General features: G+C 66.8%; 50 protein-coding genes (2 of these 50 only partly in view). 32 read left to right on the plus strand and 18 right to left on the minus strand.

Annotated elements, in window-relative coordinates; all coding sequences use genetic code 11:
* Positions 1 to 2,170, plus strand: partial view of an ABC transporter permease gene (locus BM075_RS06915; RefSeq protein ID WP_218152820.1) — the 3' portion only. It extends 203 nt beyond the left edge of the window; 2,170 of the gene's 2,373 nt are visible here — the last part of the coding sequence; its start codon lies off the left edge, out of view; its stop codon occupies positions 2,168 to 2,170.
* Between the two features lie 7 nt (positions 2,171 to 2,177).
* Complete coding sequence (locus tag BM075_RS06920; protein ID WP_093359902.1) at positions 2,178 to 3,410, plus strand: efflux RND transporter periplasmic adaptor subunit; 1,233 nt, start codon at positions 2,178 to 2,180, stop codon at positions 3,408 to 3,410.
* A 15-nt stretch (positions 3,411 to 3,425) separates the two neighbouring features.
* Here BM075_RS06920 and BM075_RS06925 read toward each other — a convergent pair whose 3' ends face one another.
* From BM075_RS06925 to BM075_RS06935, 3 genes are all read right to left on the minus strand, one after another.
* The gene (locus BM075_RS06925; RefSeq protein ID WP_093359903.1) at positions 3,426 to 3,854 is read right to left on the minus strand and encodes a universal stress protein; all 429 of its coding nucleotides are present in this window, start codon (positions 3,852 to 3,854) and stop codon (positions 3,426 to 3,428) included.
* An 11-nt stretch (positions 3,855 to 3,865) separates the two neighbouring features.
* The gene (locus BM075_RS06930) at positions 3,866 to 6,493 is read right to left on the minus strand and encodes a TRAP transporter permease (protein ID WP_093359904.1); all 2,628 of its coding nucleotides are present in this window, start codon (positions 6,491 to 6,493) and stop codon (positions 3,866 to 3,868) included.
* Between the two features lie 87 nt (positions 6,494 to 6,580).
* A complete protein-coding gene (locus BM075_RS06935; RefSeq protein ID WP_093359905.1) occupies positions 6,581 to 7,543 on the minus strand; it encodes a TAXI family TRAP transporter solute-binding subunit in 963 nt (320 codons plus the stop codon).
* Between the two features lie 742 nt (positions 7,544 to 8,285).
* Here BM075_RS06935 and BM075_RS06940 point away from each other — a divergent pair.
* From BM075_RS06940 to BM075_RS06970, 7 genes are all read left to right on the plus strand, one after another.
* Positions 8,286 to 11,135, plus strand: a complete 2,850-nt coding sequence (locus BM075_RS06940) for a monovalent cation/H+ antiporter subunit A (RefSeq protein ID WP_093359992.1) — start codon at positions 8,286 to 8,288, stop codon at positions 11,133 to 11,135.
* Position 11,136: 1 nt separating this feature from the next.
* A complete protein-coding gene (locus BM075_RS06945; protein WP_093359906.1) occupies positions 11,137 to 11,553 on the plus strand; it encodes a Na+/H+ antiporter subunit C in 417 nt (138 codons plus the stop codon).
* Entirely contained in the window at positions 11,550 to 13,076 is a 1,527-nt protein-coding gene (locus BM075_RS06950) for a monovalent cation/H+ antiporter subunit D (RefSeq protein WP_093359907.1), read from the plus strand. Before BM075_RS06945 ends, BM075_RS06950 begins: the two co-directional genes overlap by 4 nt.
* A 16-nt stretch (positions 13,077 to 13,092) precedes the next feature.
* Positions 13,093 to 13,584: a Na+/H+ antiporter subunit E gene (locus BM075_RS06955; RefSeq protein WP_093359993.1), complete on the plus strand. Its 492-nt coding sequence runs from the start codon at positions 13,093 to 13,095 to the stop codon at positions 13,582 to 13,584.
* Positions 13,581 to 13,850, plus strand: a complete 270-nt coding sequence (locus BM075_RS06960; RefSeq protein WP_093359908.1) for a K+/H+ antiporter subunit F — start codon at positions 13,581 to 13,583, stop codon at positions 13,848 to 13,850. Before BM075_RS06955 ends, BM075_RS06960 begins: the two co-directional genes overlap by 4 nt.
* A gap of 7 nt (positions 13,851 to 13,857) precedes the next feature.
* Complete coding sequence (locus tag BM075_RS06965; RefSeq protein WP_093359909.1) at positions 13,858 to 14,241, plus strand: Na+/H+ antiporter subunit G; 384 nt, start codon at positions 13,858 to 13,860, stop codon at positions 14,239 to 14,241.
* 207 nt (positions 14,242 to 14,448) lie between these two features.
* Positions 14,449 to 14,688 (plus strand): Lrp/AsnC ligand binding domain-containing protein, encoded by a 240-nt coding sequence (locus BM075_RS06970; protein ID WP_093359910.1) that lies wholly within the window; start codon positions 14,449 to 14,451, stop codon positions 14,686 to 14,688.
* 63 nt (positions 14,689 to 14,751) lie between these two features.
* On the opposite strand, the gene BM075_RS06975 is transcribed toward BM075_RS06970, so the two are convergent.
* From BM075_RS06975 to BM075_RS06995, 5 genes are read right to left on the minus strand one after another with little or no spacing between them, the layout of a single operon-like run.
* On the minus strand, positions 14,752 to 15,702 hold the full coding sequence (locus BM075_RS06975) for an ABC transporter substrate-binding protein (RefSeq protein WP_177208269.1): 951 nt from the start codon (positions 15,700 to 15,702) through the stop codon (positions 14,752 to 14,754).
* A 42-nt stretch (positions 15,703 to 15,744) separates the two neighbouring features.
* On the minus strand, positions 15,745 to 16,752 hold the full coding sequence (locus BM075_RS06980) for an ABC transporter permease (protein WP_093359911.1): 1,008 nt from the start codon (positions 16,750 to 16,752) through the stop codon (positions 15,745 to 15,747).
* Positions 16,739 to 18,289 carry a sugar ABC transporter ATP-binding protein gene (locus tag BM075_RS06985; protein ID WP_093359912.1) on the minus strand — a complete coding sequence of 517 codons (1,551 nt, stop codon included), beginning with the start codon at positions 18,287 to 18,289 and terminating at the stop codon, positions 16,739 to 16,741. Before BM075_RS06985 ends, BM075_RS06980 begins: the two co-directional genes overlap by 14 nt.
* A gap of 7 nt (positions 18,290 to 18,296) precedes the next feature.
* Positions 18,297 to 19,445 (minus strand): Gfo/Idh/MocA family protein, encoded by a 1,149-nt coding sequence (locus tag BM075_RS06990; protein ID WP_093359913.1) that lies wholly within the window; start codon positions 19,443 to 19,445, stop codon positions 18,297 to 18,299.
* A gap of 1 nt (position 19,446) precedes the next feature.
* Positions 19,447 to 20,505 (minus strand): sugar phosphate isomerase/epimerase family protein, encoded by a 1,059-nt coding sequence (locus tag BM075_RS06995; RefSeq protein ID WP_093359995.1) that lies wholly within the window; start codon positions 20,503 to 20,505, stop codon positions 19,447 to 19,449.
* A gap of 187 nt (positions 20,506 to 20,692) precedes the next feature.
* Between BM075_RS06995 and BM075_RS07000 the strand changes: the two genes are divergently transcribed.
* Positions 20,693 to 21,733: a LacI family DNA-binding transcriptional regulator gene (locus BM075_RS07000; RefSeq protein WP_093359914.1), complete on the plus strand. Its 1,041-nt coding sequence runs from the start codon at positions 20,693 to 20,695 to the stop codon at positions 21,731 to 21,733.
* A gap of 23 nt (positions 21,734 to 21,756) precedes the next feature.
* Positions 21,757 to 23,079, plus strand: a complete 1,323-nt coding sequence (locus BM075_RS07005; protein ID WP_093359915.1) for a cytochrome-c peroxidase — start codon at positions 21,757 to 21,759, stop codon at positions 23,077 to 23,079.
* Positions 23,080 to 23,241: 162 nt separating this feature from the next.
* On the opposite strand, the gene BM075_RS07010 is transcribed toward BM075_RS07005, so the two are convergent.
* Both BM075_RS07010 and BM075_RS07015 read right to left on the minus strand, forming a co-directional pair.
* Entirely contained in the window at positions 23,242 to 24,810 is a 1,569-nt protein-coding gene (locus tag BM075_RS07010) for a CRTAC1 family protein (RefSeq protein WP_425445186.1), read from the minus strand.
* The gene (locus BM075_RS07015) at positions 24,807 to 26,045 is read right to left on the minus strand and encodes an ROK family transcriptional regulator (RefSeq protein WP_245758761.1); all 1,239 of its coding nucleotides are present in this window, start codon (positions 26,043 to 26,045) and stop codon (positions 24,807 to 24,809) included. The genes BM075_RS07010 and BM075_RS07015 overlap by 4 nt, the downstream gene beginning before the upstream one ends.
* Before the next feature lie 247 nt (positions 26,046 to 26,292).
* Between BM075_RS07015 and xylF the strand changes: the two genes are divergently transcribed.
* The 19 genes from xylF to BM075_RS07110 all read left to right on the plus strand — a co-directional run bounded on the left by xylF (position 26,293) and on the right by BM075_RS07110 (position 49,191).
* The gene (xylF, locus tag BM075_RS07020; RefSeq protein ID WP_093359917.1) at positions 26,293 to 27,318 is read left to right on the plus strand and encodes a D-xylose ABC transporter substrate-binding protein; all 1,026 of its coding nucleotides are present in this window, start codon (positions 26,293 to 26,295) and stop codon (positions 27,316 to 27,318) included.
* 79 nt (positions 27,319 to 27,397) lie between these two features.
* Entirely contained in the window at positions 27,398 to 28,696 is a 1,299-nt protein-coding gene (locus tag BM075_RS07025) for a sugar ABC transporter permease (RefSeq protein WP_093359918.1), read from the plus strand.
* A 3-nt stretch (positions 28,697 to 28,699) separates the two neighbouring features.
* A complete protein-coding gene (locus BM075_RS07030) occupies positions 28,700 to 29,473 on the plus strand; it encodes an ATP-binding cassette domain-containing protein (protein WP_093359919.1) in 774 nt (257 codons plus the stop codon).
* Positions 29,473 to 30,915, plus strand: coding sequence for a xylulokinase (gene xylB, locus BM075_RS07035; RefSeq protein ID WP_093359920.1), 1,443 nt, complete (start codon positions 29,473 to 29,475; stop codon positions 30,913 to 30,915). The genes BM075_RS07030 and xylB overlap by 1 nt, the downstream gene beginning before the upstream one ends.
* On the plus strand, positions 30,912 to 32,216 hold the full coding sequence (gene xylA, locus BM075_RS07040) for a xylose isomerase (RefSeq protein WP_093359921.1): 1,305 nt from the start codon (positions 30,912 to 30,914) through the stop codon (positions 32,214 to 32,216). The genes xylB and xylA overlap by 4 nt, the downstream gene beginning before the upstream one ends.
* A gap of 157 nt (positions 32,217 to 32,373) precedes the next feature.
* A complete protein-coding gene (locus BM075_RS07045; protein ID WP_093359922.1) occupies positions 32,374 to 33,000 on the plus strand; it encodes a hypothetical protein in 627 nt (208 codons plus the stop codon).
* Between the two features lie 188 nt (positions 33,001 to 33,188).
* Entirely contained in the window at positions 33,189 to 34,907 is a 1,719-nt protein-coding gene (metG, locus tag BM075_RS07050) for a methionine--tRNA ligase (protein WP_093359923.1), read from the plus strand.
* 227 nt (positions 34,908 to 35,134) lie between these two features.
* Complete coding sequence (locus tag BM075_RS07055; RefSeq protein ID WP_093359924.1) at positions 35,135 to 35,791, plus strand: ABC transporter ATP-binding protein; 657 nt, start codon at positions 35,135 to 35,137, stop codon at positions 35,789 to 35,791.
* Positions 35,788 to 38,196: an ABC transporter permease gene (locus BM075_RS07060; protein ID WP_093359925.1), complete on the plus strand. Its 2,409-nt coding sequence runs from the start codon at positions 35,788 to 35,790 to the stop codon at positions 38,194 to 38,196. The genes BM075_RS07055 and BM075_RS07060 overlap by 4 nt, the downstream gene beginning before the upstream one ends.
* Positions 38,186 to 39,268, plus strand: coding sequence for a lipocalin-like domain-containing protein (locus BM075_RS07065; protein ID WP_093359926.1), 1,083 nt, complete (start codon positions 38,186 to 38,188; stop codon positions 39,266 to 39,268). The genes BM075_RS07060 and BM075_RS07065 overlap by 11 nt, the downstream gene beginning before the upstream one ends.
* Positions 39,269 to 39,614: 346 nt before the next feature.
* Complete coding sequence (locus tag BM075_RS07070) at positions 39,615 to 42,746, plus strand: valine--tRNA ligase (protein WP_093359927.1); 3,132 nt, start codon at positions 39,615 to 39,617, stop codon at positions 42,744 to 42,746.
* A gap of 65 nt (positions 42,747 to 42,811) precedes the next feature.
* Positions 42,812 to 43,144 (plus strand): DnaJ family domain-containing protein, encoded by a 333-nt coding sequence (locus BM075_RS07075; RefSeq protein ID WP_093359928.1) that lies wholly within the window; start codon positions 42,812 to 42,814, stop codon positions 43,142 to 43,144.
* A gap of 151 nt (positions 43,145 to 43,295) precedes the next feature.
* Positions 43,296 to 45,260, plus strand: a complete 1,965-nt coding sequence (gene thrS, locus BM075_RS07080) for a threonine--tRNA ligase (RefSeq protein ID WP_093359929.1) — start codon at positions 43,296 to 43,298, stop codon at positions 45,258 to 45,260.
* A 455-nt stretch (positions 45,261 to 45,715) separates the two neighbouring features.
* A complete protein-coding gene (locus BM075_RS07085; RefSeq protein WP_093359930.1) occupies positions 45,716 to 46,030 on the plus strand; it encodes a BufA1 family periplasmic bufferin-type metallophore in 315 nt (104 codons plus the stop codon).
* Positions 46,031 to 46,090: 60 nt separating this feature from the next.
* Positions 46,091 to 46,954 (plus strand): MNIO family bufferin maturase, encoded by an 864-nt coding sequence (gene bufB / locus BM075_RS07090; RefSeq protein WP_093359931.1) that lies wholly within the window; start codon positions 46,091 to 46,093, stop codon positions 46,952 to 46,954.
* Positions 46,954 to 47,703 (plus strand): HvfC/BufC N-terminal domain-containing protein, encoded by a 750-nt coding sequence (locus tag BM075_RS07095; RefSeq protein WP_093359932.1) that lies wholly within the window; start codon positions 46,954 to 46,956, stop codon positions 47,701 to 47,703. Before bufB ends, BM075_RS07095 begins: the two co-directional genes overlap by 1 nt.
* 4 nt (positions 47,704 to 47,707) lie before the next feature.
* Positions 47,708 to 48,307, plus strand: a complete 600-nt coding sequence (locus BM075_RS07100; protein ID WP_093359933.1) for a DoxX family protein — start codon at positions 47,708 to 47,710, stop codon at positions 48,305 to 48,307.
* Positions 48,308 to 48,476: 169 nt separating this feature from the next.
* Positions 48,477 to 48,683 carry a cold-shock protein gene (locus BM075_RS07105; protein ID WP_093359934.1) on the plus strand — a complete coding sequence of 69 codons (207 nt, stop codon included), beginning with the start codon at positions 48,477 to 48,479 and terminating at the stop codon, positions 48,681 to 48,683.
* 208 nt (positions 48,684 to 48,891) lie between these two features.
* On the plus strand, positions 48,892 to 49,191 hold the full coding sequence (locus BM075_RS07110) for a hypothetical protein (protein ID WP_093359935.1): 300 nt from the start codon (positions 48,892 to 48,894) through the stop codon (positions 49,189 to 49,191).
* A gap of 312 nt (positions 49,192 to 49,503) precedes the next feature.
* On the opposite strand, the gene BM075_RS07115 is transcribed toward BM075_RS07110, so the two are convergent.
* The 5 genes from BM075_RS07115 to BM075_RS07135 all read right to left on the minus strand — a co-directional run bounded on the left by BM075_RS07115 (position 49,504) and on the right by BM075_RS07135 (position 53,295).
* On the minus strand, positions 49,504 to 49,830 hold the full coding sequence (locus tag BM075_RS07115) for an arsenate reductase family protein (protein ID WP_093359936.1): 327 nt from the start codon (positions 49,828 to 49,830) through the stop codon (positions 49,504 to 49,506).
* A gap of 61 nt (positions 49,831 to 49,891) precedes the next feature.
* The gene (locus BM075_RS07120) at positions 49,892 to 50,290 is read right to left on the minus strand and encodes a DUF2177 family protein (protein WP_093359937.1); all 399 of its coding nucleotides are present in this window, start codon (positions 50,288 to 50,290) and stop codon (positions 49,892 to 49,894) included.
* 49 nt (positions 50,291 to 50,339) lie between these two features.
* Positions 50,340 to 50,672, minus strand: coding sequence for a TraR/DksA family transcriptional regulator (locus tag BM075_RS07125; protein WP_093359938.1), 333 nt, complete (start codon positions 50,670 to 50,672; stop codon positions 50,340 to 50,342).
* A 221-nt stretch (positions 50,673 to 50,893) separates the two neighbouring features.
* On the minus strand, positions 50,894 to 52,246 hold the full coding sequence (locus BM075_RS07130) for a surface lipoprotein assembly modifier (RefSeq protein ID WP_093359939.1): 1,353 nt from the start codon (positions 52,244 to 52,246) through the stop codon (positions 50,894 to 50,896).
* A 23-nt stretch (positions 52,247 to 52,269) separates the two neighbouring features.
* Positions 52,270 to 53,295, minus strand: a complete 1,026-nt coding sequence (locus tag BM075_RS07135) for a hypothetical protein (RefSeq protein WP_093359940.1) — start codon at positions 53,293 to 53,295, stop codon at positions 52,270 to 52,272.
* A 196-nt stretch (positions 53,296 to 53,491) separates the two neighbouring features.
* On the opposite strand from BM075_RS07135, the gene thyX reads away from it, so the two are divergent.
* Positions 53,492 to 54,403 carry an FAD-dependent thymidylate synthase gene (thyX, locus tag BM075_RS07140; protein WP_093359941.1) on the plus strand — a complete coding sequence of 304 codons (912 nt, stop codon included), beginning with the start codon at positions 53,492 to 53,494 and terminating at the stop codon, positions 54,401 to 54,403.
* An 82-nt stretch (positions 54,404 to 54,485) separates the two neighbouring features.
* Positions 54,486 to 54,914, plus strand: a complete 429-nt coding sequence (locus BM075_RS07145; protein ID WP_093359997.1) for a VOC family protein — start codon at positions 54,486 to 54,488, stop codon at positions 54,912 to 54,914.
* 1,393 nt (positions 54,915 to 56,307) lie between these two features.
* Here BM075_RS07145 and BM075_RS07150 read toward each other — a convergent pair.
* The 3 genes from BM075_RS07150 to BM075_RS07160 all read right to left on the minus strand — a co-directional run.
* Complete coding sequence (locus BM075_RS07150) at positions 56,308 to 56,805, minus strand: MarR family winged helix-turn-helix transcriptional regulator (RefSeq protein WP_093359942.1); 498 nt, start codon at positions 56,803 to 56,805, stop codon at positions 56,308 to 56,310.
* 92 nt (positions 56,806 to 56,897) lie between these two features.
* Positions 56,898 to 57,173: a succinate dehydrogenase assembly factor 2 gene (locus BM075_RS07155; RefSeq protein WP_093359943.1), complete on the minus strand. Its 276-nt coding sequence runs from the start codon at positions 57,171 to 57,173 to the stop codon at positions 56,898 to 56,900.
* A protein-coding gene (locus BM075_RS07160) for a helix-turn-helix domain-containing protein (RefSeq protein ID WP_093359944.1) crosses the window boundary here: on the minus strand, positions 57,170 to 57,455 show its 3' portion. It continues 116 nt past the right edge of the window; only the last 286 of its 402 coding nucleotides appear in the window; its start codon lies beyond the right edge, outside the window; its stop codon occupies positions 57,170 to 57,172. Before BM075_RS07160 ends, BM075_RS07155 begins: the two co-directional genes overlap by 4 nt.

Genomic DNA, 57,455 nt, shown 5'->3' on the forward strand with positions numbered 1-57,455 from the left:
GGCGCCGGATCGGTTCCTGGAGCGGCTGGCGGAGATCCCCGGCGTCGCGGTGGTGGAGGGTCGCGTCACCGGCTCGGCCCTGATCGACATGCCGGCGGAGGTGGTGCCGGTGCGGGCGAAGGCGGTCTCCCTGCCCGATGACGGGCCGGCGCGGCTCAATGACATCTACCTTGCGGAAGGACGGATGCCCGCGTCCGGCCGCGCCGACGAGGTTCTGTTGCTCAAGGGGTTCGCCGACGCGCGCGGCCTGCGCCCGGGCGACCGGCTGTCGGCGACGATGCACGGGGCGCGGCGCGTCTTTCAGGTGGTCGGCCTCGCGCAGAGCCCGGAGTTCCTCTATACCACAGCGCCGGGCGAAATCGTGCCCGACGACGCGCGGTTCGCGGTGCTGTGGATGAGCCGGGACGCGCTCGCCGCCGCCTATGACATGCAGGGCGCCTTCAACGAGGCGCTGATCGGGCTGGACCGGGATGCCACCGCACAGGGCGTGCTGGCGGCGGTGGACCGCGTGCTGGACCCGCAGGGCGGGCTGGGCGCCTTCGGGCTGGAGGACCTGCCGTCGAACTTCTTCATCACCGAGGAGATCGAGGGCGGACGCAAGAATGCCGTGGGCGTGCCGCCGATCTTCCTGGGGGTTTCGGCCTTTCTCCTCTACATCGTCGTGAGCCGCATCGTGCAGGCCGAACGCGAGGAGATCGGCTTGCTGAAGGCATTTGGCTATTCCGATTGGGAAGTTTCCTCGCACTACCTCAAGATGATGCTGACCATCGCGGTGGTGGGCGCCATCGCGGGCTCGCTCGGCGGGATCGCCGCGGGGCGGGCCATGGCGGGCGTTTACCAGGCGTATTACAAGTTCCCCTTCCTCGTCTTCCAGCTCGATCCGCGCAGCTTCGTCATCGGCTTCGTGATCTCCGTGCTGGCGGCCTGCGGCGGCGGGTTCGGGGTGCTGCGAGGTGTCTTCCGGCTGACGCCCGCGGTGGCGATGCGCCCGCCCGCGCCGGCGGACTACACGCGGGCCGGGCGGCTGGGCGGGATCTGGCTGCGCATCCTCGACCAGCCCGGACGGATGGTCCTGCGCCGCCTGCGGCGACAGCCCGCGCGGATGGCCGGCGGGGCGCTCGGAATGGCGGCGGGGATGGCGCTGTCGGTGGGGATGATCGGCGTGCAGGCGGGGTTCAACCAGTCCATCGACCTCAGCTTCGGCGTGCTCGACCGGTCCGACGCGCAGGTGACGTTCACCCATGCGATGTCGGACAAGGTGGTTTACGAACTGGGGCGGCTGCCCGGCGTGGAAGAGGTGGAACCGGTGCGCAATGTGGGGGTGCGGCTGCGGCACGGGCTCTACACTCATCGCGGCGCGATCAACGGCATGATCGCCGCGCCGCGGCTGGCCCGGGCAATGGACGACGCGCAGCGCGCACTGACCCTGCCGGACGAGGGGATCGTGCTGTCGTCGGCGCTGGCGCGTGTGCTGCATGCCGGGCCGGGCGACGTGGTGACGGCGGAGGTGCACGAAGGCCGCCGGCCGGTGCTGGAGATCCCTGTGGTGGCGGTGGCGGACAGCCTGCTGGGCTCGCCTGCCTACATGAACATGGACGCGCTGAACGCCGCGCTGAAGGAGCCCGGGCGCGTGTCGGGGGCCTACGTCCGGCTTGACGAGGCGGGTCAGGACACAGCGCTCGCTGCCATCAAGGACATGCCCGGCGTCGCGGGGGTGGCGCTGAAATCGGATGTGCGGGACTCCATTCAGTCAATGATGGACAGCGGTATGGGCGCGGTGCGTTTCATCATGCTGGCGATCGCCGGAATCGTGACCTTCGGCATCGTCTACAACGCGGCGCGCATCGCATTCGCCGAGCGGGTGCACGATCTGGCGAGCCTGCGGGTGATCGGCTTTTCCCGGGGCGAAGCGGCCTTCGTGCTGCTGGGGGAGCTTGGGCTGGTGACGCTGGCCGCTTTGCCGCTGGGCGCGGTGATGGGGTATGGGATGGCGGCGGCGGTGTCGGCGGCCTTTTCGACCGAAGTCTATTCGATCCCGCTGATGTTCGACGCCCGGTCCGTCGGGTCGGCGGCGCTCGCGGTTCTGGTGAGCGCGGCCTTTTCCGGCTGGCTGGTGAAGCGGGACCTCGACCGGGTGGACCTGGTGACGGCGCTGAAGACGAGGGAGTGAGGGGGGCATGGCACGGAAGAAAACCGCGCGGCGGATACTGACGGTCGGGCTGCTGGCGCTGGTCGCGGCGGCGCTGGTCTTCGCGTTCTGGCCGCGGGCGGTGCTGGTGGACATGGGCGAGGTCGCGCGCGGACCGATGGTGGTGACGATCGACGAGGAGGCGCGCACGCGGGTGCACGACCCCTACGTCGTCTCCACGCCCGTGACCGGGCGGCTGTTGCGCGTGGCTGTGGAGCCGGGAGACGCGGTCGAACGGGGGACCACGGTGATTGCGCACATGCTGCCGGCGAACCCGTCGGCGCTGGACATCCGCACACGGGAGCAGGCCCGCGCGGCCGTGACCGCCGCGGAAGCGGCGCTTCGCGTGGCCCGCGCGGACCTGAACAAGGCCATCGCGGACAATGACCTTGCGCAGTCGGACCTGGAGCGCGCCCAGCGGCTCGCGCGCTCCGGCACGCTGGCGCAGGCGGCGCTCGAACGGGCCGAAGGTACGTCGCGGGCTGCGCAGGCAACGCTCGACACCGCGCAGGCGGCCGTCTCCATGCGCGAGGCGGAGGTGGAGAACGCCCGCGCCCAGCTCATCGGGTTCGATGATCAGGGGCTGGCGGCGGCGCTTCAGATCAACACCGAGAAGGCCACGCCGCTCTTTGCCCCCGCCACCGGGCGCATCCTGCAGGTGATGCAGAAGAGCGAGACGACCCTGCCGGTGGGCACGCCGATCATGGAGATCGGCAACATCGAGGACGATCTGGAGGTGGTGGTGGAGCTGCTGTCCACCGATGCCGTGCAGGTCAGCGTGGGCGACCGCGTCATCGTCGACAAATGGGGTGGACCGAAGGCACTCAACGGAAAGGTGATCCGGATCGACCCCTGGGGCTTCACCAAGTACTCCGCGCTCGGCGTGGAGGAGCAGCGGGTGAAGGCGCGGATCGAACTGACGGACCCGCCGGAGGCCCGCGCGGCGCTCGGGCACGGCTTCAGGGTCGAGGTGCGGATCGTGGTCTGGGACAAGGACGACGCGGTGATCGTGCCCGCCAGCGCGCTGTTCCGCAATGACGGGGGGCAGGCCGTGTTCGTCGTGCAGGACGGGGTGGCGCGGCTCAGGCCCGTGGAGATCGAGCGGTCCAACGGGCTGCAGGCGTCCGTCGCGACCGGGCTGGAGCCGGGGGACCGGATCATCCTGTTCCCCGCGCCCGGGCTAGAGGACGGCACGAAGGTGGCGCAGCGGGCGGCCAACTGAACCGCCCCGCCGCCCCTACCCGCGGACGACGAAGACCGACTGCTTGGCGTGCCGCACCACGCGCGCCGCGTTCGGGCCGAGAAGGTAATCCTCAAGATCCGGCTTGTGGGAGCCGAGCACGATCACGTCGGCGCCGATCCGGTCGGCCGTTTTCAGGATGTTGTCGTAGACGTGCCCCTTGATGACCGTCAGGTCGTACTCGATCTCCTCCGGCACTTCCCGCTTGGCCCATTCCTCGAACTTCCGGCGTTCGCTCTCCACCATTTTCCGTGTCTGGTCGGCGCTGAAGTAGGAGCCGACGATGGACATTCCGAAATCGGGAATGACGTTCACGATATGCAAGCCCGCGCCGTGGTCCTTGGCCAGCCGGAAGGCTGCCTCGGCGACCCGGTGGGCGCTGGCGCCGTCGTTCAGGTCGATGGCCGCGAGTATCGACGAATACATCAGGGAACTCCTCAGAAAGCCGGCTGGGTGGCGCGGCGGCGCTGGATCAGGACGATGCCAGCAAGCAGGAAGAAGGCGGGAATGAAGAAGATCTCCTTCGGGATGCGGTCGCGCTCCAGCTCGAACTGCTCGATGATCACGGGCGTGTCGCCGTAGAAATCGTAGTTGTTGGCGAGCTTGTCGAAGAATTGCGTGCCAAACATCGGCTCCTCCAGCAGCATCTGGTCGCCTTCGGGGAGCAGCATGAGCCCCTTGTCGAGCAAGGCGGCCTCGGCGTCGCCGCCGGCTGCGCGCACAAGGATGGTCGTGGAGCGCTCCTTGCCGGAGTCGAAGTCCGGCCCGGTGACGACCATGCGGATCGGCGCGCCGTCCTCCAGTTCGGAGGCCGCTTCGAGCCCAGCCGGCCCGGTGTAGTGCACGTAGGGATCGTCGATCTGGTCGAGGAAGAAGCCGGGGCGGAAGAGCATGAAAGCGATCAGCAGCAGGACCGCGCTCTCCCATATTCGCGACTTGGCGAAGAAATACCCCTGTGTTGCGGCCGCGAAGAGCAGCATCGCGACCAGCGACACGCAGAACACCAGGATCGCGTGAAAGAAGCCCACGTTGATGAGCAGCAGATCGGTGTTGAAGATGAACAGGAACGGCAGCAGCGCGGTGCGGATGTCGTACATGAAGCCCTGGACGCCGGTCATGATCGGATCGCCCCGGCTGATGGCCGCCGCCGCATAGGCCGCGAGCCCCACAGGTGGCGTGTCGTCCGCCAGGATGCCGAAGTAGAAGACGAACATGTGCACGGCGATCAACGGCACGACGAGGCCCGCCTGCGCCCCGACGGAGACGATGACGGGGGCCATGAGCGAGGACACGACGATGTAGTTGGCCGTCGTCGGCAGGCCCATGCCCAGGATCAGCGACAGGACCGCGACGAGGAACAACAGCACCATCAGATTGCCGCCGGAGACCGTTTCGATGACCTGGCCGATCACCTGGTGGGCGCCCGTCAGCGAGATCGTTCCGACGATCAGGCCAGCGGCGCCGGTGGCCACACCGATGCCGATCATGTTGCGCGCGCCGGCGATGAGGCCCTGGATGAAGTCGCCGAAGCCTTCGACGAGTTCGTTGCCGACCGTCTGCCCGCGGAAGATCGCCTTCAGTGGGCGGTGGGTGAGCGAGATGAAGATCATCGCGATGGTGGCCCAGAAGGCCGAGAGGGCGGGCGAGAGACGGTCCAGAGTGTCGGTGGAGACCATGAGGTTCCAGACCAGCACGAAGATCGGGAGGGCGAAGTAGAGCCCGCCGATCAGCGTGGGCGTCAGGCGCGGGGCGACGGGCTGGCTCTCCGGATCGTCGACCTCGATGTCCGGGTAGCGCGCGGCGACCCACACGAGGGCGATGTAGGCAACGCCGAGAAGCAGCACGCTGATATAGACGGACCCGTCGCCGAGGATCGGATCGAGGGCGGAGCGCAGCATTGCCACGAGGAAGGTGATGGCCGCCAGCCCGAGGAAGCCGGTGAGCATCAGCAGGACGATGCGGAGGACGCCGATCTTGCGGCCTTCCTTCTCAAGGCCCTGCAGGCCCATCTTCAGGCTTTCGAGGTGCACGATGTAGAGCAGCGCGATGTAGGAGATGACCGCCGGCAGGAAGGCGTGCTTGACGACGTCGATGTAGGGAATGTTGACGTATTCCACCATCAGGAAGGCCGCGGCCCCCATCACGGGCGGGGTGAGCTGGCCGTTGGTGGAGGAAGCGACCTCGACCGCGCCGGCCTTTTCGGCCGGGAAGCCGATGCGTTTCATCAGGGGAATGGTGAAGGTGCCGGTGGTGACCGTGTTGGCGATGGAGGAGCCGGAGATCATGCCGGTCATCATCGAGGAGAGCACGGCGGCTTTCGCCGGCCCGCCCCTGAGCGCCCCGAGCAGGGCGATGGCGACCTTGATAAACCAGTTGCCGCCCCCTGCCCTGTCGAGCAGCGCGCCGAACAGGACGAACAGGTAGATCATCGTGGTGGAGACGCCGAGCGCCACCCCGAACACGCCCTCGGTCTGCATCCAGTAGTGGCCGAGCGCCTTGGAGAGCGAGGCGCCGCCGAAGTTCGTGAGGTTACGCACCCATGCGGAATAGCCGCCGAAGAAGGTGAACAGGATGAAGATCGATGCGATCACCACCAGCGGCAGGCCGAGCGAGCGGTAGACCGAGATCAGCAGGACGATCAGCCCAATGGCGGAGATGGTGATGTCCGCCGGGGTCCAGAGGCCGGGCCGGCCGGCGATCTCGATCCGGAAGACGATGAGGTAGAGCGTGGAGACCAGCGCGAGCGCCACCAGCACCCAGTCGTACCACGGGATACGGTCCGTCGGCGCACCCTTGTAGAGCGGGAAGGCGAGCGTGGCGAGGGTCAGGGCGAAGGCCAGGTGAATGAAACGGGCCTGCGTGACAAGGTGTGCGAAGAAGCTGATGCCCGTGGACTGGGCCAGCATCCCCGGCAGCCGGGAGGCGATGTAGAGCTGGAACAGGGACCAGACGATGCAGATGCCGATGAAAAGCCGCGCCTGCCACCCACCGGGATTTCGGGCACCCGTGTCGGCTTCGGCAACGATGTCGTGAGCGGCGCTCGACTGCGCGGTCTGGTCGGTCATGCTGTCCCCCGTCGGAAATTATTTTTCAAATGGCGGCTGGCGGCCTGTCGGCCACCAGCCATTGTCCTGAACGGCGAACCGTCGGCCTTATTCCATCAGGCCGAGTTCTTTGTAGGCCTTCACGGCACCGTCATGCAGCGGCGCGGAGAGACCGTCCTTGATCATCTCCTCGGCCTTGAGGTTCTCGAAGGCCGGGTGCAGGCCGCGGAAGTCGTCGAGGTTGGACATGACGGCCTTGGCGACCACGTAGGCCACGTCCTCGGACACCTCGGAGGAGGTCACGAAGGTGGCGCCGACGCCGAAGGTGGTCACGTCTTCGTCGTTGCCGGCATACATGCCGCCGGGGATGACCGCGACGCGGTAGTAGGGGTTGTCGGCCACGAGCTTGTCGATCGGCTCGCCGACCACATCCACAAGTTTCACGTCACAGGTGGTGGTCGCTTCCTTGATGGCCGCGGCCGGGTGGCCGATGGTGTAGATCATCGCGTCGATGTTGTTGTCGCAGATCTCCTTGGCCATTTCGGAGCCCTTGAACTCGGTGGCGAGCGAAAGGTCATCCATGGTGATCCCGAAGGCGTCCATGACCACTTCCATCGTCGCCCGCTGGCCCGAGCCGGGGTTGCCCACGTTCACCCGCTTGCCCTTGATGTCCTCGAATTTCTCGATGCCGCTGTCGCCGCGGACCAGCAGGGTGAAGGGCTCCGGGTGGACCGAGAACATGGCGCGCAGTTCGGGGAAGGCGTCGCCTTCGAACTGGGAGGTGCCGTTATAGGCGTGGTACTGCCAGTCCGACTGCGCGACGCCGAATTCCAGCTCGCCGCCCTTGATGGCGTTGATGTTGTAGACGGAGCCACCGGTGGACTCCACGGCGCAGCGGATGCCGTGCTCCTTGCGGTCCTTGTTGACCAGCCGGCAGATGGCGCCGCCGGTCGGGTAGTAGACGCCGGTCACGCCGCCGGTGCCGATGGAGATGAATTCCTGGGCATAGGCGCTCGCCCCGCCGATGGCAGTCGATGCGGCGACGATTGCGCCGAATACGAACTTGTTCATGTGATGTCTCCCTGACGTTTGTTTCGTTTCTAAGCGTAAAGTGAGCCGATCAAATTGCGGAGGTCAAGGAAGCAGCGTGGTACGCTGCGTCGCCGGGACCTGGGCCGAACCGGCCAGAAGAGGGCCCGGCGCACTGGTGGGCCGCGACGGGAACTGACGCCCGCCGGGCCGTAACGCCCCGCCATCACGGCGAAATTTGGCATCTTCCGCCCTGCCCTTATCTGCCGTGGATCGCCCCGACGCGGCCCGTTTCGGCCATCTGAGCGCCGGTAGAGCCGCCTGACCGGCAAGATCACGCGCAGCGAGCGCAGGGCACCCGACCGTTTCGATGACCGCAGCGGCGGGCACCAATCGGGCCGAAGCGACCCCACGCGCGCGTCGCCCGGGGTGTCACGGCGGGCAATCACGGGACGCAGCCGCGACCATCCGCCTCGCACATATGATGACCGCAATGGCGCAGAAAACGGCAAACGATCAACGTTTGCCCGATGCGTGAACTGAACGCCCAGAATCGCGGCGCGGGCGTGTCCCGGGCCGAACGGCCGGCCGGCGCCTCGCACCCAGCTCCGTTCCCGAAGACTGACGTGGGGTCATTGCGACCCGGTCCGTCAAGGCGACGGCATCGTTTGCTTTTTTGGGCGAAGCCCATGGCAATCTTTGGAAAGGGTGTGCAAACTGCGCCGCGACGCCGGACTAACCGGAGCAAAGGGGACGGGGGACACAGGTGATCGAGAACGTCGACGTGACGCTCGCGCTGATTGCAGCTTTGCCATTCATAGGCGCCATTTTCCCCGGCCTGATGATCCGCGTGGGCCGGAATGCCTGCGCGCTCTCGGCCGGATGGGCGACGCTGTCGGCGCTGATCCTGCTGGGCATTCACTCCACCTCGATCTGGCGCGGCGAAGTCGTCGTCTACCACGTGGAATGGATGCCGATGCTCGGCCTGAACGCCGATTTCCTGCTCGACGGGCTGGGGCTTCTGTTCGCCACCATGATCCTCGGAATCGGCCTGTTCATCATCCTCTACGCGCGGTTCTACCTGTCGCGCGAAGACCCGATGGGCGTGTTCTATACCTATCTGATGCTCTTCCAGGGGGCGATGCTGGGCATCGTGCTCAGCGACAACATTCTACTCATGGTGGTCTTCTGGGAGCTGACGTCGCTCTCCTCGTTCCTGCTGATCGGGTACTGGCGGCACACTGCGGCGGGGCGGCAGGGCGCGCGCATGGCGCTGGCGACAACCGGCCTCGGCGGACTTGCGCTGATGGGGGGGATGCTGCTGCTGGGGGAGGCCGCGGGCAGCTACGACATTTCCGAGATCCTGCGGCAGCGCGAGGCGATCCAGGCCTCGCCGCTCTACGTGCCGGCGCTGCTGCTGATCCTGCTGGGGGCCTTCACCAAGTCCGCCCAGTTCCCGTTCCACTTCTGGCTGCCGCGCGCCATGGCCGCGCCGACGCCGGTCTCCGCCTACCTGCACTCGGCCACCATGGTGAAGGCGGGGCTGTTCCTGATGGCGCGGCTCTGGCCAGTTCTGTCGGGGACGGACTGGTGGTTCTACATCGTCGCCACCACGGGGCTCGCGACCATGGTGATCGGGGCCGCCATCGCCATTTTCCAGGACGATCTGAAGGGACTGCTGGCCTATTCCACCGTCAGCCACCTGGGGCTCATCACCATGCTGCTCGGCTTCGGCACGGCGGAGGCGACGACGGCGGCGATGTTCCACATCATCAACCACACGATCTTCAAGGCCGCGCTCTTCATGACCGCGGGCATCGTCGATCACGAGGCGCATACCCGCTCTATCCGCCGCCTTGGGGGGTTGCGGCACCTGATGCCGATCACGGCGACGCTCGCGATCATAACCGCGCTGTCCATGGCGGGGATTCCGCTGCTCAATGGCTTCCTCTCCAAGGAGTTGATGCTGGAGGAAGCGGCGCACACCGCATGGGAAGGCAACACCTGGCTCATCCCGGTGTTCGCGACGCTCGGCGCGGCGCTCTCGGCGGCGTATTCGTTCCGCTACATCGGCCATGTCTTCCTCGGGCCGGTCCGGGACGACTACCCCTCGCACCCGCATGACCCGCCGTTCGGGATGTGGGCAGCACCGGCGTTCCTGTCGGTGCTGGTGATCGTCATCGGGATCGCGCCGCAGTTGGCGGTGGGAGAGTTCCTGCACATCGTCGCCGACGCCGCGACCGGGCAGGAGCTGCATCCCCACAAGCTCAAGATTTGGCACGGCGTGACCCCGGCCCTGATCATGAGCATCATCGCGACCGCCGCCGGCCTTGCGGTCGTCCTCGCCTTCACGCCGCTGAACAAGCTCTGGGCCGCCACGCCGAAGCCGGACGCGAAGGTGATCTTCGATGCCGTGGTGGACAACGCGCATCGCTACAGCGGGAAGCTGTCGAACGCGCTGCATGACGGGCGGATGACCAAGTTCGTGGCGATCTTCGCCGCCGTCACCATCGTCGCGGGCGTCTATGCCTTTGCCAACGGCACCTACACGCCGGGCACGCGGGCGATGCTGACGCCGGCAGCGGTGGACTACATCGGGGCGGTGCTGCTGATCTCCTCCACCCTCGCCATCATGACCTATCACCGCTCGCGGCTGCTGGTTCTGGTGCTGATCGGGATCAACGGGCTGGTGGTGTCGATCATCTTCGTCCGGCTCTCCGCACCGGACCTTGCGATGACGCAGGTGACGGTCGAGGTGGTCACGCTGATCCTGATGCTGCTGGCGCTGCACTTCCTGCCCAAGCACACCCCGCGCGAGTCCAGCCTCAGCCGCCGCACCCGCGACATGATCATCGCGGGGGCCGGTGGCATCGCCACGGCCTCGCTGTCCTGGGTGCTGATGACCCGCGATGTGGAGACCATCTCCGGCTACTACCTGAAGAACGCCAAGCCCGAGGGTGGCGGCACGAACGTCGTCAACGTGATCCTTGTGGACTTCCGCGGCTACGACACCTTTGGCGAGATCATCGTGCTGGGCATCGCCGCGCTGGTGATCTTTGCTTTGGAGGAAGCGCTGATGGACGGGCGCGCCTCCCGCAAACTTGCCAACTGGATTCACGAGATGCGGTACTCGCGGGACCGCCACCCCTTGATGATGGTCGTCGCGACCCGGCTGATGATGCCGATCTCGCTGATGGTGGGGGTCTACATCTTCCTGCGCGGCCACAACGACCCCGGCGGCGGCTTCATCGCCGGGCTTGTCGTCGCCATCGCGCTCCTGATGCAGTACATGGCCTCCGGCTTCGCCTGGGCGTCGGAGCGCATCCGGTTCCCCTATCATGCGATGATCGGCTGGGGCGTGCTGATCGCCGGGATCACGGGCATCGGCGCGTGGTTCAACGGGATGCCGTTCCTGACCAGCGCCTATGGTTACGTCCACATTCCGCCGATCGAGGAATTCGAGCTCGCGACTGCAATGGGGTTCGATCTCGGCGTGTTCCTGACCGTCGTGGGCGCAGTGATGCTGGCGCTCTACTCGCTCAGCCGCTCTGCCCGCCGTACCGGCGAATCCGTCAACGTTTCGCCGATGGACTACGATCCCTCCGCCATCGCGCCGGACGAGGAGGACTACTGAGATGGAGGCTCTTCTGGCCCTCGCGATCGGCTTTCAAACCACGGCCGGGCTCTACCTGGTGCTGCGGCGCCGGACCTATTCGGTCGTCATCGGCACGGCGCTGCTGACCTATGCCGTCAACCTCTTCCTCTTCGCCAGCGGCAGGCTGGCGGTGGGGATGCCGCCGATCTACTCGGCGGAGGCGCACGGCTATACCGACCCGCTGCCGCAGGCCTTGGTGCTGACGGCCATCGTGATCTCTTTCGGGATGACGGCGGTCGTGGTGCTCATCGCCCTTGGCGCCTACCTGGAATCCGACACCGACCACATCGACCTCCGCCGCCACCCCGGCGAGCTTGACCTGGACCCCGACGAGATCCCCTGGGAGCAAGACCCGACCGAACCGGGCCTGGAGCGGCCGAAGGGGGACTTCGGATGAACAACTGGATCGTCGCGCCCGTCCTGATGCCGGCGATGGTCGCCGCCGTCATGGCCATGGCCATGCGCCACGACCTTGTGCTGCAGCGCGTCTTTTCCGTCGCCGTGACGGTCGCGCTGATCGCCATCTCGGGGGGGCTGTTCCATTCGTCGCTCGACGGGGTGACGCAGGTCTACCGGCTTGGCGACTGGCCGGCACCGTTCGGCATCGTGCTGGTGCTCGACCGGCTGTCGGCGACGATGCTGCTGCTGACTTCCCTGCTCGCGCTCGGCGTCGTCCTCTATGCCATCGGCAGCGGCTGGGACGGCCGCGGGTGGCACTTCCACGCGCTCTTCGCCTTCCAGCTCATGGGGGTGAACGGCGCCTTCCTGACGGGGGACGCGTTCAACCTGTTCGTCTTCTTCGAGGTGCTTCTGATCGCCTCCTACGGGTTGATGATCCACGCGGGCGGCGGGATGCGGTTGCGCTCGGGGTTGCAGTACGTGGTGATGAACCTCGTCGGCTCCACGCTGTTCCTGTTCGCCATGGGCACGCTTTACGCGGTGACGGGCACGCTCAACATGGCCCACATGGCGCTTCGCGTGCGCGCCATCGAGCCGGGGAACGAGGCGCTGTTGCTTGTGGGGGCGACGCTGCTGGTGATGGTGTTCCTGATCAAGGCCGCGGCCTTTCCGGTGCAGTTCTGGCTGCCGGGTACCTACCGGAACGCGCCGATGCCGGTCGCGGCGCTGTTCGCAATCCTGACGAAGGTGGGGGCCTATGCGATCCTGCGGATGTACACGCTGGTCTTCGGGCCTGATGCGGCGGCCGTGGGTACCTTCTTTTCCGGGCACCTGCTGCCGCTGGCGCTGGCGACGATGGTTGTCGGCGCGCTCGGGGTGCTGGGTGCCAAGCAGCCGCCACGGCAGGCGTCCTTTGCGGTGCTGGCCTCCATGGGCACGCTGCTGACCGCCATCGCCCTGCAGACGCCGCAGGGGACGACGGCGGCGCTCTTCTATCTCGTCCACTCCACCTTCGCCGCGGCGGCCCTGTTCCTGGTGGTGGACCTTATCCTCGACTCGCAGGGGCCGACGACGCGGGCGCCGGGCGGGCTGGTGGCGGCGTTCTTCTTCGTCGCGGCCATCGCCAGCGCGGGGATGCCGCCGCTGAGCGGGTTCCTGGGCAAACTGCTGCTGCTCGACGCCAGCCGGGATGCCGCCTGGATGCCGGCGATCTGGGCCACGGTGCTCATCACCTCGCTCATGCTGATCGTCGGGTTCACCCTGCGCGGCAGCCGCTACATGTGGAAGCCGCTGGACCCGACATTCGCCAACCCGCAGAACCTGGACCCCGACGGCGAGCCGATCCCGGCCCATCCGTTGCGGCCCCTGGCGCTGACCGCGGCGGCCATTCCGCTGGTCATGCTGGTGGTACTGACGCTGGCGGCGGGGCCGGTGATGCGGGCGATGAGCGAGACCGCGCAGCAGCTTTACGATACCGATGGCTACATCGACGCGGTCATGACACCGCCGGGGGAGGGCTGAGACGATGCTGGGCGCCATACTCCGACGCGTCTTCCCGCACCCGCAGCTCACCGCCTTCCTGGTGGTGGTCTGGCTGCTGCTGGTCAACACGATCTCGGTCGGCAACCTCGTGCTCGGCGTGGTGCTGAGCGTGCTGATCCCGGGCATCACCCAGCCGTTCTGGCCGGACCGTCCGCATGTGGCGCGGCCGCTGCGGGCGATCGAGTACGTGCTGATCGTGATTTGGGACATCATCGCCGCCAACGTGACGGTGGCGCGGATCATCCTGTTCAAGAGCAACGCGGACACCCACAGCCACTGGATCGTCGTCCCGCTGGAGCTGCGTTCGCCCGAGGCCATCACCATGCTCGCGGGCACCATCACCATGACGCCGGGAACGGTGACGGCGATGCTGTCGGCCGATGCCAGTCACTTGCTGGTCCATTGCCTGCACACGGACGATCCCGACGCGGTGCGCGACGAGATCAAGTCGCGATACGAACGGCGTTTGAAGGAGATTTTCGAATGATCGGCTTCGCTACGTATTTCGCCGTGGCCTGTTTCTCCATCGGCCTGATCCTGAATATCTGGCGCATCCGCTTCGCCCCGGGCGTGGTCGACCGGATCCTTGCGCTCGACACGATGGTAATCAACGCCATCGCGCTGCTGAACGTCTACGGCATCCTTGTCGGCACGGCGGTCTACTTCGAGGTGTCCCTGCTGATCGCGATGTTCGGGTTCGTGTCCACGGTCGCCTACTGCCGGTTCATCTTGCGCGGCAACATCATAGAGTGAGGGCCCCATGGGACTTGTTGCGGAAATCTTCATCTCGTTCATGCTGGTCGTCGGCGGCATCTTCGGCCTGCTGGGCTCCTGGGGGCTGGTGAAGCTCGACGACACGATGCGCCGGCTTCACGCCCCCACCAAGGCGACGACGCTGGGGGTGGGCGGTGTGCTGTTCGCGTCCATGGCCTATTCCGTGCTGGAGCTGGAGCGGGTGTCGTTTCACGAGTTGCTGATCGCGGCCTTCCTGCTGATCACCGCGCCGATCACCGCGAATTTCGTCGCCAAGGCGCATATGCACCGCGACGTGAAGGAGCGCGAGTTGCCGCCGACGGGGGGCAAGTACGGCTGGGCCGGGTATGACGAGATCGGCGACAGCGAACAGCCGATCGACACGAAGTAGGACCGGCTTCGGGGGCGGCGCCTGACGGCGCCGTGCCTCCGGCGGGGGTATTTTCGCCAACAAGAAGACTGAGTCGCGCGCATGGGCGGCCGGGGCGCCGTGAAACGGAGCCGACCGGAGAGCGGATTCGGTCTTTTGCGTGGGAGCGGCTTGCGCTCGGCTGCAAATTGGCGAAGGTTGGCCAGCCGTTGAGGAAGGAGCCCCGTCATGAGCCAATGCGTATTCGTGCAGATCCGTTGCGCCCCCGGAACGACCTATGAGGTGGCCGATGCGATTGCGCTGCGGGAGATCCACTCCGAGCTCTATTCCACGTCGGGCGAATTCGACCTGATGCTTAAGCTCTACATCCCCGAGGGCGAGGATGTGGGGCATTTCATCAACGAGAACGTGGCGAGCGTGGAGAACATCCAGCGCACGCTGACCACGATGACCTTTCGCGCGTTCTGAGGCGCCCGCCACGGCAAACGCCCGGCCGGGGGGCCGGGCGTCGCATCGCTACGGGATCGGGGATCAGAACGGGCTGTCGGGGAAGTAGAACTTCTCGGCATTATCCTGGGTGATCAGGACGGAGCCGATGACGAACTTGCCGGAGACCGGCGCGTTCGAGACGAAGTTGAGAGCCGTGATCTCGATCGCCGTGGCCGACATCGAGGGTGGGTAGGTCACGTTGGCCTTCACGTACTGGTCGCCGTCGGCCACGCGCTTGATCATCTCCTTCATGCCGGCGCCGCCGAGCACCCACATGTCGTCCATCCGGCCGGCTTCCTTGACGGCGGCCAGAACGCCGATGGCCATGTCGTCGTCGGAGGCCCAGACGGCGTCGATCTCGGGGTATTTCGACAGGAAGTCCTGCATCACCGTGAAGGCGTCGTCGCGGTTCCAGTTGCCGTGCTCCATGCCGAGGATCTCGATGCCCGAGCCCTCGATGGCCTGCTGGAAGCCCTCGACGCGCTCGTTGTCGATGGTTGTGGGAATGCCGCGCAGGACGACGATCTTGCCGCCGTCGGGCATCTGGTCGACGAAGAATTCGCCCGCGACGCGGCCGAACCCGGGATTGTCGCCCGCCACGTAGAGATCTTCGATGCCGTCCTCGGAGAGGCCGCGGTCGATCACCGTGACCCACTTCCCGGCGTCCTTCACGCGCTTGACGGGCGCGGTCAGGGGTTCGGATTCGAATGGCAGGACAACCAGCGCGTCAATGTTGCGGGTGGCCATCATGTCTTCGATGTCGTTGACCTGCTTGGCGGGGTCCGAGGCGGTGGCCAGCACGAAGTCGAGTTCTTCATAGGTCGCCTCGAGGCGGTCGATCGCCTCCTGGGCGTGGAAGTTCATGCCGCCGGCCCAGCCGTGCGTGGCGGCCGGGATCGACACGCCGATCACCGTCGCCTCCTGCGCGAAGGCGCCGGGGGCCGCCAGGACCATGGCAATCGCGGTTGCTCCGAAAAGGTGTTTCATCTTCATCGTCTCCTCCCTGTGTTTGCCCCGCGCGGGGCGCGCCTCCCGTCAGCGGGATGCCTTCCTGGCGCGTTGCAGAACGACCGCCAGAATGATGATCACGCCCTGGATCGCCCCGTTGAGGTAGGGGCTCACCAGGTCCGTGAGATTGAGAATGTTGTCGATCAGCCCGAGGATCAGCACGCCGACCACCGTGCCCCAGACACGCCCGAAGCCGCCCGAGAGCAGCGTGCCGCCGATGATGACGGCCGCGATGGTCTCCAGCTCCCACAGAAGGCCGGTGGAGTTCGAGGCCGAGCCGAGGCGGGGCACGTAAAGCACGGAGGCGAGGCCGACGAGCAGGCCGAGAATGACGTAGGTCATCATCCGCACCCGGGCGACGTGGACGGCGGAGTAGCGGGCCACCTGTTCGTTGGAGCCGATGGCAGCGCAGTGCCGGCCATAGGCGGTGTGGCGCATGGCAATTTCGCCCAGCACGGCGACCACGGCAAAGACGACAATGGGCCAGCGGATGCCGAAGAGGCCGCCGTAATAGACCGGCTCGTAAAGGCTGCCGAGCGAGAAGTTGAGCGAGATGGTACCGCCGTCGGCCAGCCAGGTCACGAGCGAACGGAAGATCACCATGGAGCCGAGCGTCACGATGAAGGCCTCGATGCCCATGCGGGTGATCAGGAAGCCGTTGACCGCGCCCAGCAGGGCCCCCATGGCGAGCCCTGCCCCCATGCCGACCAGGATCACGCTCCAGTTCGTGCCAAGGGCCGGGATCAGGGCGTTCATGATCATGATCATCACGCCGGAGATGAAGGCGGTCATGGAGCCCACCGACAGGTCCAGCCCGCCGGCCGTGATGACGAAGGTCATGCCCACCGCCATGATGCCGATGAAGGCGGAGCGCGACAGCACGTTGGTGATGTTCTGCGAGGCGAGGAAGTCCGGATTCAGGATTGTGCCGATCACCACCAGCGCCACCAGCGCCAGGATCGGGCCGAGGGTTTGCAGCTCGAACCGCGGACCGGACCGGGCCGGTGGGTTTGCCCGGGTTTCAGCCATTGCCATTGCCTTTCTGCTCCAGCCCCATCGCAAGGCGCACGATATCGTCTTCGTTCACGTCGGCTCCGGTCACCTCGCCGGCGATCCGCCCGCGCCGCATGACGATGACGCGGTCGCAGAGGCCGATCACCTCGGTCATTTCGGACGAGATCACGATGACGGAGTGCCCCGCCTCGGCGAGCGTGTGGATGAAGCCGTAAAACTGCTGCTTGGTGCCCACGTCGATGCCGCGGGTGGGCTCGTCGATGATCACGATTTGCGGCTCGGCCAGCATGATCTTGGCCAGCAGAAGCTTCTGCTGGTTGCCGCCCGAAAGGTTGCCGATAAGCACATCGCTTTGCGGGGCGCGGATGTCGAACTCGCGGATGGCGCGCTCCAGTGCGGCCGCCTCGGCGCGCTTGTCGATCAGGATATTCGAGAACTTCTTCAGCGCCAGAAGCGTCAGGTTGCGGCGCATGTCCTGGGTCAGGATCAGCCCGTGTTCCTTGCGGTCCTCCGGCAGGTAGACCAGGCCGGCGGCCATCGCCGCCTCGACGGAGTGGATATGCGCCGGGCTGCCGTTGATGCGCACGGTTCCGGTCGACGGGCGGACGCCGATCAGCCCCTCCATCAGTTCGGTGCGGCCGGAGCCGACGAGACCGGCGAAGCCCAGGATCTCCCCCCGGCGCAGGGTAAAGGAGACGTCCTGCACCACGGTGCCGATGGTGACGCCCTCCACCTCCAGCACCGCCTCGCTGCCGTCGGCGGGGCGTTTCGGCGGGAACATGTCGCTCAGTTCGCGGCCGACCATCGCCTCGGCCATCTGGTCCACGGTCATCTCGCCCCGGGCGGCGGTGCGCACCAGTCGGCCGTCGCGCATCACGGTCACCCGGTCCGCGATGCGGGCCACCTCGTCGAGCTTGTGGGAGGTGTAAAGGATCGCCGTCCCTTCCTCCTTCAGTCGCTCGATCTGGCGGAACAGGACCTCCGTCTCCCGCGTGGTGAGCGCGGCGGTTGGCTCGTCCATGATGAGGACGCGGGCCTTGCGGGAAAGTGCCTTGGCGATTTCCACCATCTGTTTTTCCGGAACCGATATGGCGGAGACCTGGGCGCGTGGGTCCAGCGGCGTTTCGAGCCGGTCGAGCAGGTCGCGGGTCCGGGCGCGCATGGCGGCATGGTCGAGCCGCCAGCCGCGCCGCAGCTCGTGGCCGAGGAAGATGTTCTGCTCCACCGAAAGAAGCTGGGCGAGGTTGAACTCCTGGTGAATCAGCGTGACCCCGCGCGCTTCGGCCTCGCGGGATTCGGCGAAGCTGACCGGCGCGCCGTCCAGTTCGACCGTGCCGCCCGAAGCCGCGAGGTAGCCCGACATGATCTTCATCGTCGTGGACTTGCCGGCGCCATTCTCGCCGATCAGCGCATGGACCTCGCCGGGGAAGAGCTCGATCGTGACGTCATGCAGCACCTGGATCGGCCCGAAGGAGCGCTGCACGTTCCGCAGGGCCAGCACCGGCGTGTCCGGGGCCGGTGCGGGGCGGGCCGTCTGCGTCGCGAGGGTCGCCGTCATCCGTGCCTCATGCCAGCTTGACCCAGGCCGCGTCCCGCTTCGAGGAACGCACGCAGGCATCGACGAAGGCAACGCCCGCCACTCCGTCATCGACCGTCGGGAAGATCACGTCGTCGGGCACCGGCTCCCCGGCCATCGTGGCCCGGATCGCCCGGGCCGCCTCGGTATAGATGTTGGCGAAGCCTTCCAGATACCCCTCCGGATGTCCGCCAGGTGTGCGCGACACCCGCGCCGCCACGTCGCGCGCGCCCGCACCGCCACGGGTGAGAAGGCGCTTGGGCTCGCCGAAGGGGGTGAACCAGAGGTAGTTCGGGTCTTCCTGGCCCCATTCCAGACCGCCCTTGTCGCCATAGACCCGCAGACGCAGACCGTTCTCGTTGCCCGGCGCCACCTGGGAGCACCAGAGCATCCCCCGCGCCCCGCTTGCATAGCGCAGCAGGATGTGGCCGTTGTCGTCCACGCGCCGCCCCTCGACGAAGCTCTGCAGGTCCGCCGACAGCGCCTCCGGCTGCTGCCCCGTGACGAAGCCCGCCAGGTTGAACGCGTGGGTGCCGATGTCGCCCGTGGAGCCGCCGGCGCCGGAGCGCTCAGGGTCCGTCCGCCATTCGGACTGCTTGTTGGTGCCGGTGGTCTCCACCGCCTCCGACAGCCAGTCCTGGGCGTATTCGACCTGCACCACGCGCAGCCTGCCCAGTTCGCCCTGAGCCACCATCTCGCGGGCCTGCCGCACCATGGGGTAGCCGGTATAGTTGTGGGTCAGCACGAAGAGCGCGTTCGAGGCATGGGCGAGCTTCGCCAGCTTGCGCGCATCCGGAAGGGTGGAGGTGAGCGGCTTGTCGCAGATCACGTGGATGCCGCGGCTGAGAAACTCCTTGGCCACCGGGTAATGCATGTGGTTCGGTGTCACGATGGATACTGCGTCGATGCCGTTCTTGATGCGGTTCTCGCGGATCGCCATCTCGCGGAAGTCGGCGTAGATCCGGTCCGGCGCCAGCCCGAGCGCATCGCCGCTCGCCTTCGCCCGCTCCGGCGTGGAGGAAAGCGCCCCGGCGACGAGGTCGAACTCTCCGTCGATCCGCGCAGCAATCCGGTGCACCGCACCGATGAAGGCGTCCATGCCGCCGCCCACCATGCCGAGCCTGATACGTTCCGCCATGTCAGCCTCCGATCCCGAGCATTTTCCGGTTTGCCGCCTCGTCCGTGCCGCCGGCGGCGAAATCGTCGAACGCTTGCGGGGTGACGCGGATGATGTGGTCCCGGACAAACGCCGCGCCTTCGCGCGCGCCGTCCTCGGGGTGTTTCAGGGCGCATTCCCATTCCACCACGGCCCAGCCGTCGAAATCGTTGGCCGCCATCTTGGAGAACACCGCCCCGAAGTCGACCTGCCCGTCACCGAGGCTGCGGAACCGGCCCGCCCGGTTCACCCAGGACTGGTAGCCGCCATAGACCCCCTGACGGCCGGTCGGATTGAACTCCGCGTCCTTGACGTGAAACATGCCGATCCGGTCGCGGTAGATGTCGATGTTGTCGAGATAGTCGAGGCACTGCAGCACGTAGTGGCTGGGGTCGTAGAGCATCTTGGCGCGGGGGTGATCGTCCACGCGCTCCAGGAACATCTCGTAGGTCACACCGTCGTGCAGGTCCTCGCCCGGATGGATCTCGTAGCAGACGTCGACACCGCACTCGTCCGCGTGATCCAGTATTGGCTTCCAGCGCTTCGCAAGCTCGTCGAAGGCCGTCTCCACCAGCCCGGCGGGCCGCTGGGGCCACGGGTAGATGTAGGGCCATGCCAGCGCGCCGGAAAACGTCGCGTGCGCCGTGATCCCGAGGTTTCGGGACGCAGACAGCGCCTTTTTCACCTGATCGACGGCCCATTCCTGCCGCGCCTTGGGATTGTTGTGCACCGACGGGTCCGCGAAGCCGTCGAAGGCGACGTCATAGGCGGGATGCACCGCGACGAGCTGGCCTTGCAGGTGGGTGGACAGCTCCGTCACCTCCACGCCGTTCTGGGCCGCGTGGCCCTTGAATTCGTCGCAATAATCCTTGCTCTCGGCGGCGCGGGCGAGGTCGAACAGTCGCCCGTCCCAGCTGGGGACCTGCACGCCGACGTAGCCGCAGTCCGCGGCCCATTTCGTGATGCTGTCCCACGAGTTGAATGGCGCCTCATCCCCTGCGAATTGCGCAAGAAAGAGGGCTGGCCCCTTGATCGTTTTCATCGTGCGACCTCCCCGGCCGACGAGATGGCCCGCATTCGCGAAGCCCTCCCCCGGCGTCTGCGAATCGTTCATGTAATCCTTTACATCGGCATCATAGGGGGTATGTAAACGTTTACAAGTGCAGCATTCCGATTGATTGTGGTGGGAAGCGGCGGGTGTGACCCGCGCCCGGTCGGCGGGAGATTCGATGACAAGACGTGCGCCAAGCATTCGGGACGTGGCCCTTGCGGCCGGCGTCTCCACGGCGACCGTCAGCCGGACGCTCTCCGCACCGGAACTTGTGAGCGAGAAGACGCGGGAGAGCGTGTTCGAAGCGATCCGCGAGACCGGCTACCGGCTCAACGTGACCGCGAGAAACCTGCGGCGGCGCAAGACCGGGGCCATCGCAGTGCTGGTCCCGAACCTCTCCAACCCGTTCTTTTCGCGCATCCTGTCGGGCATCGCGGAGGTGATGTCGGAAAACGGCTTCAACGTGCTGATCACGGACACGTCTCCGCTCTCGCCCGACGAGCACCGCTTTCCCGAATATTTCAGCCTCAACCAGACCGACGGGCTGATCGTGCTGGACGGGATGCTCAGCCGCGACCTGTTGCTCAACCGGGGCGCGCCCGAGAGCCGCGCGCCGATGGTCTTCGCCTGCGAGTGGATCGAGGACATCGCGCGCCCGCGCGTGAGCGTCGACAATCGCGAAGGCTCCGCGCTTGCCGTGCAACATCTTGCTGCACTCGGGCACCGCAGGATCGGTCATATCGGCGGCCCGCCGGACAACGTTTTGACCATCGCCCGCAAGCAAGGCACCCGCGACGCGTTGCAGGCGGCCGGCCTGCCCTGCCGTGCGGAATGGGTCTACGACGGGGATTTCACGCTGCAATCCGGCGCGACGGCGGCGGCGCACTGGATGGCCTCACCGGACCGGCCGACGGCCGTAACCTGCGCCAGCGACGAGATGGCCATGGGCTTCATCGCGGAGCTGTACCGCCACGGGGTGTCCGTGCCAGCAGAGGTCTCCGTGGTCGGCTTTGACGATCTGGAAATCGCGGCCCATTTCGTGCCGCCCCTGACGACCATCCACCAGCCCCGGGCGGACATCGGGCGGGCCGCGGCACGAATGCTGCTTGAACGGATGGCAACGCCGCCGCAGGATCGCAACCGGGAGCCGGTGCCGCAGGTCGTTCTGCCTGTGGCGCTGGTCGAACGGCTCAGCACGGCGCCGCTGGCAGGGCCGTGACGGTCGCGCGGGGAGGAGCGAAGATGACGGGACGACGCTGGGCGGTGCTTTTTGCCATGGCGGCAGTGCCTGCGCAGGCGGGGGACCTCCCTCCGCCGATCACGGACGACATGTATGCGCCGGTCAACCCCGCGATGGTGGAGGTCGGCCACCTGCTGTTCTGGGACCCGATCCTGAGCGGCAACCAAAACATCGCCTGCGCCACATGCCACCACCCCCGGTTCGGCACCTCCGACGGTGTCTCGTTGTCGCTGGGAGAGGGCGGGACCGGGCTGGGGCCCGACCGCCGGCCCGACCCCGCGAACATGCCCGAACAGCGCGTCCCGCGGAATGCGCCTGCGCTGTTCAACCTTGGCGCGACGGAATTTACCACGCTGTTTCACGACGGCCGGATCCAGGCGGACCCGGCCCAGCCCAACGGCTTGCGCACACCGCTCGATCAGGAAATGGTTCAGGGCTTCTCCGGCGTCCTCTCGGCGCAGACGATGTTTCCGGTCCTGTCGCAGGACGAGATGGCCGGCCACTATGGCGAGAACGAGGTCTCCAAGGCCGTGCGCTCCGGCCGGCTCACCGGCCCCGGCGGCGCCTGGGACCTGATTGCCGCGCGGGTGCGGGCCATTCCGGCGTACCAGGCCGCGTTCGAGGCCGCGTTGCCGGAGGTGGCCGCGGGGCGGCCGGTGGCCTTCACCGACATCTCCAACGCGATTGCCGAGTTCATCACCTGGGAATGGCGGGCCGACGACAGCCCGTTCGACCGCCACCTGCGGGGCGACGCGCCCCTCACAGGCCCGGCGCTGCGCGGCATGGAGCTGTTCTACGGCGAGGCCGAATGCAGCACCTGCCACGCGGGGCCGTTCCTGACCGACCACGCCTTCCACGCGATGGGCGTGCCACAGTTCGGGCCGGGCAAGGCGGAACGCTTCGAGCGCCACTCGAGGGACGAGGGCCGCTTCCGTGTGACGGGTCATCCCGAGGACCTCTACGCCTTCCTCACGCCCAGCCTACGGAATGTCGCCAAAACGGCCCCCTACGGGCATTCCGGCTCGCACCGGGATCTGACGGGCTTCGTCCTCTACCATATCGACCCGGCCCGCGGCCTCGCCGCCTACGACCGCAACGAGCCCCTGTTGCAGACCTTCGAGGGAAAGGCGGTCTGGGCGGCTTTCGATGAGGAGGGCGAGGCCGACCGTATCTCCGGGTCCATCGAAACACCGCCACACCCCCTCTCCGAGGATGATGTCGCTGCGATCGTCGCCTTTCTCGAAAGCCTGACGGACGAAGCGAGCCTGGACGGCCGCATCGGCATTCCGGACAGCGTTCCCAGCGGCCTGCCGATCGATCGCTAGCCGAACGGGCGATGCGACTGGCGCGCATCGCGGATGAACCGGCGTGGGGAACGGTTTTTCGGCCGAACACTCGCCCGCGCGCGGCAGCGCGCGGCCCGGCCCAACGGGAGGAGGCGCATCTTTGATGCGGTGATGACGGGCGGGAGCGCCCCGCGCCGGGTGCTATCGCAGGACGTGTATCTCCACGTCCGCTCCCTCGCGGCGCACAACCTCCACGACGCGGTTGGCTGCCACTTCGCACCAGTCGCTCGCGGTCCCGTCCGGCCAGATGACGCGCAGCTCGGCACTCTCGGCCGACCCGAGCCCGAAATGCTCCGGCAGGCCCCGCCCGCTCACATGGTAGCCCCCGACGGTAATCTCGCGCGCCACAACCGTGCCGTCCGCTCGGCGCAGTTCGACCCAGGCGCCGACGGCCATGGAGTTGCCGCCCGCCTGCCGCGGCGCCACGGCGAGCCAGTTGCCGGTCGGCTCCGAGGCGTTCCGGTAGAGCTCCATGGGCGCACGGCGGTTCACCACGGCGAGGTCCAGCCGCCCGTCGCCGTCGAAATCCGCCAGCACCGCCCCGCGCGACCGGTCGACCGTCGCGACGCCAGCCTCGATCGAGACTTCGTCAAAGGTGCCGTCCTCGCCCTGGATCAACAGGTTGTTGGGATCGTTGATGGCGTTGGTCGGCATCTGGTCGACATTGCCCTTGGCGATGAACAGATCGTCGCGGCCGTCGTTGTTCACGTCGCCGAACTGCGCCGTCCAGCCGGTGGACGGACGGCCGTCGTCGCCCAAATGGGGCCGCTGGGCGAATGTGCCGATCTCGAAAGGCGCCTGCGCGTAGCCCGAGCGCCCCTCCGACAACAGTGTGAGCTGGTCGGCCATCGAGGTGAGGACCAGGTCCGGCCGGCCATCGCCGTTGAGGTCTCGGCTGGCGATGCCCATGCCCCAGATCGAAATGTTCTTCCACCCGTCCTCCGGGCCGAGCAGGCGCGGTGCCTCTCCCATGCGCCACATCTGTTCGGAGCCGCCGCGCACGTAATAATGCCGGTCGTTCGACACGCGAAGGTCCTGCCGCCCGTCCCGCATCCAGTCCGAAAACAGCATGGAGAGCGCGCAGAACCCCGGTTCAAGCAGAATCGGTGCGCCATAGCCCTCCCCTTCGGGCCGATGCAGCTCGTTCACGTCGCATGCCTCAAAGGGCCCCTCCGGGTCCGTCCGGTCGACGTAGTTGCCGACGGCGAGGGTCGGGCGCGTCTGCCCCGGCTCCCAGGTCGCGGAAAAGGCGGTGGACCAGCGGTCGCCACCCTCGAACCCGAACGCCTCCGTCACGTCGGTGAATCTGCAGTCGCCCTCGCCGCGCAGCAGCACATTCGGACCGACCCGCAGAACTGCCAAGTCCAGCAGGCCGTCCCCGTCCAGATCCAGCGGATAGGCCCCCGTCACCCCCGTCAGTTCCGGAGCCCCGTCGCCGATGGCGAAGGAGAGCGGCCCGCCGGGGGCGGACGTCCGGTTGACGAAGAGCCGGGCCGGCTCCGTGCCGCCAGCGACGTACATCTCGGGCAGCGCGTCCCCGTTGCAGTCGAACGTCGCCACGCCCCCGCCGACGAAGTGCTCCCAGCCGCCGGAATAGACGTGGGCCACCGGCAGTGCGCCGCTGGCGTCCTCGAACCGTATCTCTCCCGCCTCCGCCGAACCGGCGACCAGCACGGCCAGCCCCGCGCAAACCAATTGGCGCATCGTCATCCCCCGGCCTCCGCCCCGCAGCGCTGTTCCGTCTGCGCGGCGAGCGCCAGCGTCGCCGCTCCACGCGCCCAGACGAGATCGCCCCAGGCATTGATCTCGATCCGCGGCAGCGTCCGCGACCGGTTCAGCGTCATGGTGTGCACCTCCCGCAGCACGTCCTCGGCATAGAGGTAATCGTATTTCATCCGCGCCCCGGACAGGATCACGAGAGAGGGATCGAACAGGTTGATGACGTTCGAGATCCCGGCGGCCAGGAACCGCCCCGCGCGGCGAAAGATCGTGCGCGCCGCCTCGTTGCCGGCCTTGGCCTGATCGAACAGGCTTTCCAGGATGACCTGCGCGCTGCCGGAGGCGGAGCGGTGCATGTCGAGCGCGATGGAGGCCTCCCGCACCAGCGCGTAGTCGGAGACGTAGGCCTCCAGGCACCCCCGCTGGCCGCACCGGCAGAGCGCCCCGTCGGGTTGCACCTTGGTGTGGCCGATCTCCATGCCGACCGAATGCGCGCCGCGATAGACGCGGTGGTCCATCACCAGCCCCATCCCGACCCCGTATTCCAGCGTAATCACGACGAAATCGGACAACGCGCGCCCCGCGCCGAACCAGAGCTCGGCCAGGGTCACCAGGTTGGCGTCGTTGTCCGCCACCACGGGCAGGCCCATCCGCTCCGACATCAGCTCGGCCACCGGCAGGTCGTTGCCGCGGATGATCGGCGACCAGAGTGCCACGCCGCGTCGGGTGTCCACCATGCCGGGCATGCCCACCCCTACGGCCGACAACTCGTTGCGCTCCATCCCCGCCTTGCGCAGCAGTTGCGACAGCAGGGCGCCGGCCTCCTCCACCAACAGGTCCAGATCGGTTCGCACGCTGGTCCGGCTCAGGCTCGCCTCCGCCACCGGGCTGCCGGCGAAATCCATGATGATCCCGGTATGGATCATGTCGCCCAGCTTGATACCCGCGACGTAGCCTGCTTCCGCGCGCACCCGAAGCGCCACGGGCGGACGGCCGCGGCTGCCCGGATCGCGGGGCGCCTCGACCTCTTTCAGCAGGCCGCCGCCGAGCAGGTCGGCCACCAGCGTCGAGACGCTCGCGGGGCTGACGTTCAGCCGCTTGGCCACATCGATTCGCGAGATCTGCCCCTGTGAGCGCACACATTCGAACACCTGCTGGCGCAGCGGAACCGGTGCAGTCTCGCGTGGCGAGACAATCGGGCCGCACCCTTCCGGGGGGGCAGTCAAGCGTTCCACCGACAAAGGTTCGACCGGAATCATTCTTTCAGCTTCCCAAATAAATATCTTTCCGCAGCGCGGCGCGAATTCGCAAAGTTACCAAACAGCCACAAGCGGCATCAGAAATCCAACCACATGCCCATTCGTTTGTCGAATTTTATTTTGACAAATAAAATAAATGCAGCGATCCTCTCCGCCAGGGTGCTTAGCGGCACCCTCTGCCCGTCACGCAGGGCTGAAAATTTGGGAGGATTTCATGCGTACACTCTTCGTTGCAGCGGCCGCGCTCGCGTCCGTTTACACCACCACTGCCCTGGCGCAGGATCTGACGATCGGCGTGAGCTGGTCGAACTTCCAGGAGGAGCGCTGGAAGACAGACGAGGCCGCGATCAAGGAAGCCCTGGATGCCGCCGGCGCCCAATATGTTTCGTCGGACGCGCAGTCGTCCTCGTCCAAGCAGCTTTCCGACGTCGAGGCGCTGATGGCGCAGGGCGTGGACGCGCTGATCGTTCTCGCGCAGGACACCGAAGCCGTGATCCCAGCGGTCCAGATGGCCGCCGACGAAGGCGTCCCGGTCATTGCCTATGACCGCCTGATCGAGGACCCGCGCGCGTTCTACCTGACCTTCGACAACGTGGAAGTCGGCCGGATGCAGGCCCGCGCCGTGCTCGAAGCCGCGCCCGAAGGCAACTATGTGATGATCAAGGGCTCGCCCACCGATCCGAACGCGGACTTCCTCCGCGGCGGCCAGCAGGAAGTGCTGCAGGAAGCCATCGACGCGGGCAAGATCACCATCGTCGGCGAGGCCTACACGGACGGCTGGCTGCCCGCCAACGCGCAGCGCAACATGGAACAGATCCTGACCGCCAACGACAACCAGGTCGACGCGGTGGTGGCATCGAATGACGGCACCGCCGGCGGCGCCGTGGCTGCTCTGACCGCGCAAGGCATGGAAGGCATCCCGGTCTCCGGTCAGGACGGCGACCACGCCGCGCTGAACCGCGTTGCGAAGGGCACGCAGACTGTCTCCGTCTGGAAGGACGCACGCGACCTCGGCAAGGCCGCTGGCGAGATCGCCGTGGCGCTGGCCCAAGGGACTGAAATGTCCGGCATCGAAGGCGCACAGGAATGGACCTCGCCGTCGGGGACGACGATGTGGGCGCGGTTCCTGGAACCGGTTCCGGTCACCAAGGACAATCTGAGCGCGGTTACCGACGCCGGCTGGATTTCGGTCGAGGCGCTCTGCCAGGGCGTCGAAAGCGGCCCTGCTCCCTGCAACTGACGCATAAGCCAACCCTGTAACGAACGCTTCCGCCGACCTCGGCGGAAGCCTTGGGAATGCACATTCCGGAGAGCGCCAAATGGCCGATAGCACGGACACCCGCCAGCTACCGAAGCACGTCCGCCGGAACATCATCGACACCATGGAAATCGACACGCGCCTGCTCGGCATGATCGGCGCGTTCATCGTGATTTGCGTGGTTTTTGATGTCTGGACGGGCGGCCGGTTCCTCACCCCGCGAAACATCTTCAACCTGACGATCCAGACCGTGTCGGTCGCCATCATGGCCACCGGGATGGTGTTCGTCATTGTCACCCGGCACATCGACCTCAGCGTCGGCGCCTTGCTGGCCACTTGCTCCGCCTTCATGGCGATGACCCAGACGGCGGTTCTGCCGCAATGGTTCGGCATCGAGCTCGGCTCGCCGATCATCGCCCCGGTGGCGATCATCGTGGGCCTCATCGTCGGCGTGGCCATCGGTGCCTTCCACGGCTGGTTGATCGGATACCTGACGATCCCGGCCTTCATCGTCACGCTCGGCGGCCTGTTCGTCTGGCGTAACGTCGCGTGGCACCTGTCGCGCGGACAGACCATCGGGCCGCTCGACGGCAACTTCCTGGTGCTCGGCGGCATCGAGGGAACCCTCGGCGCAACCGCGAGCTGGATCCTCGCGTTGATCGCCTGTGCCTTCACCATCATGCTCATGATAAATGCCCGGCGCGCCAAGCTGCGCCACGAGTTCCCGGTGAAGCCGATTTGGGCGGAGGTCGTGATCGGCGCGATTGCCATCGCCGCCATCGTCGGATTCGTCTGGATCCTGAACTCCTACGAGGTTCCCGGCGGACGCCTGGCGCGGGACTTCCGGGCGCGTGGCGAGACCATGCCGGAAGGCTATTCCGAGGTCTACGGCGTCCCCTATTCCGTTCTGCTCCTCATCATCATCGCAATCGCCATGACGGTCCTCGCGCAACGCACGCGGCTCGGCCGGTACATCTTCGCGACCGGCGGCAACCCGGAGGCGACGGAGCTCGCCGGCATCAACATCCGGTTCCTGACCGTCAAGGTCTTCGCCATCATGGGCCTGCTCTGCGCGCTTTCGGCGGTGGTCGCTTCGGCGCGCCTGACCTTCCACACCAACGACATCGGCACGCTGGACGAACTGCGGGTGATCGCGGCGGCGGTCATCGGCGGCACGGCGCTCTCGGGCGGCATCGGCACGATCTATGGGGCCATCCTTGGCGCCCTCATCATGCAGTCGCTGCAATCGGGCATGGCGATGGTCGGGGTCGAAGCGCCCTACCAGAACATCGTCGTGGGCATCGTGCTCGTGCTCGCCGTCTATGTCGACATCCTCTACCGCAAGCGGACGGGAGACTGATCCATGGCACTCGATACAGAATCCCGCGGTACGCCGCTCGTCGAGATGCGCAACATGCGGAAGTCCTTCGGCGGCATCGATGCCGTCGACGGGGTGACGCTCGACCTCTATCCGGGGGAGGTCGTCGGCGTTCTGGGGCACAATGGCGCCGGCAAGTCGGTGCTGATGAAGATGCTCTCCGGCGCCCTCTCCCGCGACGAGGGAGAGATCTACGTCAACGGAGAGCTTGCCAACATCAACAACCCGCGCGACGCACGCCACTACCGGATCGAGACGATCTACCAGTACCTCGCGCTGGCCGATAACCTCGATGCCGCCTCCAATCTGTTCCTCGGACGCGAACTCGTGACCAGCACGGGCCTCGTGGACGACGCGCAGATGGAGGCGGAGACGCGCAAGATCATGGCGCGGCTCAACCCCAACTTCCAGCGCTTCCATACGCCGGTGAAGGGGCTGTCGGGCGGGCAACGGCAGTCCGTCGCGATCAGCCGCGCCGTCTACTTCAACGCCAACATCCTGATCATGGACGAACCCACGGCGGCCCTCGGCGTGGAGGAGACGCGCATGGTCGCCAACCTGATCGAGGAGCTGAAGTCCCAGGGTCTCGGCATCTTCCTGATCGACCACGACATCCACGCGGTCATGCAGTTGTGCGACCGCGCGTCGGTGATGAAGAACGGCAAACTCGTGGGCACGGTGAAAGTGGACGAGGTGACCGAGGACGACATCCTCGGGATGATCATTCTGGGCAAGACTCCGGAGAAAGGAACTGTGTGATGTTTATCGGTCTGGATCTGGGAACCTCCGGTCTCAAGGCGTTGCTGATTGACGAGGACCAGACTGTCATTGCCGAGACCACCGCCCCCCTGACCGTCTCGCGGCCGCATCCCGGTTGGTCGGAGCAATCTCCGGCCGACTGGCTGACGGCCGCCTCGACGGCGATGGACGGCCTGGCCGCCGCAGCGTCGCTGTCGGCCGTTCGCGGCATCGGGCTGTCCGGCCAGATGCACGGCGCGACCCTGCTCGATACCGCCGAGAACGTGCTGCGCCCCTGCATGCTCTGGAACGACACCCGGTCGCATGCAGAGGCCGCGGCGCTGGATGGCGATCCGGCCTGGCGGGAGATCACGGGCAACATCGTCTTCCCCGGCTTCACCGCGCCGAAGGTGATGTGGGTGAAGAAGAACGAGCCCGACGTGTTCGCCCAGGTGGCGAAGGTTCTGCTGCCGAAGGACTACCTGCGCCTCTGGCTGACCGGCGAGGCGGTGTCGGAAATGTCGGATGCCGCCGGCACGAGTTGGCTCGACACCGGCAAGCGCGACTGGTCCGACGCCCTGCTGGCCAAATCGGACCTGTCGCGGGACCACATGCCCCGGCTGGTGGAAGGCTCCGAAGCCTCCGGCACCCTCCGCAAGGAGCTGGCGGACCGCTGGGGCCTCTCCGCTGACGTGGTGGTCGCTGGCGGCGGCGGCGACAATGCGGCCTCCGCCGTGGGGGTCGGCGTGGTGAACGCGGGCGACGCCTTCATCTCGCTGGGGACGTCGGGCGTGCTCTTCGCCGCTTCCGATGCCTATCAGCCGGATGCCGCGACGGCCGTCCACACCTTCTGCCATGCCCTGCCCGGCACCTGGCACCAGATGGGTGTTTTCCTGGCGGCGACGGATTCGCTCAACTGGTACGCGCGCCTCGTGGGCTCCGACGCGGCGGCCCTGACAGGCGAGCTTGGCGACACCCTGCGCGCGCCGGGCCGAACGATGTTCCTGCCCTACCTGGGCGGCGAGCGGACGCCGCATAACGACGCGCAGATCCGTGGCAGCCTCACCGGGCTGGAGCACGCGACGGACCGTGCCGCCGGAACCGCCGCGGTGCTGGAGGGCGTCACCTTCGCCGTCCGGGACAGCTTCGATGCGCTCGCCTCTACCGGTACCAGCTTCGACCGGCTGATCGCCGTTGGCGGCGGCTCCCGGTCGGATTACTGGCTGAAGGCCATCGCGACCTCGCTCGACATGCCCGTGCAGGTGCCCGTCGCGGGCGACTTCGGCGGGGCCTTCGGCGCGGCGCGGCTGGCGATGATGGCCGCGACGGGCGCAGGCGCCGAAATCGCCCCCATTCCGCAAATATCCAAGGTCGTGGAGCCGGTAAAAGACCTGACATCCGCCTTCGTTGCGGCACAGTCGCGCTACCGGCAAACCTACCAAGCCCTCAGAGGTCTCTCATGACACGCTTCTTCGACGGCATCGACCCGATCCGGTACAATCCCGATGCCGAGACCGACCTTGCCTATCGCCACTACAACCCCGACGAGATCGTCCTGGGCAAGCGGATGGAGGACCAGCTCCGCTTCGCCGTGGCCTACTGGCACAGCTTCGCCTGGGAGGGCGGCGACCCGTTCGGCGGGCGCACGTTCGAGCGCCCCTGGTATCCCCAGGACAGCATGAAGAACGCCAAGCTGAAGGCCGATGTCGCCTTCGAGATGTTTGCCCTGCTCGGCCAGCCGTTCTTCTGCTTCCACGACGCCGACGTGCGCCCCGAAGGCGACACCTTCGCCGAGAACAAGCGCAACCTGGAGGAAATCGTCGATTACTTCGGCGAGAAGATGGAGGCCACGGGCACGAAGCTGCTTTGGGGCACGGCGAACCTCTTCACCCACCGCCGCTTCATGTCCGGCGCCGCCACCAACCCCGATCCGGACGTCTTTGCCTATAGCGCCGCGACGGTGAAGAGCTGCATGGACGCCACGCAGAAGCTTGGCGGCGAGAACTACGTCCTCTGGGGCGGGCGCGAGGGCTACGAGACGCTGCTGAACACCGATCTGGTGAAGGAGCGCCAGCAGGCTGGACGCTTCCTGCAGATGGTCGTCGATTACGCCCACAAGATCGGCTTCAACGGCACGATCCTGATCGAGCCGAAGCCGCAGGAGCCCTCCAAGCACCAGTACGACTACGACGTGAACACGGTCTATTCCTTCCTCAAGGAATTCGGGCTGGAAGGCGAAGTGAAGATGAACATCGAGCAGGGGCACGCGATCCTCGCGGGCCACAGCTTCGAGCACGAACTGGCGATGGCGGCGGCGTTCGGCATCCTCGGGTCCATCGACATGAACCGCAACGACTACCAGTCCGGCTGGGACACCGACCAGTTCCCCAACAACGTGCCCGAGGTCGCGCTGGCCTATTACGAGATCCTCAAGATGGGCGGGTTCACCACGGGTGGCACCAACTTCGACTCCAAGCTGCGCCGCCAGTCGCTGGACCCGGCGGACCTGATCGCAGGTCACGCAGGCGCGATGGACGTCTGCGCGCGCGGGCTGAAGGCCGCCGCGGCGATGCTGGAGGACGGCGGGCTGGAGACGGCCCGCGCCGAGCGATATGCGGGCTGGGACGATGCCGCCAACAAGGACATGCTCGAAAGCGGCACGCTCGACGGCATCGCGGAGAGGGTCCTTGCGGAAGATATCAACCCGCAACCGCGCTCCGGCCGGCAGGAACGGCTGGAAAACTACGTCAATCGCTTCGTGTAAGCGCCCGAGAGGTGTATGATCGAACGGCGGCCCGAAGCGGCCGCCGTTTCGCGTTCCCGGAACGTGAAAAATGCGAGGTATTTTCTGCCCCGGGGACTCAGATCGTCTTAGGGGCTTGGCGGTAGTGCAGGCGTAACCGGCTTTCGGAGTTACACCTATGCCCGCGCGTCTTTCCATCGTTCCCTTCGCCTCGGTCATCCTTCTGCTACTCGCTGCCGCCTGCACGGACTCGCCTCCTCCCGTGTCCCGGTCGGTCGCCTTGCCGGAGGGGGGCGAAACCTTCGCGCCGGATGCCCTTGCGTGCGCCCAAACACGTGCACACACGGCCAAGGATACGAGTCCGTGCGAAGGGACTGCGGCACCGCCGGCGCAGGACGGCGCGCGGCTTGGCGCGGGGGACTATGCCGACGCGGGGTCCTCCGCCCTCGCAGCGGCGAGCGGCCTGAGCGAACTCAACCCCGCCTACGCGGCGATAGGGCCCGCCGCGCCGGTCGCGATGCTCGGCCTAAAGTACGGCGGAAAAGCGGCCCTGATCGACATGGGCCTGCCCGCCGGGGACGTGAACCGCGTCGTCGAAGCCGTCGGAATGGCCGGCGGCTGCTCCAACCTGTCACTGGTTGCAGGCGCCGCCGCGCCTCCCGCACTGGCCCTCGGCGCGGTGTGTGGCGTGCTCTACAACGACGCGGTGGCGAAACGGCAGGCTCGAAAGGACGTCCGGTATCTGACGTTCGAAGACGGCGACTGGGTGCTGGAGGGGCAGAACAGCGCGAAGGATCGCCCCTGATTTCCTTGGGTCCGTCAGTGAGAAGGCCACCAGTCCAACCGATGCCGCGCGCCCTTCGCCGCTGCACGCGCCGAGAGTGAACCCGAGGGGGGAAACGTCCGTCACCGGGCGCGACGGCAAATCGCCGGCTGGCACTCTTTGGCCGCATGGGCTAAACGCAGCCGCGAAACAGACGGAGTCCGTGCCGCATGTCGCGCATTCTCATCACCTCGGCCCTACCCTACATCAACGGCATCAAGCACCTGGGCAACCTGGTGGGCAGCCAGTTGCCGGCCGACCTCTACGCCCGCTACTGCCGGGGCCGCGGCCACGAAGTGCTGTTCCTGTGCGCCACCGACGAGCACGGCACCCCGGCCGAACTCGCGGCGACCAAGGCGGACATGCCTGTGGATGCCTATTGCACGCAGATGCACCGGACCCAGGCCAAACTGGCCGCCGGGTTCAAACTCTCCTTCGACTACTTCGGCCGGTCCTCCAGCCCGCAGAACCACCGCCTGACACAGTATTTCGCGGGTCGTCTGGCGGAGAACGGGTTCATCTCCGAAGTGTCGGAAAAAATGGTGTACTCCCCCGCCGACGGCCGCTTCCTGCCAGACCGCTACATCGAAGGCACCTGCCCCAACTGCGGGTACGACAAGGCCCGGGGCGATCAATGCGAGAACTGCACCAAGCAGCTCGACCCGACGGACCTGCTCGAACCGCGCTCCGCGATCTCCGGCTCGACGGAGCTGGAAATCCGCGAAACCAAGCACCTCTACCTGCGGCAGTCGGCCCTGAAGGACGAGCTGGACGCCTGGATCGACAGCAAGTCGGACTGGCCAATCCTGACGACCTCCATCGCCAAGAAATGGCTGCACGACGGCGACGGCCTGCAGGACCGGGGCATCACCCGCGACCTGAACTGGGGCATCCCGGTGAAACGCGGCAACGACGACTGGCCCGGCATGGAGGGCAAGGTCTTCTATGTCTGGTTCGACGCGCCGATCGAATACATCGCCTGCGCCGCCGAATGGGCCGAAGCGCAGGGCAAGGACGAGGAGGACTGGTGGCGCTGGTGGCGGACCGACGCGGGCGCGGAGGATGTGCGCTACGTCCAGTTCATGGGCAAGGACAACGTGCCATTCCACACGCTCTCCTTCCCCTCCACCCTGATTGGCAGCCGCGATCCGTGGAAGCTGGTCGACTACATCAAGTCGTTCAACTACCTCAACTACGACGGCGGCCAGTTCTCCACCAGCCAGGGGCGCGGCGTGTTCCAGGACGACGCGCTGGACCTCCTGCCCGCGGACTACTGGCGCTGGTGGCTGCTCTCCAACGCGCCGGAGACCTCCGACAGCGAATTCACGTGGGAGAAGTTCCAGACCGGCGTGAACAAGGACCTCGCCGACGTGCTCGGTAATTTCGTGAGCCGCGTCACCAAGTTCTGCCGCTCCAAATTCGGCACGGAGGTGCCGGAGGGCGGTGCGATAACCGAGGAGGGCGCGCGCCTGATCGCCGACCTCGACGCGCGGCTTGCGGCCTATGTCGGGCACATGGACGCCATCGAAGTCCGCAAGGCGGCGGCAGAACTGCGCGCCATGTGGGTGGCCGGCAACGAATTCCTCCAGTCCGCGGCCCCCTGGTCCAGCTTCAAGACCGATCCGGACCGCGCGGCGGCCGATATCCGGCTCGCGCTCAACCTGATCCGCGTCTACGCGGTGATCTCCGCGCCCTTCATTCCCACCGCGACCTCGACCCTTCTGGAAGCGATGCAGACCGAGCGGACGGAGTGGCCGGAGTCGATGGCGGACGCACTCACCGTGCTGCCCCCGGGCAAGGCGTTCACCGTGCCCCAGACGCTGTTCGCGAAGATCAGCGACGAGGAGCGGGAAAGCTGGGCGGAGCGCTTCTCCGGCACCCGCGCCTGACGAAACGGCCGAACGGAAGGGGCCCGGCCCCACCTCAAAGGTCCAGCACCCGCCGCCCGTCGCACCCGCAGGCCGAAGGCCTGCCTGGCCCAACTGCGGGCAAGCGCGGCAGCGCGCGGCGCCGCAGGCGGGAGCCCCCCGCCCTTGTCGGTCGAAACGCCCCCGCGCCCCTTTCCCTGCCCCCGCTCGGGCGCTAGGTCTCGGCGGGGCATGACGACGAGGCGGATATGCGGATCGAGGCGACCGGGCTGACAAAGACCTACACAACCGGCGACGGTCGGTTGCCCGTCCTGACGGATGTCTCCCTCGCGCTGGCCCCCGGTGAAACCCTGGCCCTCACCGGCGAATCCGGCAGCGGAAAGAGCACGCTTCTGCACCTTCTGGCCACGCTGGACACGCCGGACGCCGGCAGCATCCACCTCGACGGCACAGAAATCACGTCACTCGACGACGCGGGCCGCGCGGCCGTGCGGCGGGACCGGATCGGCCTCGTCTTCCAGCAATTCAACCTGATCCCCTCACTCACGGTTTCCGGCAACCTCGACTTCCAGGCACGACTCGCCGGCCGCCATGACCCGGCGTGGTCCGCCACCCTCGCCAAGCGGCTTGGCCTCGCAGACCTGCTCGACCGCTATCCCGAACAGCTCTCCGGCGGCCAGCAGCAGCGCGTTGCCGTCGGCCGTGCGCTGGCCGTTCGTCCGAGCGTCGTGTTGGCCGACGAGCCCACGGGCAACCTCGACGAGTCGACGGCCGCAACCGTGCTCGGCCTGATCCTCGAGCTCGTGGCAGAAACCGGGGCGAGCCTGCTGCTGGTCACCCATTCCGAGCACCTTGCCGGCCGCTTGGGCCGACGGGTGCATCTCAGTGGCGGGCGCCTGTCGTGAGGCGGGCAGCCCTGGCGGCCCTGCTGTCCCACTGGCGGCGCCAGCCGCTCCAGCTCTTCACCCTGCTCGCCGGGCTGGCGCTGGCCACTGCCCTCTGGTCTGCCGTGCAGGCGATCAACGGCGAGGCGCGCCGCAGCTACGACAGCGCCGCCGCGACCCTCGGCATCAGCGGTTACGCCAGTCTGACCGACCCCGCCGGCCCGATCCCCATCGCCACCTATGCCGCGCTTCGCCGGGGCGGATGGACCGTCACCCCGGTCGTGGAGGGGCGGGTTCTGCGCGGCGAGATCCGGCTGAATGTGGTCGGCGTAGAGCCACTGACGGCCCCCGACGGCCTGTTGCCCGTCGGCCTGGGATCGGAGACGGGCGCCGCGCCGCTCGACGTCCTCCGCCCGCCGGGCCTCGGTTTCGTCGCGCCGGAGACGGCGGACGACCTCGCTGGCATCGCAGACCTGCCACGACTCATTACCGACCCCGCCATCCCACCCGGGCGCATGTTCACCGACGTCGGCACCGCCGACGCGCTGCTCGGGAAGGCAGGCACCATCGACCGCCTGCTGATCCTGCCCGACCAGCCCGCCAACAGGCCGCCGCTCGAAACCCTCGCCCCCGGCCTCACCGAAGTCCCGCCGCAGGACCAGGGCGACATCGCCCGGTTGACGGACAGCTTTCACCTCAACCTGACGGCCTTTGGCCTGCTGTCCTTCGCGGTCGGCCTCTTCATCGTGCACGGCGCCATCGGGCTGGCGTTCGAGCAACGCCGCCCGATGTTCCGAACCCTGCGCGCCCTGGGCTTGCCCGCGCGAACCCTGCTCGGCCTGTTGCTGGGGGAGGTCATGCTGCTGGCGCTGCTTGCAGGTGGCATCGGCATCGGGCTCGGCTACCTGATTGCCGGCGCGCTCCTGCCCGATGTCGCCGCGACCCTTCGGGGCCTCTATGGCGCCCAGGTCCGCGGCGTGCTCGCCTTCGACCCGCTCTGGGCGCTGGCCGGGCTCGGCATCGCGCAACTCGGCGCGCTTATCGCCGCCGCCCATGGGCTCGAGACCGTCCGGCGCATGCCGCTGCTCGCCTCCGCCCAGCCACGCGCTTGGGCCACGGTGTCCGCCCGCGCATTGCGCCGGCAGGCGCTCGCCGGGGCCGCGCTGGTGGCCGCCGGTGTGGCCGTGGCCTTGCTGGCCGACGGGCTGATCGCCGGTTTCGCCCTGCTGGGCGGCCTGCTGCTCGGCGCCGCACTGATCCTACCCCGCCTGCTGGCCGCCGCTCTCGGCCTGGGCGCGCGGCTCGCCCGGGGGCCGCTCGCACAATGGTTCTGGGCGGATACCCGGCAGCAGCTTCCCGGCCTGTCGCTGGCGCTCATGTCCCTGATGCTGGCGCTTGCGACCAACATCGGCGTCTCCACCATGGTCTCCTCCTTCCGGCTCACCTTCACCGGCTGGCTTGACCAGCGCCTGGTGTCCGACCTCTACGTCACCGCCCGCAGCGAGGAGGACGCCCGTGCCCTCCGGGCCTGGCTCGCCCCCCGCAGCGACGCCGTCCTGCCCATCTGGAAGGTCGACACCCCGCTCCAAGGCGCCCCGGGAGAGGTCTACGGCATCGTCGATCACAGGGTCTATCGCGATCTCTGGCCCCTTCTGAACGCCACGCCGGACACGTGGCCCGCCGTCTACGAGAACCGCGGCGCGCTCGTCAACGAGCAGCTCGCCCGCCGGGAGGACCTGTCGCCGGGCGACACGCTGTCCCTCGGCGGCGGCTGGGAGATGCCGGTGGCCGGCGTCTATTCCGACTACGGCAACCCCATCGGCCAGGCCGTCGTCGGGTTGCCGGCGCTGTTGGATCGCCACCCGGACGTCTCCAAGCTCCGCTACGGCATTCTCACGTCGGACCCGACGACCCTGCGCCGCGCGCTGGTGGAGGACTACGGCCTGCCAGAGGCGAACCTGATCGACCATGGCCGGCTCAAGGCCACCTCGCTTCAGATCTTCGAGCGGACCTTTACCGTGACCGGCGCCCTCAACGTGCTGACCCTCTCCGTCGCGGGCTTCGCGATCCTGACCGCGTTGCTCACGCTCTCCACCATGCGCCTGCCGCAACTCGCGCCGATCTGGGCGCTCGGCCTGACCCGCCGCCGCCTGGCCCGGCTGGAGATCCTGCGTACCCTCGCCCTCGCGGCGCTCACCTTCGTCGTGGCCCTCCCGGTGGGCCTGCTGCTCGCGTGGTGCCTGCTGGCGGTCGTGAACGTGGAGGCCTTCGGCTGGCGCCTCCCGATGTTCGTCTTCCCGCTCCAGTGGGCCGCCCTGCTGGGCCTGTCGCTGGTGGCCGCCGCCATCGCCGCCGCCCTGCCCACGCGAAAGCTGGCCAGCACCGCCCCATCGCAATTCCTCAAGGTGTTCGCCGATGAACGCTAAGTCCTCAGCCGTAGCGCTATTCTCGCTCCTGCCCATGCTCGCGGGTCCAGCCGTCTCGCAAGGCTTCGCCGGCCTCGGGACGGACGCCGAGGGGTTCAGCCGCCCGTCGCTAGGCACCGACCTTTCGTTCCCGAAGGACCACGGCGCCCATCCGGATTTCCGCATCGAATGGTGGTACCTCACCGCCAACCTGTCCGCCTCGGACGGGCGCGACTACGGCATCCAGTGGACGCTCTTCCGCTCCGCCGTCGCCCCCGAAACCGGCACACCCACCGAGGGCTGGCAAAGCCCGCAGATCTGGATGGGCCACGCCGGCCTGACCACCCCCGACGCCCACTTCAGCGCCGAGCGCCTCGCCCGCGGCGGCATCGGCCAGGCTGGGGTCTTGGCCGCGCCCTTCGAGGCCTGGATCGACGACTGGCGCATGGCCGCCACCGGCGACGGTGCAGACGAATTCGATGCCCTGAGCCTCACCGCCAGCGGCCCCGATTTCTCCTACGACCTCACCCTCACCGCCACCGGCCCGCTCGTCCCGCATGGCGACGCCGGCTATTCCGTCAAGTCGCCCCAGGGACAGGCCAGCTATTACTATTCCCAACCGTTCTACGAGATCGCCGGGCACCTTTCCCTGCCCGACGGCGACGTGGAGGTCACGGGCCACGGCTGGCTCGACCGCGAATGGTCTTCCCAGCCGCTGTCGGAGACCCAGGACGGCTGGGACTGGATCTCGCTCCACTTCGACGGCGGCGCCAAGCTCATGGGCTTCCGCCTGCGCGATCGCGAAGGCGCTCCCTTCACCTCCGCCACCTGGATCGACCCGGACGGCACGCCGACCCCATATGGCAACGGCGCGCTGACCCTCACCCCGCTGGAGGAGACCGAGACCAGCGCCGCCACGGTGCCGACCGTCTGGCAAGTGGAGATGCCGGGGCGCGACCTCGACGTGCGCCTGGAGGCGATCAACCCGCAGGCATGGATGGCGACGTCCTTCCCCTACTGGGAGGGGCCCGTGCGCGTCACCGGCAGCCACCCCGGCCGCGGCTACCTGGAGATGACGGGCTACGGCGACTGATCCGCTTCGGAGCCGTCCTCGCCTGAGACGAAACCGACGGGCCGGCGCACGACGGGCAAGGGAAATTGCGGAGGCTCCGCGGGCCTGCCCGTGGAAACCGCCATTTCCCTTGAGCGGCGGGCGCCGGGCCGTCAGGCAAGGCTCGGGCGAGAACGGACCCGAAGCGGCATCCGCTTGGGTGGGCTCCGAGCCCCTCCCGCCACACACTCCCCGTCCGCCCACCGCGTCGCGCCGCCACAGCCGCATAAACGGCGCGCGCCCGACAGGGCGCGCAATTTGGTTGTCGGCCTTCCCCTCGCCGCGCGCATTCGCTAGAGGGTCTCCGACCCATCCGAGGACAAGACACATGCCGATGGAAAAGACCTTCGACGCCGCCGAGGCCGAACCCCGCCTCTATGCCGCCTGGGAAGAGGCAGGCGCCTTCCGCGCCGGTGCCAACGCCAGCCGCGACGAACCCTTCTGCGTGATGATCCCGCCGCCCAACGTGACCGGCTCCCTCCATATGGGCCACGCCTTCAACAACACTCTGCAGGACATCCTCGTCCGCTGGCACCGGATGCGCGGCTTCGACACGCTCTGGCAGCCCGGCACGGACCACGCCGGCATTGCCACCCAGATGGTCGTGGAGCGGGAACTGGCGAAGGAAGGCAACATCACCCGGCGCGAGATGGGGCGCGAGGCCTTCATCGCCCGCGTCTGGGAGCAGAAGGTGCGCTCACGCGACAACATCAAGGGCCAGCTGCGGCGCCTCGGTGCCTCCTGCGACTGGGACCGGGAGGCCTTCACCATGTCCGGCGCACCCGGCGCGCCGGAGGGCGAGGACGGAAATTTCCATGACGCCGTCATCAAGGTCTTCGTCGACATGTACCAAAAGGGCCTGATCTACCGCGGCAAGCGGCTGGTCAACTGGGACCCGCACTTCGAGACCGCGATCTCCGATCTGGAGGTCGAGAACATCGAGGTCGCGGGCCACATGTGGCACTTCAAGTACCCGCTCGCGGGCGGCGCGACCTATACCTACGTGGAGAAGGACGAGGACGGCAACGTCGTCTTCGAGGAGGAGCGCGACTACATCTCCATCGCCACCACGCGGCCCGAAACCATGCTTGGCGACGGCGCGGTCGCGGTCCACCCCTCCGACGAGCGCTACGCTCCGATCGTCGGCAAGCTCTGCGAGATCCCGGTCGGGCCGACGGAACACCGCCGCCTGATCCCGATCATCACCGACGACTACCCGGACCCGACCTTCGGCTCCGGCGCGGTGAAGATCACCGGCGCGCACGACTTCAACGACTACGGCGTCGCTTCCCGCAACCACATCCCGATGTACCGGCTTATGGACACCCGCGGCCACATGCGCGACGACGGCGCCACGTATGCCGAGGCCGCCGTCCGCGCGCAGGAGATCGCGCGCGGGGCTGACTTCACCGAAACCGAAGTCGACACCCTGAACCTCGTCCCGGACGACCTGCGCGGCCTCGACCGGTTCGAGGCCCGGGAGCGCGTCGTGGCCCAGATCACCGGCGAGGGGCTGGCCGTGACCCACACCGTCACCCGCACGGACAAGGAGACCGGCGAAGACATCACCGAAACGGTCCCGCTGGTTGAGTCGAAGCCGATCATGCAGCCCTTCGGCGACCGCTCCAAGGTCGTCATCGAGCCGATGCTGACCGACCAGTGGTTCGTCGACGCCGAAAAGATCGTCAGCCCGGCGCTGGAGGCCGTCCGCGACGGCCGGGTGACCATTCTGCCCGAGAGCGGCGAGAAGACCTATTATCACTGGCTGGAAAACATCGAGCCCTGGTGCATCTCCCGCCAGCTCTGGTGGGGCCATCAGGTGCCGGTGTGGTACGGCCTCGATATCTGGCCCACCGGCTTCCGCGATGACGAGGGCGACAACGCGCTCGACGAGGTCGAGATCTTCCGCTTGCTGGAAGAGGGCGCGTTCAACCACGCCCAACCGACCTACCATTGCGCCGCCGATGCCGACGGCGTGGCCGCCAAGTTCCGCGACGATCTCGCGCAACTGCCCACACCGCTGCACGCCTCGCAGATCGTCGTTGTGGCCGACCGTGCGGAAGCGCAGGATCGGCTGGCCGCGAGCCTGGCCGAGTACAACGTCAGCCAGGACCCCACGCATCTGGTCTATCCCATCTGGCAAGACCCCGACGTCCTCGACACCTGGTTCTCCTCCGGTCTCTGGCCCATCGGTACGCTGGGCTGGCCCGAGCAGACGGAAGAACTCGAGAAATACTTCCCCACCTCCGTCCTCGTCACCGGGCAGGACATCCTGTTCTTCTGGGTCGCAAGGATGATGATGATGCAGCTCGCGGTGGTGGACGAGATCCCGTTCCACACCGTCTACCTGCACGGGCTCGTCCGCGACGCCAAGGGCAAGAAGATGTCGAAGTCGACCGGCAATGTGGTCGATCCGCTAGAGATCATAGACGAGTACGGCGCCGACGCGCTGCGCTTCACCAATGCCGCGATGGCGAGCCTCGGCGGCGTTCTGAAGCTCGACATGCAGCGCATCGCCGGCTACCGGAACTTCGGCACCAAGATCTGGAACGCCGCCCGCTTCGCGGAGATGAACGGCGTCTTCGATCCCTCCGTCGCCCCCATCGACCCCGCGTCGAACCCGCAAGCCACCGTCAACCGCTGGATCATCGGCGAAACGGCCAAGGTGCGGGAGGCCGTGGATACCGCGCTGGAGGGCTACCTCTTCAACGACGCCGCCAACGCGCTCTACGCCTTCGTCTGGGGCAAGGTCTGCGACTGGTACGTCGAATTCGCCAAGCCGCTGCTGCAGGGTGACGACGAGGCCGCAAAGGCCGAAACCCGCGCCACCATGCGGTGGGTGCTGGAGCAGAGCTTTGTCATGCTCCACCCGATCATGCCCTTTGTGACCGAGGAGCTGTGGCAGACCCTCGGCTGCGGCACCAAGATGCTGGTCCACACCGACTGGCCGACCTACACCGCCGCCGAGCTGGTGGACGGCGAGGCCGACGCCGAAATGAACTGGGTCATCACCCTGATCGACGGCGTCCGCTCCGCCCGCGCGCAGGTGCGGGTGCCGGCGGGCCTGCAGGTGCCGATGGTCCACACCGGCATGGATGTCGCCGCCGAAGCCGCCTGGGCCAACAACGAGGCCCTCATCACCCGCATCGCCCGCATTGCCTCCTTGCAGCAGTTCGACGAGATGCCGAAGGGCTGCATCACGGTGCCCGTGCCGGGGGCGACCTTCGGGCTGCCGGTGGCCGACATCATCGACGTGGGCGAGGAAAAGGCGCGGCTGGAGAAATCCATCGCCAAGCTGGACAAGGAAATCGGCGGACTGGACAAACGGCTCGGCAACCCGAAATTCGTCGAAAGCGCCCCCGAAGAGGTGGTGGAGGAGGTCCGCGAGAACCTCGCCGCCCGCACCTCGGAAGCGGACCGCCTGCGCGAGGCGCTGGACCGGCTGGCCGAGATCGCCTGATCTTCCCAAGCCGCCGCCCAAGGGCTAGGCTTTCGGTGACATCGGAGGGCCGAGGAGGGCCGGGAATGCAGCGTTGGGACAGGATCGCGGAAAGCCGGCTGCGCAAGGCCGAAGCCGACGGCAGCTTGTCGAACCTCTCCGGCGCGGGAAAGCCGTTGCCCGACCGGCCCGACGCGGGTCTGGTGGATACCGGCACCGCCGTCGGCCATCGCATCATGGCCGAGGCAGGTGCCCTGCCGCGCGAGATTTCCCTGAAGAAAGAGCTTCAGGCGCTGCGCGAGCAATACGCCGCCGAATCCGATCCGGTAGCGAAGAAGGCCCTGATGGCGCGCATGGCGGAGGTGCAGATGCGGCTCGGCATGGAACAGGACGCGCGCCGAGCGTTCTTTCGGACCTGAGCCAGCCAAGGCACCACATTTTTTCGGCCGAAAAATCGCGCCCCGCTCCGGGCTGGCATTGACTTCGCCGGCGCGCGGCGCGATGCAACCTGCGCACATATATCCTGCAACCGGGCGTTCCGTGGGCGCCAAACCGACGAGGAGAGCCGACATGGCCGACGACCTTTCCCAGATTTCCCTCACATTCCCCGACGGCGCGAGCCGCGCCTTCCCGGCTGGCACGACACCGGCCGACGTGGCCGCCTCCATCTCCCCCTCTCTGGCCAAGAAGGCGATTTCCGCCACCGTCGACGGCGCCCATTGGGACCTCGCCTGGCCCATCGAGTCGGACGCCGAGATCGCCATCAACACGATGAAGGACCTGGACCCGTCGCTGGAGCTGATCCGTCACGACCTCGCCCACATCATGGCCCGCGCCGTTCAGGAGATCTGGCCCGAGGTGAAGGTCACCATCGGCCCGGTGATCGAGAACGGCTGGTACTACGACTTCGATCGCGCCGAGCCCTTCACGCCGGAGGACCTCGGCCAGATCGAGGCCAAGATGAAGGAGATCATCAACCGCCGCGATCCGGTGACCACCGAGGTCTGGGACCGCGAGCGGGCGGTGAAGTACTACGAGGCCAACAACGAGCCCTACAAGGTGGAGCTGATCGAGGCCATTCCGGGTGACCAGCCGATTCGCATGTACTGGCACGGCCACTGGCAGGATCTCTGCCGCGGCCCGCACCTGCAGCACACCGGCCAGGTGCCCGCCGACGCCTTCAAGCTGATGAAGGTGGCCGGCGCCTACTGGCGCGGGGATTCCAACCGCCCGATGCTGCAGCGAATCTATGGCGTGGCCTTCCAGAACCGCCAGCAGCTCAAGAATTACCTGACCTTCCTCGAGGAAGCCGAGAAGCGCGACCACCGCCGGCTCGGCCGGGAGATGGAACTGTTCCACTTCCAGGAGGAAGCGCCGGGCATGGTCTTCTGGCACCCCAACGGCTGGACGATCTATCGCGAGCTGGAAGACTACATGCGCCGCAAGCTCTCCAAGGCCGGCTACAAGGAGATCAAGACGCCGCAAGTGGTGGACCGCAAGCTCTGGGAGGCCTCCGGCCACTGGGACAAGTACCGCGAGAACATGTTCATCACCGAGATCGACGAGGAACATGCCAACGAGAAGCGGATAAACGCGCTCAAGCCGATGAACTGCCCCTGCCACGTGCAGGTGTTCAATCAAGGCATCAAGTCCTACCGCGACCTGCCGCTCAGGCTGGCCGAATTCGGCTCCTGCCACCGCTACGAGGCGCACGGCGCTCTGCACGGACTGATGCGGGTGCGCGGCTTTACCCAGGACGATGCGCATATCTTCTGCACCGAGGACCAGATCGAGCAGGAATGCGCGAGCTTCATCTCGCTGCTGAGCGATATCTACCGCGACAGCGGCTTCGCGAAATTCGACATCAAGCTCAGCACCCGCCCCGAGGTGCGTGTGGGCTCCGACGAGGTCTGGGACAAGGCCGAGGCGGCGCTGGAAAAGGCGATCCTGAACATCCGCAACGACTTCGAGATCGACCCCGGCGAGGGCGCCTTCTACGGCCCCAAGCTCGACTTCAAGTTGACGGACGCCATCGGGCGGGAATGGCAGTGCGGCACCTTCCAGGCGGATTTCAACCTGCCGGAGCGGCTGGACGCGACCTACATCGGCCAGGATGGGGAGAAGCACCGCCCCGTCATGCTCCACCGCGCGATCCTCGGCTCCTTCGAGCGCTTCATCGGCATCCTGATCGAGAACTACGCCGGCCGGATGCCCATGTGGCTCGCGCCGCGCCAAGTGGTGGTGGCCTCCATCGTGTCGGACGCGGACGCCTTCGTTCTGGAGGCCGTGCAGAAGCTCCAGCACGCCGGACTGCGGGCCGAGGCGGACATCCGCAACGAGAAGATCAACTACAAGGTGCGCGAACACTCCGTCGGCAAGGTGCCGGTCATTCTCGCCGTCGGCCAGCGCGAGGTGCAGGACGGCACCGTCACTGTGCGCCGGCTTGGCGAGAAACAGACCCAGACCGTGCCGCTCGACCAGATCGTCGAGGAGCTCGCACGAGAGGCGCTCCCGCCCGATCTGGCCCCAGAGTGACCGCCCGAGACGGCTTCGCCCCCGCCGCGGCGCCGTAACACGCATGCCACGCCCGTGACCGTACGGGCGTGGCAGCACCAGTCACTGTCGCATTGTTACAATCTGACCCCGCGCGACGCCGAAAGCGGCCGTCACGCGGATCGAAACCCGCCCCCCCCCCACCGGGGCGGCGCGGCATTGTTGCGCGCGCCCGTCGGCGCCCCTACCTAACCGGCTGATTTGGCACGAATCCCGCCAGGAGACCGGGCGCCGCAGACGAATAATGTCGCACAATCCGAGCCCGCTTTGCATTTCCTGCCGAAAATCTCCCCGGACGGCGCGAATATTTCAAACCCTGACAGGTCCGTGTAGCACGCCCCTGTGAGTGGCAGTTCATTTTCCCCACCGCCTACCCTCGATGCATGCTCCGCGAGAGGCGGCGCATACCGAACATGAGAACAGGGAAAGGGAATTTCATGTCCAATCAGTTCAAGACCCTCGCCGTCATTGGTGCCGTTGCCGCTGCCGTGTCCGCCCACGCCAACATCGCCTCCGCTCAGGAAAAGGTGACCCCGGAGCAGATGTCCGGCATGGAGAAATGCTACGGCGTCGCGCTCGCCGGCCAGAACGACTGCGCTGCCGGGCCGGGAACCACCTGCGCCGGCACGTCGACGGTCGACTACCAGGGCAACGCCTGGGACCTCGTGGATGCCGGAACCTGCGAGAGCATGGAACTGCCCGACGGCCGCATGGGCTCGCTGGAGCCGCTGGAGCGGGATCTGCCCGCCTGATCCACCCCCGTGCCCGGCGGAATATCTGCCGGGCACTCCCCTCCAGCCCGGGAGACACCAATGCTCGACACCTCCGTCCACCCCGCCATGCCGCCGGCCCCGGGGGTCGGCTACAAACCGCAGCACTTTTCAGACATCATGGAGGACGCAGGCCCCGTGCGCTGGCTCGAGGTGCACGCCGAGAATTACATGGGCGACGGTGGCCGCCCGATCGCGCAACTGCGCCATCTGGCGGAGCGCTTTCCGATCTCCGTCCATGGCGTCGGGCTGTCCATCGGCGGCGAAGCCCCGCTGGACCGCGACCATCTCGCCCGGCTCGCCCACCTGATCGGATGGCTCCAGCCCGCGCGCTTTTCCGAGCATCTCGCCTGGTCCACCCACGAGTCCGCCTTCCTGAACGACCTGCTGCCGCTCCCCTACACCGAAGCGACGCTCGCCCGCGTCGCCTCCCACATCGACCAAGTGCAGGAGGCGCTCGGGCGGCAGATGCTGCTGGAGAACCCGTCGACCTACCTCGCCTTCGCCGAAAGCGAGATGAAAGAGACCGACTTTCTTCGGGAAGTGGCCCGCCGCACCGGCTGTGGCCTGCTGCTGGACATCAACAACGTCTTCGTCTCCGCCACCAACCAGCAGACCGACCCGCGCGCCTATATCGCCGCCTTCCCGCTGGATCGCGTGGGGGAGGTCCACCTGGGTGGCCATGACGAACAAGCCGACGACCACGGCGCGCCGCTGCTGATCGACAGCCACGACAGCCCGGTGGTCGATCCGGTCTGGACGCTCTACGCCGAAACCATCGCCCGGATGGGCCCCCGGCCGACGCTGATCGAGTGGGACACCGACGTCCCCCCCTGGCCGGTTCTGGCCGCCGAAGCCGCGCGGTCCGATGCGGTCCTGTCCGCCGTTCCCGTGGATGCCGCGTGATGAACGTCGACCAGTCGACATTCCGCGCGGCGATCCTCGACCCCGCCCTCGCCACTCCGGACGGCCTCGTGGACCCGGCCGGACGCACGGCTGGCAAGCGGTTCGACGTCTACCGCAACAACGTCGTCGTCAGCCTGTCCCGCGCTCTGGCCGACGCCTTCCCGGTGATCCGCAAGCTGTTGGGCGAGAACAATTTCAACATCCTGGCGGGGCATTTCGTTCGCCGGCATCCCCCTGGGTCGCCGCTGATCGCCCTCTACGGAGCGGCCCTGCCCGACTTCCTGACGACCTTCGCGCCGGTGCAAAACCTCGGCTACCTGCCGGACGTCGCCCGCCTGGAACTGGCGATGCGGCAGGCCTACCACGCCGCCGACGCCACGCCGATCGACCCGGCCGCCCTGCAAGCGCTCGACCCGCAGCACCTGCCCATGGCCCGCCTTAGCCTGGCGCCAGCGGTCCGCCTCGTCGCGTCGGACTGGCCCATCGTGTCGATCTGGCGCTTCAACATGGCGGACGCCCCCAAACCCGCCATGGCCGCGGAAACAGCCCTGATCACCCGGCCGGCGTTCGATCCTGAGCTTACGCGCCTCTCCCCCGCCGGGGGCCGGTTCGTCGCCACCCTCGCCTCCGGGCGCCCCCTTGGCGACGCGGTGGACGCCGCTGCCCGCGTCGATGACGGGTTCGACCTTGCACAAACCCTCGGCGCGCTGCTCGCAGGCGGGGCCATCACCTCGATCCGAAAGGAGTGATTCCATGACAGTCACGGCAAACGAATCGGACCGCAGAGCGCCCGCGGTGTTTCATTCCGCAATCCATCTCCACAACCGCGCCTTCGGAGCCATCGAGGCAGCCGTCGCGCCCTGGGCAATCCCGGCGCTCGCCCGCATCACCTTTGCAGGGGTGCTGCTCGTCTACTTCTGGGGCTCCGCGCTGACCAAGGTCGGCAGCGGCATCTTCGGCATCTTCACCCCATCGCCCGGCGCCTACGCGCAGATCTTCCCGCAAAAGGCGGAGGCCGTTCTCTACGATCCCAGCCAGTTTTCCTTCATCAAGACACTGGTGGTCCTCGCCGGCACCTGGGCCGAATTTCTCCTGCCCCTGTTGATCGTCGTGGGCCTGTTCACCCGCCTCGCCGCGCTCGGCATGATCGGATTCGTCGTCGTCCAGAGCCTGACCGACATCTACGGCCACGGCGCGGACGCCGCCGCCATCGGCGCATGGTTCGACCGGGCCTCCGGCGCCCTCATCCTCGATCAGCGGGCGTTCTGGGTCTTCGTGCTTCTCGTTCTCGTGCTCCGCGGGGCAGGACCACTCTCGGTTGACCGCCTGATTGGCATCGACCGGCGCTTGTAGGACCAATTACTCAAAGAGGGTTGTTTTATTTCACAACTGAGTCACCCTCGGAACCGTGACGATGCCACCTACGACTCACTGGCTCTGCCACTGCGAGAAAGTTCGGCCCCGTGACCACGCCGCCGCAATTTCGCGGGCGGATGAAGACGAGACGAAGGAGACGCGGGAAATGCCGACTGGCACCGTGAAATGGTTCAATACCACGAAGGGCTATGGTTTCATTGCCCCCGACGATGGCGGAAAGGACGTCTTCGTGCACATCAGCGCGGTCGAGCGCGCTGGCATGACCGGACTCGCCGACAATATGAAGATTGCCTACGAATTGCGCGAAGGCCGTGACGGACGCTCATCGGCCACAGATCTCAAAGCATTGTAAGTCGATATTCATGCCCCCGCGGCCGCGCGCCTTATAGCGTGGCCGCACCACCGGTCAACGCAATGCTGCATTGCGGCATTTCCCGGTTTTCCCCGTCCCCTCACGTGCTATCTTGCGATGAAAGTCACTGGGAGGAGGCGCGGTCGACCGGCTGTTTCCGCTCTCGGTGTCGCGCCTCCTCTCGAACTAGAGCAGGAGGCCCGAAGGTATGCCCGATCTCACAGCCATTCTCGCGTTCTATCAGGCGATCGCGTTCTTTTCCGTCACCGGCGCGCTGCCCGGGGAGGCCGCGATGATGGCCCAGCCGGAGCGGGAAGCCGTGGTGCAGCGGTTCCTCAGCCCCAGCGAACGCGGCAATTTCGATGCGCTCTCCGACGTGGATCGCAGGGTGCGTCTGCGCAAGGGTGAAACGCGCTTCCGGGCGTGGGAATCGGCCAACCCGGATGTCGCGGCCGTCCTCCGCCGCAAGGCCGAACGCCTGGCCTTCGAGCCTGCGCCCTGCGTCTGACCGGCATGGAACGCGCGTAACAGGGGGGGGCGGAATGGAGCCCGCGGGCTCGTCAAAAGGCCCCTCGTGCGCTCGTCCCCCGTCTGCACCTCCCCAGTTGCCGTGCGAGCGATTCAGTTGCATGTCCGCGGGGAACAGACGTGCACGACACCGGGTTTCCCGATCGAGTCGGGGACTTGGGAAGTAAATCGGTGCAGGTGAGGTGACGAGGCGCACCCGGATTCGGTCCTCCCACCGTTTCCGTCAGGAAACTGTAACAGTTTGACCCTAGGTCTCAAAGTAACGATGTGGCCCGCGCAGGCCGTTCTGCGATCACATTTTCCAGATTGACTGCGCCGCCGCGTCCCAACCCAGGCTCAGGCGCTCCCCCTCCCGGCAGACCGGACGCTTCATCAGCGTCGGATGCTTCGCCAAAAGGTCCGCCGCGGGCGCCGCGCGATCCTCCTCCGACATGCCTCGCCAGGTGGTCGACCGCCGGTTGATCAGCCCGTCGCCGAACGCCGCCAGCAGCGGCGCCCACTCGTCTTCCGTCAGAGGCTCGGCGCGGACATCCCGGAAAGTTACGTCATACCCGGCGACGTCCAACGCCTTCCGCGCCTTTCGGCAAGTGTCGCATGTGGACAGTCCGTAGAGGATCATAGTCAGGCTCCAGCGTGGTATATGCCGCCCGCATGGCATGCGGACCGCACGGCGGCAAGCGTCAGGACAGCGCGCGCGCCACCATCACCCCGCCCCACGCCGACACCCCGGTCAGCACGGCGCCCCAGGTCATGTCCACCGCAGCCATGGACCAGTGCCAGTCCCGCATCACGGCGTAGCTGGTGAGTTCATAGGTCCCGTACGCGAACAGCCCCAGCAACACGCCATTGATCAGTGCCTCCGTCGGGGCGTCCGAGCGGAGCGCCGGCAGCGACGCGAAATGCAGCACACCGCCCATGTAGAGCAGGTAGAACAACGCCGCCGGGACGAGGCGAAGCCCGTCCAGCAGGCTCTCGCCGAGGTGGCGTTGGAAAAGCGGGTGCATGATCGTGCTCAGCATGGCGGCATCGAGCGCGAGAAAGATCACGCTGGTCGCAACGAAAAGGACGAAAAGAGTCATCTGCATCTCCGGTTTTGGCGGAGGTAGCGCCGCCTGCCGCTACGGCAAGTCATGCGCCGCGGGTGCAGTCGGCGCAGCGGGCGATCGCGGGATCGAGCGCCAGTCGGGCGGGTGCGATCGGCTCCCCGCAGTCCGTGCAATAGCCGTACTCACCCTCCTCCAGGCGACGCAGGGCCGCCCGGATACGGCTGCGCTCCGCCGCCCGGCGGCGCGCCTGTGCCTGTGCCATCGCCTGATGCTGGAGCGCATCCATGCGGGACAGGCGGCCGGTGGACGTCTGGTCGAGGTCCACGACGGCGCGCGCGCCCGCCGATGCCGCATCCTCAGCATCCAGCTCTGCCAGCCGGTCCATCAGGCGGTGTCGGATCTCTGCGTCTGTCATCCACAAAGCGTGACAGGACGCCGCCCGGCATACAAGCGGAGACGTTTCGCCGGAAACGGGCCGGTTGTTTACGTTACGGTAACGATTTGCAGGGTACACCGGCCAGGCAGCGGGGCGCGGGCTACTCAGTTGGCTCCTGACCGTCACGCGTCCCGTTTGCAGATCCCCTGACAGTCGCGCGTCTCGCCGCCCGGAGATGCTCCCGGGCGAAGCTGTGGCCCTCAGAATGCCGAATTGAACCCAATGGAGATCCCCAGCGAGTCCGTTTCGAACCGGCTGATGTTGGAGGTCGTCTTGCTTCCCGACACCGTGATCACAGGCACGAAGCCCATGTAGTCGATCTGGTCGAAGTAGATGTCGAGATCGGCGGAGATTTCGCGGTCCTCCCGCCCGTCGTCGATGTATATCGACCCGATCCGGTAGTCGGGATAGTCGTTGAAGGAATACTCCAAGCTGCCCCCGAGCCGCACGCCCCAGATGTCATCCGCCATAAGCGCGCTCATGCGGGCGGAGACCCCGGTGTATGCATAGTCGATCTCGTCGGAGGTCACGTTCGTGCCCGACACCCCGAAAGACAGCAAATCACCGTCCTTCGTCTGGTGGAAATAGTCCCAGTTGAGCTCCCGCCCCTGCCGATCCTGTCCATCGTCGTCGGGGTCCCGATGCTCCGCCTGGACCTCGAACCGCATCCAGTCGTTGGGCGTGATCTTGACCTTCTTCGACAGGGTGAGCCGCGAAAGCTTGTCAAGCTGCTCGCCGCCATACCAGGTCTGTCCCAGCGCGACGGAAATGCGATCCGGCAGGATGAACGGGCTTTGCGCGCGGCGGTAGCCAAGCACCACCTCCGCAACGCCATAGTCGAAATCCGAACCCTCCGCCTCCGGCGCGATGGATTTCGCCTCGTCCGACAGTGTGTTGAAGGTGCGGTAGCCGTTGAAGGTCAGCGTCGTCAGGTGATCGGGGCTCTGCGACAGGGTCCTGACCGCCTGCCCCTGCACGGAACTCGTCACACCGGACAGCGCGCGCGCCGTCCCGCTGAGTTGCCCGACGGGAAACGTATCGTCGATCACGAGGAACTCGGACGAAGCCCCTCCATTCAGGTTCGACGACGGCGCTACGTCGAAGGAAAAGCGCATGAGCCACGGCGAGACCGTGCGGAGGCGGTCGAATACGTTCTCCAGTTGCTCCCGTTCTTCCTCGCTGTCGGCGGTATGATACGCCCGCCGCAACCAGAGCTGCGCCATGAAGAAGCGGTCATCTGCGGCATATGCCTTCGACGTGTAGAATGCCGCCTCGTGGCGCAGCGCCGGATCATCCGCGTTCGCCCAGGCGCGTACACCGGCCTGCCGCCCCTCTTCCGGGCGGCCCATCAACGGTTCCGTCGCCGCGAGGACGAGCAGCGCGGAGGCATCGTCAGGATGGGACTCCAGGATGATCCGGGCAATCGTATTCGCGGACTCGATGTCGCCCTGCCGATACGCGGTGCGGGCCGCCTCGCGGGCCTGCCCGACCGTCAACTCAAGCTCTTCGGCCGCCCCACAAACGGAACTGGCGGCCAAGATGGCCGCCAGCAACAAGCATCTCGGCAGTGTCCGCATTAATCGAAGTCACCGAGTTTTTTGCATATCTTGGGCGCGCCGCGCGTTCCGCATCTGGGCAAGACGAATGTCCCGACCTCGGCATCCAGGTCACCGTCCCTTGGGTCGTCGCCATGGAACACGCTGTCGAGCACAACCGTCCCGGCGAGTGCCTTGGCGTCCGTGCCAATGACGCCCCCGAACGGGCCAGCGCCTTGCGGACTTACGACATCCACCATTCGCCCGCCCCGGCCCGGAGCCTGCGTCAGTTCGGCTGTTCCCAGGAACTCGCCCTTCTTGTTCATCGTCCCCTCGACGAGGTTGACGTCCGAAAGCTTCTCTCCGTTGTCCGCGAACTTCCTCTCGTAGATCGACCCGTTCACGGCATTGTCGTCAAAGTCGACGTTCAGGAAGACCTTGCCCTTCGTCTGGCGCGGTTGGGCCGGGTAGAGGCTCGAATCCGTGCCCCGCGGCACGTCGAGCCGCTGGTCCTGGTCGAGGTCGTTGAGGTTGGTCACGCCGGCATACCGTCCGGCAAACGAAACGAGGCCCGTCGTCGGGTGCGTGTATTCGCCAGTCCGCTCATAGGACGTCCCGCGAAAGAACCGCCGGAACTGGCCGCCGTCTGCGACCGCGGTCGCCCTGACGTTGCCCTTCTTGTCCTCGGCCGTCACCGCCACGAACATCCGGTCCAGCGGGTCGTCCTGCACCGAGAACGCCTTGTACCCCGGCACGTCCAGCGCTGCGTTGCGCAGGTAGGTGGCGACCTTGGGCGGCTGGTCCAGCGCAGAGAGCTTCACCCGCAGCTTGTCGTCGGAATCGTCCTTCGCCTTCCGCCCCTTGGAGTAGGTGATACGGGAGACGTTCTGCGCCAGGGACTCCGGTACGGCGATTTTCACGTCGTCGTCAGGCGTGATCGGCTCGTCGCCGGTGTCTCCGGGTTCTTCGTCCACAGGTTCGTTGAAGACGGGGTTGCTGCCACTGCCGTCGCTGCACGCCGCAAGCATGCCAAACAGCGCCAGGATCAGCGCCAGGTTCTTTGTCATCGGACTGCTCTGCCTCGGTTCGTTTTGCCTGATGGTGCGCAAGCGGGCCCTGCCAAGTCAACTGTCAACCCAGTGAATCCAACCGATTCGCACCACCTGTGACCCATGTGCGCCCGCTACTCCATATGGAAGTTTCCACCCGGTCTCGACATAGATATGGTGCCCCAAATCGCCCCCAGCAGAAGGGAATCACCCCATGCCCCTCACAGACGACCAGATCGCCGAGATCGCCGAGCTGCGCTCGACCCCACAGCCCACGCTGCGCGCCACCGCGCCGGGCATGGAGCAGCACCTCTACCACGCCCACGAGGTGCTCGATCACGGCTTCGTCCGGGTGATCGACTACATGGGCGACGACGCGGCCATCGTGCAGGCGGCGCGGGTCTCCTATGGGGCGGGCACGAAAAAATCGCGCGATGACAGCGGCCTGATCCGCTACCTCATGCGGCACTGGCACTCCACGCCCTTCGAGATGTGCGAGATCAAGCTGCACGTGAAGCTGCCGGTCTTCGTCGCCCGGCAGTGGATCCGCCACCGCACCGCCAACGTCAACGAGTACTCCGCCCGCTACTCCATCCTGGACCGGGAGTTCTACATCCCCGCGCCGGACCAACTCGCCGCGCAATCCACCGTGAACAACCAGGGCCGGGGCGAGGTGCTGACGGGCGCGGAGGCCGCACAGGTGCTGGAGATCCTGAAGACGGACGCCGGCCGCGCCTATGACCACTACGAACAGATGCTGAGCCAGGAGGGCCAGCAGGGCCTCGCGCGGGAGTTGGCACGGATGAACCTGCCGGCCAACATCTACACCCAGTGGTACTGGAAGGTGGACCTCCACAACCTCTTCCACTTCCTGCGCCTGCGGGCGGACGAGCACGCGCAGTACGAGATCCGCGTCTATGCCGAGACGCTCTGCAAGATCGTGGCCGACTGGGTTCCGGCCGCCTACGGGGCGTTCGAGGATTACCGGCTTGGCGGGGCAAACCTCTCGGCGAAGGCGCTGGACTGCGTGAAGCGGATGCTCAAGGGCGAAGCCGTCACGCAGGAGACCTCCGGCATGTCCAAGGGCGAATGGCGGGAGTTCGAGGCGCTTTTGGGCTCACGATAGAGCCCGCCCGATCCGCGCCCGCGGTTGCCAAGCGGGCCAGGCTGACTACGTTGTGCCCTGAATGCCGAGGCGGAGTGACATGATGAAACTGAAATACCTGCACACGATGGTCCGGGTCGAAGACCTGGAAAAATCCATGGCCTTCTACAACCTGCTCGGGCTGGAGGAAACGCGCCGGAAAGAGAGCGACGAGGGCCGGTTCACCCTCGTCTTCATGGCGCCGCCCGATCAGCCGGAATGCCCGGTGGAACTGACCTACAACTGGGATGGCGACGAGGGCCTGCCGTCCGACAGCCGGCATTTCGGGCACCTCGCCTACGGGGTCGAGAACATCTACGACATGTGCCAGAAACTCATGGACGCCGGCGTGACGATCAACCGGCCCCCGCGCGACGGCCACATGGCCTTCGTCCGGTCCCCGGACAACATCTCCATCGAACTCCTCCAAATCGGCGACGCCCTTCCCCCGGCGGAACCCTGGGCGAGCATGGAGAACACCGGCCACTGGTAAGCCGTCCGCGGCTGCCGGCGCGACAGCGTTGGCCCGCCGCCCCGACCAACCGACCGCCCATTTTCGCAGGGCGGTCGGCACACTTGGGGTCCGCTCTGTTTCCTGCCCCGATCAGCAGGTCCCCTGTCGACCTCACGAGCAGCGTCAAACCCGACGCATGCGTTAGCGCTCATTGCCCACACGCCACCTGGCACCTCCGGCGAACCGCCCTGCCCCGCTCCCAAGCTGCGACGCGTCTCTCTCCGTCCACTTCCCCACTTTCCGGGCACGAGACTTGACCTCACGGGCGGCAAATCACCTCATCCTGTCGCCGCTCGTCCCGCATCTCCCCACCCAGTCCGCTAGGCCATTCTCCCTCCCCTTGACCAACTACGGACCAAGAGGGTGAACCTCGCCGCAGTCGCATCATTCATCCCTCCGGCGTGCCGTCCTGCGAACTTCGCGCTGACAAGCCACCTGCCCGCCTCATTGCCCACCTGCCCGGCAAAAGGCGTGAACCACATCACTTGCATGGTATCTCTCTGACCCGCGAGGCGGCCCGGGACCTTCCGCCCCCTCGGCTGGCCGCGCAGAAACTTTCCAAAAGCACCGCGAAATGTTTCTCACTGTATCCGTCGCTGAAGCGCAGGCGAGCGGTCCTATGTGCTCACCAGAGAAGTCCCCCATCAGCCAGTCGCTCCGTCCTGCATTCTCCCTCCGGCGGGCCCGTCCTGCGCACCTCCGCTCCGGCAACCCCTTTGCCCCCCTATCGCCCGCTCAGCAGGCAGAAGGCCAGAACCTCATCACAAGCCGTAAATCCCACCGGCAAGGCAGCTCCGGTGCCTCCCACCCTGCAGCGCCAAGACCCTTCCCGCCCACATCGCCGAAGCAGGCGCAAACGTCGCCGTCGGCAGGAAATCCATCCCACCATCGCGCCGTCGTGAATCTGTCTCACCCGCCGTAGCGTGCTTCTGCGCGTCTCCAACCCCGGGTTGCTGGCAGGTGGTCCGAAGTGCATGACTTGCTTGCCGCCGATCTCTCCGATGGCACGTTCTGCCCCCCATCGCGCCCACAGACCCTTTGCCCTCCTCGTCGCCCACGTCCGGGGACGAGGCCGATTTCCGGGGCACGGTGGGGGAAAACCTGGCCGCTGGCCTGAAATCTCTGTCTTCGGCGAGATCGCTCCGCACCTTCACGCTTCGCCGCAGAAGCCCACGTCGCACAACACCCCGCGTGGTATGCAATCCCCCCCTCTGAAGCGACGCCCCATGCAGCCCGCAGTCCTTGCCGCGCCCACAAACAAGCGCTGCCGTTCAGAACCGTCAAAAGCCCCGAAACAGGCGACCGCCGTAGAAATCGCGGCGGCCGCCGGGCGCCGCTCCGCCCCCACTCCGGGCGGGCGACACCAGCCGGTTCAATAGATGTACCGGATCTGATCGGTCCAATACCGTTCCATCCGCCGCAAGGATCGGGTGATGTCTTCAAGCCCTTCGAAGCTCATGACCTGGCGTTCCATCAGCCCGTCGGCATGCCGCGCGAAGAGATCGCTGACGATGGCGCGGATTCGGCGCCCCTTCTCGGTCAGCCGCACGCGCACGGCGCGCCGGTCGATCTCGCAGCGCTGGTGATGCATGTAGCCCGTCTCCACCAGCTTCTTGAGATTGTAGGAGACGTTCGAGCCCTGGTAGTAGCCGCGCGATTTCAGTTCGCCCGCCGTGACTTCGTTTTCGCCGATGTTGAACAGCAGCAACGCCTGCACCGCATTGATGTCCAGGATGCCGACGCGCTCGAATTCGTCCTTGATGACGTCCAGCAGGAGGCGATGAAGTCGCTCCAGCAGCGCGAGCGTCTCGAGGTAGCCCGCCATGAACCCTCGTTCCTCACCGGCGCACAGGGTGCTGTGTATACTCATGGAGGGCCTCCGACTTGCCTTGCTGAGCGCAGTGGTACGTCGGAAACTCCAAATAAGCGGTTAAACGACTTCGAGAATTTTCGGCGCCGGTGCTATTTCGCGGTGCCCCGCCCGTGGGCGTGCCGCGAGATCCGGCTGAACAGATCCGCGTAGTGGCCCGGCACCGCGTCCTGCCCGGTGATCCAGCGCAGCATGTCCTGGTCGTTCTCGCTGAGCAGGGCGTCGTAGACGTCGACATCCGCGTCCGAGAGGGTGTCGAGCTGGTCGTCCGCGAAGCGGCCGAGCACCAGGTCCATCTCCTTGATGCCGCGGCGCCAGGACCGCATGTGCAGGCGCTTCAGACGGAGGTCTCGGGATTCTTCGGTCATTCGGCGTGAGTCTCTTTCAGGGTTGCGCGCAGCGATTTCTCGACCCGCGCCAGGCGGGCGGCGGCGTCATCCACTTCGCTGCGGATCTGACGCATCTCGAGGAGCAGGGCGCGAATCTCGGGAACGAGCGGCGCTTCGTCCTCCACCGGCCCGTCAAGACCGTCGCCCTCGCCGTTCAGAAGCCACATCAGCGACACGCCCAGGATGCCCGACAGCATCTGCAGCTTGTTGGCGCGGGGCTCGTTCATGTCGTTTTCCCAGCCGCGCACCGTCTTGAGCTTG

The sequence above is a fragment of the Tropicimonas isoalkanivorans genome (assembly GCF_900112335.1).
In the GTDB taxonomy this organism is placed as follows: Bacteria; Pseudomonadota; Alphaproteobacteria; order Rhodobacterales; family Rhodobacteraceae; genus Tropicimonas; species Tropicimonas isoalkanivorans.

Excerpts from the sequence above, each read along its gene's own strand:
- BM075_RS06920 (WP_093359902.1), top strand. The coding sequence starts at position 2,178 with ATGGCACGGAAGAAAACCGCGCGGCGGATACTGACGGTCGGGCTGCTG.
- BM075_RS07110 (WP_093359935.1), top strand. The coding sequence starts at position 48,892 with ATGCCCGATCTCACAGCCATTCTCGCGTTCTATCAGGCGATCGCGTTC.
- BM075_RS07025 (WP_093359918.1), top strand. The coding sequence starts at position 27,398 with ATGGCCGATAGCACGGACACCCGCCAGCTACCGAAGCACGTCCGCCGG.
- BM075_RS07100 (WP_093359933.1), top strand. The coding sequence starts at position 47,708 with ATGACAGTCACGGCAAACGAATCGGACCGCAGAGCGCCCGCGGTGTTT.
- BM075_RS07095 (WP_093359932.1), top strand. The coding sequence starts at position 46,954 with ATGAACGTCGACCAGTCGACATTCCGCGCGGCGATCCTCGACCCCGCC.
- bufB (WP_093359931.1), top strand. The coding sequence starts at position 46,091 with ATGCTCGACACCTCCGTCCACCCCGCCATGCCGCCGGCCCCGGGGGTC.
- BM075_RS06990 (WP_093359913.1), bottom strand. The coding sequence starts at position 19,445 with ATGGCGGAACGTATCAGGCTCGGCATGGTGGGCGGCGGCATGGACGCC.
- BM075_RS07125 (WP_093359938.1), bottom strand. The coding sequence starts at position 50,672 with ATGACAGACGCAGAGATCCGACACCGCCTGATGGACCGGCTGGCAGAG.
- BM075_RS07150 (WP_093359942.1), bottom strand. The coding sequence starts at position 56,805 with ATGAGTATACACAGCACCCTGTGCGCCGGTGAGGAACGAGGGTTCATG.
- BM075_RS07005 (WP_093359915.1), top strand. The coding sequence starts at position 21,757 with ATGACGGGACGACGCTGGGCGGTGCTTTTTGCCATGGCGGCAGTGCCT.
- BM075_RS07075 (WP_093359928.1), top strand. The coding sequence starts at position 42,812 with ATGCAGCGTTGGGACAGGATCGCGGAAAGCCGGCTGCGCAAGGCCGAA.
- BM075_RS06965 (WP_093359909.1), top strand. The coding sequence starts at position 13,858 with ATGGGACTTGTTGCGGAAATCTTCATCTCGTTCATGCTGGTCGTCGGC.
- thrS (WP_093359929.1), top strand. The coding sequence starts at position 43,296 with ATGGCCGACGACCTTTCCCAGATTTCCCTCACATTCCCCGACGGCGCG.
- BM075_RS07120 (WP_093359937.1), bottom strand. The coding sequence starts at position 50,290 with ATGACTCTTTTCGTCCTTTTCGTTGCGACCAGCGTGATCTTTCTCGCG.
- metG (WP_093359923.1), top strand. The coding sequence starts at position 33,189 with ATGTCGCGCATTCTCATCACCTCGGCCCTACCCTACATCAACGGCATC.
- BM075_RS07055 (WP_093359924.1), top strand. The coding sequence starts at position 35,135 with ATGCGGATCGAGGCGACCGGGCTGACAAAGACCTACACAACCGGCGAC.
- BM075_RS06970 (WP_093359910.1), top strand. The coding sequence starts at position 14,449 with ATGAGCCAATGCGTATTCGTGCAGATCCGTTGCGCCCCCGGAACGACC.
- BM075_RS06925 (WP_093359903.1), bottom strand. The coding sequence starts at position 3,854 with ATGTATTCGTCGATACTCGCGGCCATCGACCTGAACGACGGCGCCAGC.
- BM075_RS06950 (WP_093359907.1), top strand. The coding sequence starts at position 11,550 with ATGAACAACTGGATCGTCGCGCCCGTCCTGATGCCGGCGATGGTCGCC.
- xylF (WP_093359917.1), top strand. The coding sequence starts at position 26,293 with ATGCGTACACTCTTCGTTGCAGCGGCCGCGCTCGCGTCCGTTTACACC.
- BM075_RS07105 (WP_093359934.1), top strand. The coding sequence starts at position 48,477 with ATGCCGACTGGCACCGTGAAATGGTTCAATACCACGAAGGGCTATGGT.
- BM075_RS07085 (WP_093359930.1), top strand. The coding sequence starts at position 45,716 with ATGTCCAATCAGTTCAAGACCCTCGCCGTCATTGGTGCCGTTGCCGCT.
- BM075_RS07145 (WP_093359997.1), top strand. The coding sequence starts at position 54,486 with ATGAAACTGAAATACCTGCACACGATGGTCCGGGTCGAAGACCTGGAA.
- BM075_RS07045 (WP_093359922.1), top strand. The coding sequence starts at position 32,374 with ATGCCCGCGCGTCTTTCCATCGTTCCCTTCGCCTCGGTCATCCTTCTG.
- BM075_RS06995 (WP_093359995.1), bottom strand. The coding sequence starts at position 20,505 with ATGAAAACGATCAAGGGGCCAGCCCTCTTTCTTGCGCAATTCGCAGGG.
- BM075_RS07000 (WP_093359914.1), top strand. The coding sequence starts at position 20,693 with ATGACAAGACGTGCGCCAAGCATTCGGGACGTGGCCCTTGCGGCCGGC.
- BM075_RS07115 (WP_093359936.1), bottom strand. The coding sequence starts at position 49,830 with ATGATCCTCTACGGACTGTCCACATGCGACACTTGCCGAAAGGCGCGG.
- BM075_RS07155 (WP_093359943.1), bottom strand. The coding sequence starts at position 57,173 with ATGACCGAAGAATCCCGAGACCTCCGTCTGAAGCGCCTGCACATGCGG.
- BM075_RS06960 (WP_093359908.1), top strand. The coding sequence starts at position 13,581 with ATGATCGGCTTCGCTACGTATTTCGCCGTGGCCTGTTTCTCCATCGGC.
- BM075_RS07065 (WP_093359926.1), top strand. The coding sequence starts at position 38,186 with ATGAACGCTAAGTCCTCAGCCGTAGCGCTATTCTCGCTCCTGCCCATG.
- xylA (WP_093359921.1), top strand. The coding sequence starts at position 30,912 with ATGACACGCTTCTTCGACGGCATCGACCCGATCCGGTACAATCCCGAT.
- BM075_RS06985 (WP_093359912.1), bottom strand. The coding sequence starts at position 18,289 with ATGACGGCGACCCTCGCGACGCAGACGGCCCGCCCCGCACCGGCCCCG.
- xylB (WP_093359920.1), top strand. The coding sequence starts at position 29,473 with ATGTTTATCGGTCTGGATCTGGGAACCTCCGGTCTCAAGGCGTTGCTG.
- BM075_RS06935 (WP_093359905.1), bottom strand. The coding sequence starts at position 7,543 with ATGAACAAGTTCGTATTCGGCGCAATCGTCGCCGCATCGACTGCCATC.
- BM075_RS07135 (WP_093359940.1), bottom strand. The coding sequence starts at position 53,295 with ATGACAAAGAACCTGGCGCTGATCCTGGCGCTGTTTGGCATGCTTGCG.
- BM075_RS07030 (WP_093359919.1), top strand. The coding sequence starts at position 28,700 with ATGGCACTCGATACAGAATCCCGCGGTACGCCGCTCGTCGAGATGCGC.
- BM075_RS06945 (WP_093359906.1), top strand. The coding sequence starts at position 11,137 with ATGGAGGCTCTTCTGGCCCTCGCGATCGGCTTTCAAACCACGGCCGGG.
- BM075_RS07010 (WP_425445186.1), bottom strand. The coding sequence starts at position 24,810 with ATGACGATGCGCCAATTGGTTTGCGCGGGGCTGGCCGTGCTGGTCGCC.
- thyX (WP_093359941.1), top strand. The coding sequence starts at position 53,492 with ATGCCCCTCACAGACGACCAGATCGCCGAGATCGCCGAGCTGCGCTCG.
- BM075_RS06980 (WP_093359911.1), bottom strand. The coding sequence starts at position 16,752 with ATGGCAATGGCTGAAACCCGGGCAAACCCACCGGCCCGGTCCGGTCCG.
- BM075_RS06930 (WP_093359904.1), bottom strand. The coding sequence starts at position 6,493 with ATGACCGACCAGACCGCGCAGTCGAGCGCCGCTCACGACATCGTTGCC.
- BM075_RS06975 (WP_177208269.1), bottom strand. The coding sequence starts at position 15,702 with ATGAAGATGAAACACCTTTTCGGAGCAACCGCGATTGCCATGGTCCTG.
- BM075_RS07070 (WP_093359927.1), top strand. The coding sequence starts at position 39,615 with ATGCCGATGGAAAAGACCTTCGACGCCGCCGAGGCCGAACCCCGCCTC.